At 63.2% G+C, this 46,500-nt stretch carries 44 protein-coding genes, 1 tRNA gene and 1 pseudogene; 26 read left to right on the top strand and 20 right to left on the bottom strand.

Translation table 11 applies throughout. The features are described from left to right. A partial coding sequence (locus tag CFP68_RS18325; RefSeq protein ID WP_206601930.1) for a hypothetical protein occupies positions 1-651 on the top strand: 651 nt, incomplete at its 5' end. Here the strand turns inward: CFP68_RS18325 and CFP68_RS16660 are convergent. The 4 genes from CFP68_RS16660 to CFP68_RS16645 all read right to left on the bottom strand — a co-directional run bounded on the left by CFP68_RS16660 (position 615) and on the right by CFP68_RS16645 (position 3,509). Further along, positions 615-1,304 carry a biosynthetic peptidoglycan transglycosylase gene (locus CFP68_RS16660; protein WP_158234196.1) on the bottom strand — a complete coding sequence of 230 codons (690 nt, stop codon included), beginning with the start codon at positions 1,302-1,304 and terminating at the stop codon, positions 615-617. The two genes, CFP68_RS18325 and CFP68_RS16660, sit on opposite strands and share 37 nt — an antisense overlap. 545 nt (positions 1,305-1,849) lie before the next feature. Further along, a complete protein-coding gene (locus tag CFP68_RS18535) occupies positions 1,850-2,248 on the bottom strand; it encodes a polyamine aminopropyltransferase (RefSeq protein ID WP_241524138.1) in 399 nt (132 codons plus the stop codon). A gap of 341 nt (positions 2,249-2,589) precedes the next feature. Then, positions 2,590-2,664 (bottom strand) — tRNA-Phe (locus tag CFP68_RS16650). A 104-nt stretch (positions 2,665-2,768) separates the two neighbouring features. Beyond that, positions 2,769-3,509: an SDR family NAD(P)-dependent oxidoreductase gene (locus tag CFP68_RS16645; RefSeq protein ID WP_241524137.1), complete on the bottom strand. Its 741-nt coding sequence runs from the start codon at positions 3,507-3,509 to the stop codon at positions 2,769-2,771. Positions 3,510-3,583: 74 nt separating this feature from the next. Here CFP68_RS16645 and argB point away from each other — a divergent pair, with 74 nt between their 5' ends. From argB to CFP68_RS16620, 5 genes are all read left to right on the top strand, one after another. Beyond that, positions 3,584-4,462 carry an acetylglutamate kinase gene (gene argB / locus CFP68_RS16640; protein ID WP_193825238.1) on the top strand — a complete coding sequence of 293 codons (879 nt, stop codon included), beginning with the start codon at positions 3,584-3,586 and terminating at the stop codon, positions 4,460-4,462. Then, entirely contained in the window at positions 4,459-5,109 is a 651-nt protein-coding gene (locus CFP68_RS16635) for a ferredoxin (RefSeq protein ID WP_241524136.1), read from the top strand. The genes argB and CFP68_RS16635 overlap by 4 nt, the downstream gene beginning before the upstream one ends. Continuing rightward, positions 5,106-5,609, top strand: coding sequence for a SixA phosphatase family protein (locus CFP68_RS16630; protein ID WP_099828082.1), 504 nt, complete (start codon positions 5,106-5,108; stop codon positions 5,607-5,609). The genes CFP68_RS16635 and CFP68_RS16630 overlap by 4 nt, the downstream gene beginning before the upstream one ends. A 111-nt stretch (positions 5,610-5,720) precedes the next feature. Then, complete coding sequence (locus CFP68_RS16625) at positions 5,721-6,617, top strand: homocysteine S-methyltransferase family protein (protein WP_099828081.1); 897 nt, start codon at positions 5,721-5,723, stop codon at positions 6,615-6,617. Positions 6,618-6,736: 119 nt separating this feature from the next. Further along, positions 6,737-7,381, top strand: coding sequence for a pseudouridine synthase (locus tag CFP68_RS16620; protein ID WP_099828088.1), 645 nt, complete (start codon positions 6,737-6,739; stop codon positions 7,379-7,381). 27 nt (positions 7,382-7,408) lie between these two features. Here CFP68_RS16620 and coaBC read toward each other — a convergent pair whose 3' ends face one another. From coaBC to CFP68_RS16605, 3 genes are all read right to left on the bottom strand, one after another. Further along, positions 7,409-8,602: a bifunctional phosphopantothenoylcysteine decarboxylase/phosphopantothenate--cysteine ligase CoaBC gene (gene coaBC, locus CFP68_RS16615; protein ID WP_099828080.1), complete on the bottom strand. Its 1,194-nt coding sequence runs from the start codon at positions 8,600-8,602 to the stop codon at positions 7,409-7,411. Positions 8,603-8,681: 79 nt separating this feature from the next. Further along, positions 8,682-9,485, bottom strand: a complete 804-nt coding sequence (locus CFP68_RS16610; RefSeq protein ID WP_099828079.1) for a ChaN family lipoprotein — start codon at positions 9,483-9,485, stop codon at positions 8,682-8,684. Beyond that, entirely contained in the window at positions 9,482-10,360 is an 879-nt protein-coding gene (locus CFP68_RS16605; RefSeq protein WP_099828078.1) for an RNA polymerase factor sigma-32, read from the bottom strand. The genes CFP68_RS16610 and CFP68_RS16605 overlap by 4 nt, the downstream gene beginning before the upstream one ends. A gap of 103 nt (positions 10,361-10,463) precedes the next feature. Between CFP68_RS16605 and cobU the strand changes: the two genes are divergently transcribed. The 5 genes from cobU to CFP68_RS16580 all read left to right on the top strand — a co-directional run bounded on the left by cobU (position 10,464) and on the right by CFP68_RS16580 (position 15,680). After that, complete coding sequence (gene cobU / locus CFP68_RS16600) at positions 10,464-11,000, top strand: bifunctional adenosylcobinamide kinase/adenosylcobinamide-phosphate guanylyltransferase (protein WP_099828077.1); 537 nt, start codon at positions 10,464-10,466, stop codon at positions 10,998-11,000. Beyond that, positions 10,997-11,572, top strand: a complete 576-nt coding sequence (locus tag CFP68_RS16595; protein WP_099828076.1) for a histidine phosphatase family protein — start codon at positions 10,997-10,999, stop codon at positions 11,570-11,572. The genes cobU and CFP68_RS16595 overlap by 4 nt, the downstream gene beginning before the upstream one ends. Before the next feature lie 423 nt (positions 11,573-11,995). After that, positions 11,996-12,889, top strand: a complete 894-nt coding sequence (locus CFP68_RS16590) for a glucosamine kinase nucleotide-binding domain-containing protein (RefSeq protein WP_099828087.1) — start codon at positions 11,996-11,998, stop codon at positions 12,887-12,889. A gap of 83 nt (positions 12,890-12,972) precedes the next feature. Then, on the top strand, positions 12,973-14,106 hold the full coding sequence (nagA, locus tag CFP68_RS16585) for an N-acetylglucosamine-6-phosphate deacetylase (RefSeq protein WP_099828075.1): 1,134 nt from the start codon (positions 12,973-12,975) through the stop codon (positions 14,104-14,106). 62 nt (positions 14,107-14,168) lie between these two features. Beyond that, a complete protein-coding gene (locus CFP68_RS16580) occupies positions 14,169-15,680 on the top strand; it encodes a YifB family Mg chelatase-like AAA ATPase (RefSeq protein ID WP_099828074.1) in 1,512 nt (503 codons plus the stop codon). Between the two features lie 6 nt (positions 15,681-15,686). Here CFP68_RS16580 and gshB read toward each other — a convergent pair whose 3' ends face one another. From gshB to rsmI, 3 genes are all read right to left on the bottom strand, one after another. Further along, entirely contained in the window at positions 15,687-16,634 is a 948-nt protein-coding gene (gene gshB / locus CFP68_RS16575) for a glutathione synthase (RefSeq protein ID WP_099828073.1), read from the bottom strand. A gap of 73 nt (positions 16,635-16,707) precedes the next feature. After that, positions 16,708-17,058: a YraN family protein gene (locus CFP68_RS16570; RefSeq protein WP_099828072.1), complete on the bottom strand. Its 351-nt coding sequence runs from the start codon at positions 17,056-17,058 to the stop codon at positions 16,708-16,710. Further along, on the bottom strand, positions 17,055-17,924 hold the full coding sequence (rsmI, locus tag CFP68_RS16565; RefSeq protein WP_099828086.1) for a 16S rRNA (cytidine(1402)-2'-O)-methyltransferase: 870 nt from the start codon (positions 17,922-17,924) through the stop codon (positions 17,055-17,057). The genes CFP68_RS16570 and rsmI overlap by 4 nt, the downstream gene beginning before the upstream one ends. Before the next feature lie 90 nt (positions 17,925-18,014). Between rsmI and CFP68_RS16560 the strand changes: the two genes are divergently transcribed. From CFP68_RS16560 to murJ, 3 genes are read left to right on the top strand one after another with little or no spacing between them, the layout of a single operon-like run. Continuing rightward, positions 18,015-19,187: a penicillin-binding protein activator gene (locus CFP68_RS16560; protein ID WP_099828071.1), complete on the top strand. Its 1,173-nt coding sequence runs from the start codon at positions 18,015-18,017 to the stop codon at positions 19,185-19,187. Beyond that, entirely contained in the window at positions 19,147-21,951 is a 2,805-nt protein-coding gene (locus CFP68_RS16555) for a [protein-PII] uridylyltransferase (protein WP_099828070.1), read from the top strand. Before CFP68_RS16560 ends, CFP68_RS16555 begins: the two co-directional genes overlap by 41 nt. Next, positions 21,951-23,522, top strand: coding sequence for a murein biosynthesis integral membrane protein MurJ (gene murJ, locus CFP68_RS16550; RefSeq protein WP_099828069.1), 1,572 nt, complete (start codon positions 21,951-21,953; stop codon positions 23,520-23,522). Before CFP68_RS16555 ends, murJ begins: the two co-directional genes overlap by 1 nt. 241 nt (positions 23,523-23,763) lie before the next feature. Here the strand turns inward: murJ and CFP68_RS16545 are convergent, their stop codons facing one another. Both CFP68_RS16545 and CFP68_RS18530 read right to left on the bottom strand, forming a co-directional pair. Beyond that, complete coding sequence (locus CFP68_RS16545; RefSeq protein ID WP_241524135.1) at positions 23,764-25,224, bottom strand: phospholipase D-like domain-containing protein; 1,461 nt, start codon at positions 25,222-25,224, stop codon at positions 23,764-23,766. 409 nt (positions 25,225-25,633) lie between these two features. Further along, positions 25,634-26,568 (bottom strand): annotated as a pseudogene (locus tag CFP68_RS18530) (DDE-type integrase/transposase/recombinase); the annotation flags it as partial. Between the two features lie 177 nt (positions 26,569-26,745). On the opposite strand from CFP68_RS18530, the gene CFP68_RS18665 reads away from it, so the two are divergent. Further along, positions 26,746-27,156 (top strand): integrase core domain-containing protein, encoded by a 411-nt coding sequence (locus CFP68_RS18665; RefSeq protein ID WP_145953476.1) that lies wholly within the window; start codon positions 26,746-26,748, stop codon positions 27,154-27,156. Between the two features lie 6 nt (positions 27,157-27,162). Here CFP68_RS18665 and CFP68_RS16530 read toward each other — a convergent pair whose 3' ends face one another. The 6 genes from CFP68_RS16530 to CFP68_RS16505 form a co-directional block, all read right to left on the bottom strand. Next, positions 27,163-27,969: a DUF1217 domain-containing protein gene (locus CFP68_RS16530; protein WP_099828065.1), complete on the bottom strand. Its 807-nt coding sequence runs from the start codon at positions 27,967-27,969 to the stop codon at positions 27,163-27,165. Further along, positions 27,966-28,370 (bottom strand): flagellar biosynthesis repressor FlbT, encoded by a 405-nt coding sequence (flbT, locus tag CFP68_RS16525; RefSeq protein WP_099828064.1) that lies wholly within the window; start codon positions 28,368-28,370, stop codon positions 27,966-27,968. The genes CFP68_RS16530 and flbT overlap by 4 nt, the downstream gene beginning before the upstream one ends. Continuing rightward, the gene (gene flaF / locus CFP68_RS16520) at positions 28,367-28,729 is read right to left on the bottom strand and encodes a flagellar biosynthesis regulator FlaF (RefSeq protein WP_099828063.1); all 363 of its coding nucleotides are present in this window, start codon (positions 28,727-28,729) and stop codon (positions 28,367-28,369) included. The genes flbT and flaF overlap by 4 nt, the downstream gene beginning before the upstream one ends. 83 nt (positions 28,730-28,812) lie before the next feature. Then, positions 28,813-30,075, bottom strand: a complete 1,263-nt coding sequence (locus CFP68_RS16515) for a flagellin (RefSeq protein ID WP_099828062.1) — start codon at positions 30,073-30,075, stop codon at positions 28,813-28,815. A 207-nt stretch (positions 30,076-30,282) separates the two neighbouring features. After that, complete coding sequence (locus CFP68_RS16510) at positions 30,283-30,624, bottom strand: hypothetical protein (RefSeq protein ID WP_099828061.1); 342 nt, start codon at positions 30,622-30,624, stop codon at positions 30,283-30,285. Then, positions 30,614-31,036: a hypothetical protein gene (locus CFP68_RS16505; RefSeq protein WP_338152822.1), complete on the bottom strand. Its 423-nt coding sequence runs from the start codon at positions 31,034-31,036 to the stop codon at positions 30,614-30,616. The genes CFP68_RS16510 and CFP68_RS16505 overlap by 11 nt, the downstream gene beginning before the upstream one ends. On the opposite strand from CFP68_RS16505, the gene CFP68_RS16500 reads away from it, so the two are divergent. The 3 genes from CFP68_RS16500 (at position 31,000) to CFP68_RS16490 (ending at position 34,363) form a co-directional block, all read left to right on the top strand. Next, on the top strand, positions 31,000-32,697 hold the full coding sequence (locus CFP68_RS16500) for a flagellar hook-length control protein FliK (RefSeq protein ID WP_099828059.1): 1,698 nt from the start codon (positions 31,000-31,002) through the stop codon (positions 32,695-32,697). The genes CFP68_RS16505 and CFP68_RS16500 overlap by 37 nt on opposite strands. Before the next feature lie 10 nt (positions 32,698-32,707). Then, entirely contained in the window at positions 32,708-33,388 is a 681-nt protein-coding gene (locus tag CFP68_RS16495; protein ID WP_158234194.1) for a flagellar hook capping FlgD N-terminal domain-containing protein, read from the top strand. A gap of 105 nt (positions 33,389-33,493) precedes the next feature. Next, complete coding sequence (locus CFP68_RS16490; protein WP_145953475.1) at positions 33,494-34,363, top strand: phosphotransferase; 870 nt, start codon at positions 33,494-33,496, stop codon at positions 34,361-34,363. Here CFP68_RS16490 and ubiB read toward each other — a convergent pair. Together ubiB and ubiE are read right to left on the bottom strand one after the other, a co-directional pair. After that, a complete protein-coding gene (gene ubiB / locus CFP68_RS16485) occupies positions 34,331-35,869 on the bottom strand; it encodes a 2-polyprenylphenol 6-hydroxylase (protein ID WP_099828056.1) in 1,539 nt (512 codons plus the stop codon). The genes CFP68_RS16490 and ubiB overlap by 33 nt on opposite strands. Position 35,870: 1 nt before the next feature. Then, a complete protein-coding gene (ubiE, locus tag CFP68_RS16480; protein ID WP_099828055.1) occupies positions 35,871-36,629 on the bottom strand; it encodes a bifunctional demethylmenaquinone methyltransferase/2-methoxy-6-polyprenyl-1,4-benzoquinol methylase UbiE in 759 nt (252 codons plus the stop codon). A 76-nt stretch (positions 36,630-36,705) separates the two neighbouring features. Between ubiE and mutM the strand changes: the two genes are divergently transcribed. From mutM to gyrB, 8 genes are all read left to right on the top strand, one after another. After that, entirely contained in the window at positions 36,706-37,557 is an 852-nt protein-coding gene (gene mutM, locus CFP68_RS16475; protein WP_099828054.1) for a bifunctional DNA-formamidopyrimidine glycosylase/DNA-(apurinic or apyrimidinic site) lyase, read from the top strand. A 65-nt stretch (positions 37,558-37,622) separates the two neighbouring features. Beyond that, complete coding sequence (locus CFP68_RS16470; RefSeq protein ID WP_099828053.1) at positions 37,623-38,399, top strand: enoyl-CoA hydratase; 777 nt, start codon at positions 37,623-37,625, stop codon at positions 38,397-38,399. Between the two features lie 155 nt (positions 38,400-38,554). Then, positions 38,555-38,818, top strand: coding sequence for a 30S ribosomal protein S20 (gene rpsT, locus CFP68_RS16465; RefSeq protein ID WP_099828052.1), 264 nt, complete (start codon positions 38,555-38,557; stop codon positions 38,816-38,818). 663 nt (positions 38,819-39,481) lie between these two features. Next, on the top strand, positions 39,482-40,843 hold the full coding sequence (dnaA, locus tag CFP68_RS16455) for a chromosomal replication initiator protein DnaA (RefSeq protein ID WP_241524134.1): 1,362 nt from the start codon (positions 39,482-39,484) through the stop codon (positions 40,841-40,843). A gap of 137 nt (positions 40,844-40,980) precedes the next feature. Then, complete coding sequence (dnaN, locus tag CFP68_RS16450; RefSeq protein WP_099828049.1) at positions 40,981-42,099, top strand: DNA polymerase III subunit beta; 1,119 nt, start codon at positions 40,981-40,983, stop codon at positions 42,097-42,099. A 58-nt stretch (positions 42,100-42,157) separates the two neighbouring features. Continuing rightward, positions 42,158-43,264, top strand: coding sequence for a DNA replication/repair protein RecF (gene recF / locus CFP68_RS16445; protein WP_099828048.1), 1,107 nt, complete (start codon positions 42,158-42,160; stop codon positions 43,262-43,264). After that, a complete protein-coding gene (locus CFP68_RS16440; RefSeq protein ID WP_099828047.1) occupies positions 43,261-43,881 on the top strand; it encodes a LysE family translocator in 621 nt (206 codons plus the stop codon). Before recF ends, CFP68_RS16440 begins: the two co-directional genes overlap by 4 nt. A gap of 127 nt (positions 43,882-44,008) precedes the next feature. Next, a complete protein-coding gene (gene gyrB / locus CFP68_RS16435) occupies positions 44,009-46,426 on the top strand; it encodes a DNA topoisomerase (ATP-hydrolyzing) subunit B (RefSeq protein WP_099828046.1) in 2,418 nt (805 codons plus the stop codon). The last annotated feature ends 74 nt before the right edge of the window (positions 46,427-46,500 follow it).

Genomic DNA, 46,500 nt, shown 5'->3' with positions numbered 1-46,500 from the left:
TCGTCACACCCCAGGTCAAAAAATGCCCTCTGCTTCATACCGCAGCGGCCCGCTCAGGGCAATTTTTCGAGGTGCCCATTAGTTGGCTATATCCTCCAGCAGAGATCTTGGAGGCACAATAAGCGCGAAGAGGTTCGTCAAAGAGAGTTCGAGGCGTGCACTAAGATTATTGAAGATTTAGCACGTGCCTTTGACAAAAGGATTCTAGCAACTTCAGAATTCGTCTCGCACGTGAATAGAGGCGATGTTACCGAAGATGAGCTTCAGCACTACAGGAGTAGCGTCCGAGATTGGATGCACGAATTTTCTAACTTTAAATCAAGGATCTTTCATTTCTTCGGAAAAGAGAAAATGCTAAGCTTTGAAAACTCCGTTCACGCTAAAATAAGAGAGGTGAGTGACATCGCCTTGAGGACCAATCGGCTTGGTAAAGAAAACCTAAGCCCTACGCATCGAAAAGAGCAAGTAGAGGCGCAAAGGAGGTTGGATGCAGCGCGCTATGTCGCCTATCGATTCCTAGCCGAGCTTAACGAAATGACCGCAAATGAGGAAACAGCCAGAATATCTATATACGATAATATTAGCGTGGGTCGCCTCGACATGATTTCCAGAACTTATCTAATCCAAAGACTTCTAAACTTAAAACCGTAAGCTTGCTTCGCAATTTGAAGTCGATACTTCATCCTTCCCGACCAGAGGGGTGCAATATTTTCCGCAAACGCAATCAAATCATGTGGATCGGCTAGAGGGAAGAGGCCTGAATTAATATACTTTAGATAAACGGCTTTCGGGAACGGGAGCGGAAAAAGGCTGGCAATGAATGAAGCTTGATTTTCATCCAATTCGCACGCTCGCAAGCCAAATATTTTTCTAGAGGCGACCTCGCAACCCTGCATTCTGTAACCGAGATACGCGTTGTGAACATAGTAGTCAAATAGAGATCTCTTGGAAAGGTGCAAGTTCAGTATGCAGGCCAATATGATCTCGCGCGCCTTGCGTGCGAATGATCTTTCAAAGCGCCCCGTGGCAATTCTAACAATTTGCTGATCTATCGTGCTAATGCCGTTTATCTTTCCTTGCCTTACTAGACGGTTCAAGGCACGTAGGATTGAGCGCACCTCAAATCCTTTGTGGTGATAAAATCTGCGATCTTCTAAATAGAGAATTGCAATCTCTAGGTTCGATACGGCCTCTGACTTGAGCTGCAAAGAGTGATTGAAATAAAATCCGTAATCCCGATTGAAGTCGACCGCATCTTTAATTGTGTCCAGATCTCGATTCAGTGTGAGAAGAAACTTCTTCAATCCCAGATGGATACTTGGTTCGTGTATTTTTGAAGGAGGAATTCGCAATTTGTTCAACCTCAACCTTAACCAACATCCACAAGTTAGATACCATCAAGCGTGCTGCGGGCCAACTACCAAGCCTTTGAAGCTGGTCATAATCTTAATGAAAATGCATAGGTAGCGTAAGGATGTTTTTCATTGGTATCAATGGTCGGGCAGATTGCTGAAGTTATATCAAATCATCCGGGACGAACCGTGTTGCGGACATCGATGCAACGCGCAGCAAACTTCCGCTTCCCGCCCATCTCCCGATGTTCTTCGCGTTAGCCGCGCAAATCCAGCACCCGCCGCGAACGGCAGGAAGGTCCGCATAGCTGACCCTCGGAGCGTCGTAAAAACAACTGGGACGCACCATAGACTGACTGGGCATCTTATGTCAGGTGCAGAACACTATGGTCGCGGCAATCGGGTGACGATCAGCCAAGATCACCTCGCGTGTTCGGTCGAACCGGCGATGGGGTTCGTTGTCTGATTGCGGAACCGAGCATTGCGGCGAGAGGCTTTCAAGTGCCGGTTCTGATCGCGATCCAGATCGTGTGGCGGGCGCCGCGCCCGTTATGCCCGGCGCGGAGGGTTTGGGTGGTCGCCCGAAAGCCACATTCCGTCGGCCGCTTGGAAAAGTCCGTGTCCGGCGCAGCGGACCACACAGCCAAAACACCGCCAGCAGTAAGCGCGGCATGGGCACATCGCAGACCTCTGTCGTCATAGAGGGAATCATTCCCCGGACGGGTCAGGCCGTCCGGACCATTATCGACATCAAGGAGGATGGCGTCGAACGTCTTGTGCCCTGCTCTGATCTCGGCCCTGACATCGCCTGTTTTGATGTCGACCCTCGGGTCGGACAGGCAGTCCTTGAAAACCGGCTTCATCTCGTCGGAGGCCCAGTCGATTAATTCCGGCACGATCTCGGATACAGTCAGGCGCGTGTCGGGGGGGCGCGACAGCCTGCGCTGCGCGCAGGGTGAACCCCATCCCCAGTCCTCCGATCAGCACCCGCGCCGCCGATCGATCAGTCAAATGCGAGAAGGCAAGAGTAGCAAGCGCCTCTTCCGACGCTCCGAGGCGGCTGTTCATCAGTTCGTTGCCGTCCGCAAGACGGATCGAGAATTCTTCGCCCCGACGCATCAGCCTGAGCGTGTCCCCGCCCGGGGCGGTCGCCGTCGCCAACTGTGTCCAAGGCAGCATCCAGGTCACTCCGTGTTAAAAGTAGCCCGACCGCGCATCAGAAAATGAAGAGATTAAGTGGTGCCCGGGGGCGGAATCGAACCACCGACACGAGGATTTTCAATCCACTGCTCTACCCCTGAGCTACCCGGGCACGGGATGGCGGGTCGTTGCGCGAAGCGCTTTGCCGCCGGGGTTGTTGCCTTCTAGACGCGCGGCGATGGGGTTGTCCATAGGGCCGTGCGCAAAAATCTTATCTCAGACGTGTTGGCCGGCGTTCACCTCGATTTCGGTGCCCGTGACATAGCTCGATTGGTTGGAGCACAGGAAATACACGACGTCGGCGACTTCGCCCGGTTGGCCGAGGCGGCGCAGTGGCAGGGTCTGTACGATCTTGTCGGTTCCGGGCGACAGGATCGAGGTTTCGACCTCGCCCGGGGCGATGGCGTTGACCCGCACGCCGAGGGGCCCGAAGTCATGGGCCATTTCGCGGGTCAGCGCCGCCAACGCCGCCTTGGATGTGGAATAGGCCGCACCGGCGAAGGGATGCACCCGGGATCCGGCGATCGAGGTGACGTTGACGATGGCACCCGACGCCGCGGCCAGTTCGTCGCGCAGTCCCCGCGCCAAAACGACGGGTGCGAAGAAGTTGACGTGGAACACATGCCCCCAGGTCCGCAGGTCGGTCGTGATGGTGTTCAGGCGCGCGCCGTCCTCGCCCTTGGGCGAGATGCCGGCGTTGTTGACCAGCGCATCCAGCCGGCCATCCAGCTTGGCGCGGATCTCGTCGATGGCGCGGATCGTGTCGTTGGGGTCGGCCAGATCGACGACGATGTGATTGTCGGCGCCACCCGGCCAGGGACAACGCGGATCGAACGGCTGGCGCGAACAGGTCAGAACCCGCCAGCCTTCGGCGGAAAACCGTTTCACCGTGGCATGGCCGATGCCGCGGCTGGCGCCGGTCAGAACCAGGGTGCGTTGTCTTTCATGCTCGCTCACGGTGGATCCCATTGTGCACGGCCCTTGAGTGGACCTTCGTGACAGACTAACAGATGGCGAACCGAGGGACAGAGATGAAAAAGCGTGACCCAATGAAAAGCGACTGGATCGCCACCGCGCAGACGCTGAATGCCGCGCTGCCATATCTGCAACGTTATGACGGTGCCACCGTCGTCATCAAGCTGGGCGGTCACGCCATGGGCAGCGACGAGGGAATGGCCAGTTTTGCGCGTGATGTCGTGTTCATGCAGCAGACCGGCGTGAACCCGGTGATCGTCCACGGCGGCGGTCCGATGATCAACGAGATGCTGAAGCGGCTCGAGATCGTCTCGGAGTTTCGGGGCGGCAAGCGGGTGACGGACACCGCGACCATGGACGTGGTCGAGATGGTGTTGTCGGGCCTTGTCAACAAGCGGATCGTGCAGGCGGTCAATCGGGCGGGCGGCGGGGTGGTGCGCGCCGTGGGACTGTCGGGCAAGGACGCCGACCTGATGGTGTGCGAACAGACGGATCCCGACCTGGGCTTTGTCGGCACGCCGGTCGCGTTCAATCCCGAATTCCTGCGCTCGCTGCACCGGGCCGAGATCATTCCCGTGATCGCGCCCATCGGCGCCGGCACCAACGGCGAGACGTTCAACGTCAACGGCGACACGGCGGCGGGGGCCATCGCGGCATCGTTGAAAGCCGACCGGTTGCTGCTGCTGACCGATGTCGCCGGCGTCAAGGATGCATCGGGCGATATCGTTACCGAGATGACGCCGGCGCACATTCGCCAGATGATGGACGACGGCACGATCTCGGGGGGCATGATCCCCAAGGTGCAGACCGCGCTGGATGCCATCGCCGCCGGCGTGCGGGCGGCGGTGATCCTGGACGGACGGGCGGCGAATGCCTGCCTGCTCGAGCTTTACACCGACCATGGTGCGGGCAGCATCATTCGCACGCCACGATGACATTGGGCGAGGTGGAGCGGGCCCTGGCGCCGCACCGCCTGGCGGTGATGGGTGCGGCAACGGCTGACCATGCCGGCGATCTGCCCGATGGTGTCGCCACGTTGGTGATGATCGGACCGGCAGCCGCGGATTTCTGGGCCCACGTCACGGCCCAGCCCGAGTTTCACGATACCCGACCCGACCCGCTGGACCGTTGGTCGACACGGGTTCTGAACGGCGTCGCGGCTGACATGGGCGCCGCGGCGCTGTTTCCGTTCGGCGGACCGCCGTGGCATCCGTTTATCGGCTGGGCGCTGGCGACCGGCCGTGCGTGGGTTTCGCCGGTCGGCCTTCTGGTGCATGACACCGCGGGGCTGTTCGTGTCGTATCGCGGCGCGCTTGGCTTTGCGCGGCGGTTCGATCTGCCCGCGACGGGCGAAAGCCCATGTGCCACCTGCGCGACGCAGCCCTGCCGCAACGCCTGTCCCGTCTATGCCCTGACGCCCGACGGCTATGACGTGCCCGTCTGTCGGGCCTACCTGAACCGCCCCCAAGGCCGCGATTGCATGGATAATGGATGCGCGGTGCGCCGCGCCTGCCCCGTCAGCGCGACCGCCCGCCGCACCGCCACCCAATCCGCTTTCCACATGCAGGCCTTTTCCCGATGACATTGACCCTGATCCTGACACGCCACGCGAAATCCGAATGGGACGATCCCCGCCTGGACGACCATGACCGGACGTTGAATGCGCGCGGCCGTGACAGCGCACCGGCCATCGGGGCGTGGCTGAAGGATCGGCGACATCTGCCGCAACAGGCGTTGGTGTCGACCGCGACCCGCGCGGTCGAGACGTGGGAGGGGATGGCGCCCCATCTTGGATCCTGCGAGGTGTCGTTCCATCCGCGCCTGTATCATCCGGCACCCGACACGATGCTGACACACCTGGCGCGCGCCCGCGCACAGACCGTCCTGATGCTGACGCACAATCCCGGAATCGGCGCGCTGGCGGCATCGCTGGTGCGCGATGCCCCCGATCACCCGCGGTTTGCGGATTATCCCACGGCGGCCACCCTGGTGGTCCGCTTCGACGCACCGGCCTGGGCCGACATCACGTGTGGCACGGGCGAGGTTCTGGACTTCGTCGTCCCGCGGGATCTGATCGGCTGACAGACCGGACCGGGTTGCGCCACCCGACGCCGCACTTGCAAAATCGCGGCGAACACAGGACACCGACTGTTGCCAGGGCGCCGTGACGACCCGCAACCCAAGGAGATCGACATGACCGAAATCACCCTTCTTGATGGTGGCCTGGGGCAGGAGTTGATCGCGCGCTCGCACAAGGCGCCGACGCCCCTGTGGAGCACGCAGGCGATGCTGGACAATCCCGGCCTGGCCCAGGCGATACATGCCGATTTCTTCGCGGCCGGCGCCACCGTTGCAACGGCGAACACCTATGCCATGCACCGTGACCGGCTTGTCGATACGGAACACGCCGACCGCTTCGCCGAACTCCATGCCATGGCCCTGGGCGAGGCGCGGGCAGCGCGCGACGCCCATGGCAGCGGACGGGTGGCCGGCGCGATCGGGCCGCTGGTCGCCTCGTACCAGTTCGACCGGCATCCGGATCACGACACCGCCGTGCCGCTGTATTCCGAAGTCGCGCGGATTATGACGCCGCACGTCGATTTCCTGATCTGCGAAACGGTCGCCTCGGTGGATCATCTGGTGTCGGTGCTGGAGGGCGCGATGACAGTCGGCGTTCCGGTCTGGATCGCGCTGACCGTCGACGACCGCGACGGCACGTTGTTGCGGTCGGGCGAACCGGTTGCGGCGGCCGCCGCCGAAGCCGCGGCCGGCGGCGCCGAGGCAATCCTTGCCAATTGTTCGGCGCCCGAAGCGATGGCCGCGGCACTTTACGCCATCGCCCCCGCCGCACGGCCGTTCGGCGCCTATGCCAATGCCTTCACACAGATCACCGCCGATTTCCTGACCGAGCGTCCGACCGTCGACGCCCTGTCGCCCCGCCCCGAAATGACACCCGAACTCTATGCCGACATCGCCATGGGATGGGTCGCGCAGGGCGCCACCATCGTCGGCGGCTGTTGCGAAGTCGGACCGGCCCATATCGCCGAACTGGCCCGCCGTCTGCGCGCGGCGGGGCACGATATCGTCTGAAGCACCGAGACCCGGCAACGCCGCGCATGTCGAAGCGGCGCGACGCCTTCGGCGAGAGTATTTTCAGCAAGAAAAAGCAAGGGGGTCCAAGTGAACATCCGGACCGCCCGGAGGCATCGATGAGCGATTATTCACCACCTGATACGCCCCTTGAGGTCGTGCACCGGGATCACGAGCTCCTGCTGCTGGCGAAACCGGCGGGATTGCTTTCGGTTCCGGGCAAGGGGCCAGGTTTGGCAGATTGCCTGCTGACGCGGGCGCAGGCGGTCTTTCCCGAAACGCGTTTGGTGCATCGTCTGGACCGTGACACCTCGGGGATCATGGTGTTCGCATTGACCCCTCATGCCCAGCGCCACCTCGGGCTGCAATTCGAAAAGCGATACATGAAAAAATCCTATGTCGCGCGGGTGGCCGGCGCGCTGGAACCGGCGACCGGCACCGTCGATCTGCCGCTGATCGTCGATTGGGAAAACCGGCCCCGTCAGATGGTCGACCATGAGAACGGACGCGCGGCGCAGACCGATTGGCGGGTGATGCGGCGTGGCGATGGCGAAACCCGCGTGCGACTGTTTCCCAAGACCGGCCGGTCGCACCAGTTGCGCGTTCACATGCTGGCGCTGGGCCATCCGATCCTTGGCGACCCGTTCTATGCCACGGGTGCGGCGAGGGATCATGACCGCCTGATGTTGCACGCCGAAAGCCTGCGCCTGCGTCACCCAGATGGCGGCGTCGGAATGACGTTTCGCGTCAAGTGCCCGTTCTGATAGCAATCGGAACGGCGCTTCGGCCCTTCAGCCCAGCGCGCCCGCGATTTTCGCCGCAAGGTCACGGGCCACCGCCTGTTTCGGGGCGCGCGGCCATTCCTCGGTGCCGTCGTCGGTGATGATCGTCACGGCATTTTCCGCACCGCCCATGATGCCGGTCGCCGGTGAAACATCATTGGCGACGATCCAGTCGCATCCCTTGCGCTGCCGTTTGGCCGTGGCATGGGCGATCACGTCTTGGGTCTCGGCCGCGAAACCCACGACCAGCGCCGGACGCCCCGTCGTCATCCGTGACACGGTGGCAAGGATGTCGGGGTTTTCCGCAAAGGTCAGCGTGGGCATTCCATCGCCGGTCTTCTTGATCTTCTGATCCGAGGCACCGGTCACATGCCAATCGGCCACGGCCGCCGCAAAAACGGCGGCATCGGCGGGCAAGGCGCCCTGCACCGCCGACAGCATCTCGCGCGCGGTCTGGACGCGGATCACGTCGGCGCCCTGCGGTGGCGGCACCGCAGCCGGGCCGGTGACGAAGGTGACGCGCGCGCCGAGATCCAGAAGCGCGCGCGCCAGCGCCGTGCCCTGGGCCCCGGACGAGCGATTGGCGATATAACGCACCGGATCGATCGGTTCATGAGTCGGGCCCGACGTGACCAGAACATGCCGGCCCGCCAGCGGGCCATGGCCGAAGGCGGCGGCGATGGCGGCGATGATGTCGGGCACCTCGGACATTCGGCCGGGGCCGAATTCACCGCAGGCCATCGTGCCGTCGTCGGGACCGACCGACAGGATGCCGTCGCCATGCAGCACCGCCAGATTACGCACGGTGGCGGGGTGTTGCCACATCCGCACGTTCATCGCGGGCGCGATCAGCACCCGCTTGTCCGTCGCCATCAGCAGGGTCGAGGCAAGATCGTCGGCCTGGCCCGTCGCCATCTTCGCCATCAGATCGGCGGTGGCCGGTGCCACCACCACCAGATCGGCGGCTCGGGACAGTTCGATATGACCCATCTCGGCCTCGGCCGTCAAATCGAACAGATCGCTGAAGACCGCCCGCCCCGCCAGAGCGGAGACCGACAGCGGGGTGACGAATTCATGGGCCGCCCGGGTCATCACCGGCGTGACCTTGACGCCGCGCTCGCGCAGCCGGCGGATCAGATCCAGCGCCTTGAAGGCCGCGATGCCACCCGCGATGATCAGCAGAACATGTTTGCCGTGTAGCATGATGACCCCGCTATGCCGTGCGATGCAAACCTAGAAGCGGGCCGCGTCATGCACAAGCGCCGTGCAACACGCGCCAGCGTCAGCGAAAGACGGCGCACGGATCGTCGCGCACGGCGGCCGATGTGGCGATCGGGACGTCGAAGGAGGTGTCGGTGCCCGGTGGTCCATCCTCGATCTGGCCGATGGACAGGACGCGCAGTTCGGGGCGAGCGGTTTTCAAAAGTGCGGGCACGCCCCAATCGGTACGGGCATGACCGTTGCCGGTGATCACCGCAACCGGCCCCCCGACTGTGTCCAGCGCCTGGATTACCGCCCGCGCCAGCATCCCGTCGCGCAGGCGCTGCGCCTCGATCATGGTCGGGAGCATGGCCGCAGGCAGCGCGCCACAATGCGCGTCGGCCTGCAACTTTTCGCGCCGCGCCTGTTCATCCACGTCCAGCGGGGCCGTCAGGCCGAAGGCGGCCGCATCGTCGCCCAGTACGCTGGCGGCACCGTCGGCCATTGCCGCCCGCAGATCGCCACGGGCCACATCGGCGCCGAAAATGGACGCCGCGCCGAGCGCCCGGAACACCGGCGCATAGAGCGTGAAATCGGGCCAACCACTTTCGGCCCAACCGGTCGCGCGGGCAATCGCGGCGGGGCCATCCGCCTGCACGTCTTGCGCGATCCCGGCCTGTGTCGGCGTCAGCATTTCAAAGACAACGGCAACGGGCGACATTTGCGTCAACCAAGCGGCCTGATTGACGTGGTGTTCGGGATTGTCGTGGATTTCACCCATGATGACCACGTCGAACCCGCCCAGTTCGACGGCATCCGCGGCCACACCCGCGCACCAGGCCGGCGCCGCAAGGCAGATCGCCGCGCCGGCCAACAAGAACCTCACGCGAGGAAGTTCGACACTTCGCGCGATTGCGTCTCAAGCGTCTTCTTCATCTTGCCGAAGGCCGCCGCCTCCAGCTGTCGCACGCGCTCCTTGCTGAGGCCCAGTTCGTCGCCGAGGCTTTCCAAGGTCCGCGTTTCCTCGCGCAGTTTGCGCTCGCGCACAATGAACCTTTCGCGATCGTTCAGAACCGCCATCGCCGACAACAACCATTCGCGCAAGGTGTCCAGATCCTTGCGCCGCTCCACGGCCTCGGCCGCCTGTTCACCGTCATCTTCCAACGCGTCGATCCAGGCGCGGCCCTCGTCTTCCGACGACTGGGTGGCGTTCAGCGAATAATCCGAGCCGGACAGCCGCCCCTCCATCATTTCGACATCGTGCAGCGGCACGCCGACCTCGGTCGAGATCATCTGGCGCATCTGATGCTTGTCCAGAACCTCGCCCCGGGCAGCCGATTCACGCTCCAGACGGGCCTGAACCCGGCGCATGTTGAAAAACAGGGATTTCTGCGATGACGTGGATCCCGTCCGCACCATCGACCAGTTGCGCATGACGTAATCCTGGATGCTGGCCTTGATCCACCACACCGCATAGGTGGAAAAACGGACGCCGCGATCGGGGTCGAACTTGTCGGCCGCCTTCATCAGCCCAAGGCTGGCCTCCTGGATCAGGTCGTTCATCGGCGCACCATAGCGGCGGAATTTCGATGCCATGGATATGGCCAACCTCATGTACGCCGTGATCAACCGGTGCAACGCCTGTTCGTCGCGCTGGTCGCGCCAGGCATACGCCAGTTGCAATTCGGTCTCGGCATCCAAAAGCTCGGCCTTCATGGCCCGGCGTGGCAATGTCTGATCGTTGAAACCCTCGGCAGCCATGGTTTTGATCCCTTGATTTGGCCCGGAATTAAGAGCCTTGCGTTGTATATTTCGTTAAAACTACGTTGCTGGAACGCCCGTGGATCAAAGAAAGTTGCCTGTGATGTTGCCAAACCTGTCCTTTGTCCTAGGCGGCGCCGCTTCGGGCAAGTCGGATTTCGCCGAGACCTTGCTGAACGATCAGGGGCCGGGGCGCAGGATCTATGCTGCCACGGCGCAGGCGTTCGACGATGAAATGCGCGTTAAGATCGCGGCCCATCGTGCGGCGCGGGGGGACGGCTGGCTGACAATCGAAACACCGCTTGACCTGTCGCCCGCTTTCGATGCCGCCGGACCCGGCGATGCGATCCTGCTGGATTGCGCCACGCTCTGGCTCAGCAACCATATGCTGAACGACGCCGATCTCGAGGGCAAAACAGACGGTCTTGCGGCGCTGCTGGCCGGCGCACCGTGTCCGGTGGTGGTGGTCAGCAACGAGGTTGGGCAGGGCATCGTCCCCGACAACGCGCTGGCGCGGCGGTTTCGCAACGCACAAGGCAGATTGAACCGCCGGTTGGCCAGCGCTGCCGATCTGGTGGTCCTGATCACCGCTGGGCTGCCCAGGGTGCTGAAAGGCCGCATGCCCACGGGCGCGGCATGAGCGCGATCTGGTGGTGGGTGCGTCACGGCCCGACTCACGACCGGGCCATGTGCGGCTGGCGCGATGTGCCCGCCGACCTTTCGGATCACGCGGCCCTCAATCGGCTGGCGCGGTTCCTGCCAGGGGACGGCCTTGTGGTCTCTTCCGACCTGATCCGCGCCCGCGCGACCGCCGACGCCATCGCCGGCGCACGCCTGCGGCTGCCCCCGACATCCGCGTTGCGGGAATTCGATTTCGGAGCCTGGGATGGCATGGCTTTCGACGATATCGCCGCGCGCGACCCGGACTTGTCGCGCGCCTATTGGGAAACACCCGGCGACATCGCGGCCCCCGGCGGCGAAAGCTGGAACGCGGCCGCCGAACGCATCGCGCCGTTTGTCGATGATATCAACCAACGCCACCCCGACCGCCATGTAATCGCGGTGGCGCATTTCGGCGTCATCCTGTCACAGCTTGCCCGCGCGACGGGGCGCAGCCCCTACGATGTGCTGGCACAGAAGATCGACAACCTTTCGGTGACCCGACTGGACTATGCCGCCGGCGCGGCAGAGCTGATCAACCATCGCCCCTGACATTGGCGATGGATGACCTGACCCAGCGTTTCCATCGCCCCGCACTCCGCGCGACGAACCGTTTCCCGTTAAACTCACCGCCACCCGCATGAAAGCCGCACGCATCAAGCCGTCTGAAAAATCGTTGTCGGCGCGTCCGCTGAAACGACGGGAGCCTCCGGCGGGAGTGTATCGGGCAAGAAAAAGCACTGTCGCCCGGCTTTTTCTTGCTACAACTACTCCCGCCGGAGGCTCCCGAACTCTCATCCCGCTCTCCGGATCGTGGTGACGGAACGCGGAAAATTGGTGCGCGCCGCTCCATGAAACATACCTTAGGATGGATTGAACGATTGAACCGCCCAGGAATGCGCACTAACGCCTGAAAGTGCGTCGATGTCGCGGCTTGACCGTCCGCCATATCAAGAAATGCGGCAGGGGTATCACATGTGCCAACAGCAGGCCCATCACCTGGTCGGGGTTGACGGCGGCGGAACCGGCTGTCGTGCCGTCGTGTGCAGCCTTGACGGTCGGCCGCTCGGCCATGGGCACGGCGGCCCTGCCAATGCGACGACGGACATTGCGCAGGCCATCCACAGCGTCAGAACGGCTGTCAATGCCGCCCTGGTTTCCGCCGGGCTGACCCCGGAAACGGCCGCGCCATCGGTCTTTGCCCATATCGGGCTTGCCGGTGTTCTGGGGACGGCGCAGTCGGAACCGGTGGCGCGCGCGTTCGGGTTTGCGCGGGTGCGGGTGACCGGTGACCTTCCAACGTCGCTGGCCGGAGCGCTGGGCGAGCAGAGCGGTGCCCTGCTTGCGATCGGGACCGGCAGCCTGATTGCCGCGCAACACGGCGGTGCACAACGCAGCGTCGGCGGTTGGGGTCTTCAGGTGTCGGACCAGGCCTCGGGGGCCTGGCTGGGTCGTGCGCTTCTGGAACAGGTGATCCTGTGCTGTGATGCAATGGCGGACCACACGCCGTTGACCCGCGAAACCCTGGCCCGATACCCGTCCGGCCCCGCCGACATCGTTGCCTTCGCCGCCACCGCACGGCCGGCGGACTATGCCACCCTGGCCCCCGCCATCGTCGCGGCAGCGCAGGCCGGAGATGTCACGGGGCGCGATCTGATGCAGCGCGGCGCAGATTACCTGGGCCGCGCGATCGGGGTTCTGGACCTTGCCGGCGATGATGTGTTGTGTTTGTCGGGCGGGGTCGGTCCGCATTACGCGGATTTCCTGTCTTCCAACCACCGCGCGCGGCTGCGCCCGGCACGGGGCAATGCGCTGGACGGTGCGGCGCTTCTGGCGCGCTGTGCATTTGCAACCGAAATGCGGAGCTGAAACGGGCGGGGTCTGTCGGGCGTCGGCGGCGGCCGGAGCGCGGCCCGCATGGCACAGATCGAACGGAGTGGTACGGACACGGCATGACACATTTCGCATTGATGGGCGCGGATATCTTTGACGGCCACCGGTTGCATTCAGGGGCGGCCCTGCTGCTGAAGGACGGCGCCTTTGCCGGACTCGCGTCGGCGCCCGACGTGCCCCAAGGGTTCGCCGTGCGACAGCTTGACGGTGGAACATTGTGTCCTGGTTTCGTCGACCTTCAGGTGAATGGCGGCGGGGGCGTGATGTTCAACGACATCACCACGGCCGACGGGCTCGCGGCGATCGCGGCTGCCCATGCCACCACCGGCACGCGGTGGCTGTTGCCGACATTGATCACCGACACGCCGGAAAAGACCCGCGCGGCGATCGATGCCGTGGAATTGGCGCTGGCGCGGGGCGTGCCGGGACTCGCCGGGCTTCATCTCGAGGGGCCGCATCTGGCGCGCGCGCGCAAGGGCGCCCACGATCCCGCGCTGATCCGGCCGATGGAGGATGCGGACGAGGCCCTGCTGATCGACGCTGCCGCACGGTTGCCCAATCTGATGGTCACTCTCGCGCCCGAAACCGTCCCGATCGCGCGGATCGCGCGACTGGCACAGGCCGGAATAATCGTGTCGCTGGGCCACAGCGATTGCAGCTTCGAGGCGGCCAGTGCGGCAATCGCCGCCGGGGCGCGCTGTATCACCCACCTGTTCAACGCGATGAGCCAGATGACCAGCCGCGCGCCGGGACTGGTCGGCGCGGCCCTGCATCACGGCGCGGTGTCGGCTGGCCTGATCGCCGACATCATCCACGTTCACGCCGCCACGATGCGCATTGCACTGGCGGCCAAGACCGGGCCGGGGCGCGTGTTTCTGGTCAGCGACGCCATGTCGACCGTCGGTGCTGACATCACGTCGTTCACCCTCAACGGGCGCAAGGTTCTGCGCCGCGAGGGCCGTCTGACGCTGGAAGACGGCACGCTGGCCGGCGCCGATCTGGACTTTCCGACGGCCATCGGCGTGCTGCGCGACCACGTCGGCGTGTCGCTGGCCGACGCGCTGGCCATGGTAACGACAGGTCCGGCATCCCTGCTGCGGCAGGAGAACGGTGCCGGCAGCTTTCAAATCGGCCGACCCTGGGAAGGTGTGTATCTGGATCGCGCCGGAAAGATCGCGCCGCTACCCGTCTGAGCGTTAACCATTCCTAAACGTCCCCGATCTAGCCGTTAACCGTCGAGCAAGAGGAACGGAACGTGGTCGTCCGGACATTCACCGTGGCCTTCGAAGGCATCGAGGCGCGCCCGGTCGAGGTGCAATGTGCCGTTGCTCCCGGCCTGCCGGCGTTTTCGGTCGTCGGTCTGCCCGACAAGGCGGTGTCCGAGGCCCGCGAACGGGTTCGTGCCGCGCTGGCGTCGATGTCCATCGCGCTGCCGTCAAAGCGGATCACCATCAACCTGTCGCCCGCCGACCTGCCCAAGGAGGGGTCGCATTTCGACCTGCCCATCGCGTTGGCCTTGCTGGCGGCGCTCGACATCCTGCCAAAGGACAAGGTCGAAAACACCCTTTCGCTGGGCGAGTTGTCGCTGGATGGCACGTTGGTCCAGGTTGCCGGAAGCCTGCCCGCTGCGCTGACCGCCGCCGAGGAAGACCGGGTTCTGCTGTGTCCGCGCGGTTGTGGCGCCGAAGCCGCGTGGGTCGGGGCGGCGACCGTCATTGCGCCCGCCACCCTGGCCCAGGCCATCGCCCATTTCACGGGCCGCGCGCCGATTGCCCCGGCCGAGGCGGGTCAGGTGCCGATGGCGGGACAAGTCCGCGACCTGTCCGAGGTCAAGGGGCAGGAGCGCGCCAAACGCGCGCTGGAGATTGCCGCAGCGGGGCGGCATCACCTGTTGCTGGTGGGACCACCCGGATCGGGAAAGTCGATGCTGGTGAAACGGCTGGCCGGGATTCTGCCGCCGCTGTCACCGACAGAGGCGCTTGAAACCTCGATGATCCATTCGCTGGCCGGTCTGCTGACCGAGGGCGGCATCTCGCGCGAACGCCCGTTCATGGAGCCGCACCACACCGCGTCCATGGCGGCCATCGTCGGGGGCGGCAAAGGCGCGAAACCGGGGCAGATCTCGCTGGCGCACAACGGGGTTCTGTTCATGGACGAATTTCCCGAATACAGCCGCGCCGTGCTGGAAACGCTGCGCCAACCGATCGAAACGGGCGACGTCGTCGTCGCGCGCGCCAACGCCCATGTCCGCTATCCCTGTCGCTTCATGCTGGTTGCGGCGGCGAACCCCTGCAAATGCGGGCACATGACCGATCCGTCGCGGGCCTGTGCCCGGGTTCCGCTGTGTGGCGAGGATTACATGGGCAAGATTTCGGGCCCGTTGATGGACCGGTTCGACCTGCGGGTGGATGTGCCCCCGGTGTCGTTCCAGGATCTCGACCTGCCGGCGTCAGGCGAAAGCTCGGCCGTGGTGGCGGCCCGGGTCGCCGATGCACGCGACCGTCAGACGGCGCGCTTTGACACCGACATGGGCGTGACCGTGAACGCCGATGCCGAAGGCGCCCTGCTTGAAAGGATCGCGGCGCCCGATACGGCCGGGCGCGCGCTTCTGTTGCGGGCGGCTGACCGGTTCGGGCTGTCGGCGCGTGGTTATCACCGGGTCTTGCGGGTGGCACGCACCATTGCCGATCTCGACCAGAGCGATGAGGTGGCCGAGCCCCACATCGCCGAGGCGCTGAGTTTCCGCCTGCCCGCGGCCGGATCGTGACGCGGATCAGACAGCGGTATGGCGCGCCTCGATCGCCTCCCAGATCTTGGCCGTGACGTTCACCCCGTCAAACCGCTCCAACTCCATGAGGCCGGTGGGCGAGGTGACGTTGATTTCGGTCAGATAGTCGCCGATCACGTCGATACCGACAAAGATCTGGCCCTTCTCCGTCAACAACGGGCCGATCGCATCGCAGATTTCGCGATCCCGGTCGCTCAGCGCGATCTTTTCCGGCCGGCCGCCGACGTGCATGTTGGATCGGGTTTCCCCCGCTGCCGGAACGCGGTTGATCGCGCCCACGGCCTTGCCATCGACAAGGATCACCCGCTTGTCGCCCTTGGCGACGTCGGGCAGGAATTTCTGGGCGATCAGGGGTTCGCGGTTGATGCCGGAAAACAGCTCATGCAAGCTCGACAAATTGCGGTCGTCGGGGCCGAGACGGAACACTCCGGCACCGCCGTTGCCATACAGCGGTTTCAGGATGATATCGCCATGGTCGGCCTTGAACGCGCGCAGCGTTTCCAGGTCACGGGCGACGACCGTCGGCGGGATCAGGTCGGGAAACCGCAGGCACAACAGCTTTTCGGGATAGTTGCGCACCCAGAACGAATTGTTGACCACCTGCGTCGTGGACGGCAGGAAGTCCAGGATGTGGGTTGTCGTGATGTATCCCATGTCGAATGGCGGATCCTGGCGCAGCAAGACCACATCGAAGTCGGCCAGATCGACCTCGGCCTCCTGTCCGAGCGTGAAGTGATTGCCGACCTCGCGGCGCACCGTCAGCGGCCAGCCCCGTGCCGTCACGCGCCCTTGCTGCCACGCCAGCTTGTCGGGCGTGTAATAGAACAGCCGATGGCCGCGCGCCTGCGCTTCCTCGGCAATCCGGAACGAACTGTCCCCGGCGATATTCACCGTTTCGATCGGATCCATCTGGATGGCAACGTTCAGCGACATGGACAAAACTCCGTTCAGGGGCGACGCCCCTTTCTGGCCGAGCGGGCAGACGGGAGCAATGCCATTCGCCACATCAGAGAAAGGCGTTCTGACGTATCTCGATCATCCCCGAACGATCCATCAAGGCGGCGTCGAACCGCATGTCCGTGTTCTGGCCATCCGGTTCGCCGGCAACATATTCCGCGGCGGCCGAACATATCCTTTCGATCTGTCGTGGCGTGATTCGCGCGGCCGCCTGTGAATGGCTGCGCGATTTCTTCACCTCGACAAAGACCAGCGTGGCGCCTTCGCGAACGATCACGTCAATCTCGCCGCCGGTCCCGCGCCAGCGGCGTTCGACAATTTCGTATCCGCGTTGCATATATTCCGCTGCAACCCGGTCCTCGGCACAAAACCCCGCATGGTATGAAACTGCGCCTGTCATCTCTCCTCCTGATCGGCGGCCCCGATCGTCAGGCCCGCCTGATAGACGTCGCGCCGCGCAAGGCCCAGGTCACTGGCAACGCTGCGCGCCGCGTCCTTCAGCGTCATCGTTTCCAGCGCCACGCGCAACGCCGTGTCCAGATCGGCCTGTGTCGGCACTGACCGATCGCGATCGACGACCAGCACCACTTCGCCACGGGGCGGATCGGCTTCGCACCCCACCCTTACCTCTGCCACGGTGCCGCGGCGGATTTCTTCGAACTTCTTCGTCAATTCGCGACACAGCGCGATCTGCCGGTCTTCGCCCAACTCTGTGCCAAAATCCCTAAGGGAAGGTAAAAGTCGCTTGGCCGATTCGAAAAACACCAGCGTTGCCGGACAACCATTGAGTTCGCGCAATACCTTGCGGCGGGCACCGCTGGCGGGCGGCAGAAACCCCGCGAACAGGAACCGGTCCGTCGGCAGCCCGGCCAGGGTCAGCGCCGCCAGAACCGCGGACGGCCCCGGCGCGCCGGTCACGGCAAGGCCAGCGGCCACCACGTCACGGGCCAGTGCGAAACCCGGATCGGCCACCAGGGGCGTGCCGGCTTCCGACGCATAGGCCACGGATTTGCCGCTTGCGATCATCGCCAGCAGCTTCGGGCGCACCGCCGCACCGTTGTGATCGTGATAGGCCACCATCGGACGTCCGTTCACCGGGATGCCGTGAATCTCCATCAGCTTGCGGGCCGTCCGCGTGTCTTCGGCGGCGATCACATCGGCCGAGGCAAGGATGTCCAGCGCGCGCAGGGTGATGTCGCGGGCGGTTCCGATGGGCGTGGCCAGGAAATACAGGCCAGGATCGAGTGGGCGGATCTGTGCAATCATCGTCATATCCGCAACGTCTCCGATTTACACCGTCCGCATCTGCCCCTAGGGTCGGAAACGCCCCGTCCCGCCCCGCAAGAGAGTTGACCGATGTTTGCCTTTTTGACCGCCGCCCGCAAGCCGATTGCCCGGCTGGCCACCGCTGCCTTCGCCGCATTTGCCCTTGCCGCCTGTGATCCCGTCGCATTCGGCGGCGGTCCGTCCATCGATACATCCGCGCCGGTTCCGGTCGCGCTTTTGGTTCCCGCATCATCGGCGGACGGCGGCGCGATCCTTGCGCGCAGCCTGGAAAATGCCGCCCGGCTGGCCATTCAGGATCTGGACGGCGTCCAGATCGACCTGCGTGTCTATGATTCCGGCGGCCAGGCGGCGACGGCGTCGGCCGCGGCGCAGAAGGCCGTGAACGAAGGGGCGAAGGTCATTCTCGGGCCTGTCTTTGCCGATGCCGCCAACGCCGCCGGCGTGGCCGTGTCCGGCAAGGGCGTCAACGTTCTGAGCTTTTCCAACAACACCTCGATCGCCGGGGCCAACGTCTTTGTCTTGGGAAACACCTTTTCCAACACGGCAAACCGGCTGGTCAGCTATGCCGCCAGCCAGGGACGCAGCAACATCTACGTGATCCACGGCCAGAACACCGCCGAGGAACAGGGCCGCGACGCCATCGTCGGCGCCATCCAGGGCAGCGGCGCGCGTCTCGCCGGGGTGTCGTCGTTCGAGCTGTCGCAACAAGGCGTCACCCAGGCCGCGCCACGCCTGGCCGGTGAGGTCAAGGCCGCGGGTGCGGATACCGTGTTCCTGACCTCGGGCACCTCGGGCGCGCTTCCCTTCCTTGCCGATCTTCTACCGTCCAACGGCCTGTCGCCGGCTCAGACGCAATACGTCGGCCTGCAACGCCTGGACATTCCCAGCAGCGCACTGTCGCTGAAAGGTCTGCAGGGAAGCTGGTTCGCGCTGCCCGATCCCAATCTGTCGGCCCGCTTCAACAGCCGTTACCAGGCCGCATACGGCAGCAATCCCCATGCCATCGCCGGTTTGGCCTATGACGGGATCGCCGCGATCGGTGCGCTGGTGAAGACGGGCAAGCGCGACGCGCTGACGGCGCAATCCCTGACCCAGGGATCCGGGTTCATCGGCGTCAACGGCATCTTCCGCCTGCGCCCCGACGGCACGAACCAACGGGGAATGGCCGTGGCCCAGATCCGCAACAATCAGGTGGTTGTGATTGACCCTGCACCGAGAAGCTTCGGCGGCGCCGGTTTCTGATCCGGCCGTCCCCGACGACAGACACAGGGCGCGGGGCGATCTGATCCGCCCCGAGCACGAGATCTTCGACCGCGCCGCAGTGCTGGCGCGGATCGAGGCCGATATCGGCACACCGGACGACGAGGCCGGACAGCGCAAATGCGCGGTCGAGCATATCAAGCGGGCGCTCGAGTCCGGACGCACCGTGATCGCCGACGCGTTCACCGGGAACCCGATCAAGTCGCGCCCGACCGTGCGCGCCTACAGCTATCTGACCGATTGCGTCGTCACCCTGGTGCTGGAGGTCGCGACCCGCCACCTGCATCCGGGCGACGAACCCTTGGCCGTGCTGGCCGTGGGCGGTTACGGGCGGGCCGAAATGTGCCCGTTTTCCGACGTCGACCTGCTGTTCGTGACGCCGTCACAGATCACGCCCTGGGCCGAAACCGTCATCGAATCGATGCTCTACATGTTCTGGGATCTGCACCTGAAGGTCGGCCACGCAAGCCGCAGCATCGACGAATGCCTGCAGATCGCGCGTGACGATTACACCGTCCGCACCGCCCTGTTGGAACGCCGCCTGCTGGCCGGTGATCCGCACCTTGAGGAGCAGTTGGGCGAACGCCTGTGGTCCGATCTGTTCACCAAGACCGGCACGGAATACATCGCTGCCAAACTTGACGAACGCAGTCAGCGCCACACCAAGCAGGGCGTGCAGCGGTATGTCCTGGAGCCCAACGTGAAAGAGGGCAAGGGGGGCTTGCGCGATCTGCAAACGCTGTTCTGGATCGCGAAATACGTCAACCGGGTCGAAGACGTGTCCGACCTGGTGGCGGCCGGCACCTTCACCCAGGGCGAATTCGATCAGTTCCTGCGCGCCGAAAGCTTCCTTCTGGCGGTGCGCTGCCATCTGCATCTGGCCGCCGGACGGGCGATGGACCAGTTGACCTTCGACATGCAGGTCGCGGTGGCCGAACGCATGGGATACGAGGACAAGGGCGGTCGGCGCGGGGTCGAGCATTTCATGCAGACCTATTTCCGCCATGCCAACCGTGTCGGCGAACTGACCCGCATCCTGTTGACCGCGCTCGAGGCCGGGCAGAAGAAGGACGCGCCGCGCATGGTCGGCCTGTTCCGCCGCCGCAAGAAGACGCGCCCCGGATTCGCGATCGACCAGAATCGCCTGACCTATGAGGATCGCGCCGGATTTCTTGCCGATCCTCTCAACTTCCTGCGGATCTTCGAAGAGGCGTTGCGCACCGGATACCTGTTGCACCCCAATGCCATGCGCGCCATCGCGGCAAACCTGAACCTGATCGACAACACCATGCGCAAATCGCCCGAGGCGGTTCGCATCTTCATGGATCTTCTTCTTAAATATCCGATGCCCGACCGGGCGCTGCGGCGGATGAACGAACTGGGGGTGCTGGCCGCCTTCATCCCCGACTTCGAACCCATCGTCGCGATGATGCAGTTCAACATGTATCACCGCTATACGGTGGACGAACACACGATCCAGTGCATCAGCGCCCTGTCCCAGATCGAGCGTGGCGAACTGGTCGAGGAATTGCCGATCGTCAGCCGGATCCTGAAAGAGAAGTCGGTCAACCGCAAGGTCATGTATCTGTCGGTTCTGCTGCATGACATCGGCAAGGGCCGGACCGAAGACCACTCGGCCCTGGGCGCCAAGATCGCGCGCCGCATCTGTCCGGCCCTCGGGTTGAAACAGCGCGAAACCGATACGGTGGAATGGCTGGTGCGCTATCACCTGCTGATGTCGGACATCGCGCAGAAGCGCGACCTGTCCGACCCCCGCACGATCCGCGATTTCGCCAAGGCGGTGCGCAATCGCAAGCGCCTGGACCTGCTGACGGTGCTGACCGTCTGCGACATTCGCGGCGTCGGCCCCGGCACCTGGAACAACTGGAAGGCGCAACTGCTGCGCCAGCTCTATCGCGAAACTGCCGACGCGCTGGACAACGGGCTTGAGGCGCTGAACCGCGAAACCCGGGGCACCGAAGCCCGCCGCCTGCTACGCGAGGCGCTGTCGGGGTGGGACAAGGCGGCGGTGCGTCGTGAAACCCAACGCCATTACCCCCCTTATTGGCAGGGGCTGGACACCGACACCCACACCGTCTTTGCCCGCCTGCTGCGCGATATTCAGGACGGTGACATCAAGATCGACCTGAAGCCCGACGAAGACCGCGACGCCACCCGCGCCTGTTTCGCCATGGTCGACCATCCCGGTATCTTTTCACGCCTCGCCGGCGCCCTGGCCCTGGTGGGCGCCAACGTGGTCGACGCGCGCACCTATACGTCGAACGACGGCTATGCGACGGCGGTATTCTGGGTTCAGGACGCCGAAGGCCACCCCTATGCCCGCGAAAAGCTGGATCGCCTGCGCAAGATGATCGGCCGCACTCTCAAAGGCGAAGTGGTGACAAGCGACGCGCTGGAGCCGCGCGACAAGATGAAGAAGCGCGAAAAGGGCTTCCGCGTGCCGACGTCGATCACCTTCGACAACGACGGATCGGAAATCTACACCATCATCGAGGTCGACACCCGCGACCGCCCCGGCCTGCTGTATGACCTGACGCGCACGCTGGCCGCATCGAACATCTCGATCGCCTCGGCCGTCATCGCCACCTACGGCGAACAGGTGGTCGATACCTTCTATGTCAAGGACATGTTCGGCTTGAAATTCTATACCGAAAGCAAGCAGCGCACGATCGAGAAGCGCCTGCGCGAAGCCATCGAACAAGGCAGCAAGCGGGCCCGCGCCTGATGCTCAAGGGGTTTGTGACGGTCGGCGCCTGGACCCTCGTGTCGCGCGTGCTGGGCTTTGTGCGCGATATCATGATCGCCGCCTACCTTGGTGCCGGCCCGGTGGCCGAGGCGTTCCTGGTGGCCTTTTCCCTGCCCAACATGTTCCGCCGCTTCTTTGCCGAAGGCGCGTTCAACATGGCGTTCATCCCGCTGTTTTCGAAGAAACTGGAGGCGGGCGACGACGCGAAGGGTTTTGCGCAGGACGCTTTCGCCGGGATGATCGTGATCCTGTCCGTGTTCACCGCGATCGGAATCGTCGCGATGCCGTGGCTGGTGACGGCCATGGCAGGCGGATTCCGCGGCGATGAACGCTTCGATCTGGCGGTGGGATACGGGCGCATCGCGTTTCCCTACATCCTGTTCATCTCGCTGGCCGCATTGGTGTCGGGGGTTCTGAACGCCAACAAGCGGTTCCTTGCCGCCGCCGCCGCGCCGGTGCTGCTGAACGTCGTCTTCATCGCGGGCGTGCTGATCGGTGCCGCATTGGGCCGCCCACCGTCCGACATGCTGGGCATGGGGTTCGACGACATGCTGGGGCTCAGGGTGGGCGATACGCTGGCGCTTTCGGTCCCCATCGGCGGCGTCGCGCAACTGGCGCTGGTGTGGTGGGCGGCGTCGCGGGCCGGGTTCCGGCTGACCATCCGCCGCCCGCGCCTGACCCCCGAGTTGAAGAAACTGGCCGTGATCGCCGCCCCCGCCGCGCTGGCGGGTGGGGTCGTGCAAATCAATCTGCTGGTGGGCCGCCAGGTCGCCAGCTTCTTCGACGGTGCCATCGCCTGGCTGAACTATGCCGACCGGTTGTATCAACTGCCGCTGGGGGTCGTCGGCATCGCCATCGGCGTGGTCCTGCTGCCCGAACTGTCGCGCCGCCTTCAGGCCGAAGACACCGGCGGTGGCCGCCATGCCCTGTCGCGCGCTGCCGAAATGGCGCTGACCCTGACGGTGCCCTGCGCCGTGGCCTTCGTGGTGATCCCCCTGCCTGTCACCGCCACCCTGTTCCAGCGTGGCGCCTTCGGCCCCGAAGACACCCAGGCCACCGCCTGGGCGCTGGCGATTTACGGTCTCGGCCTGCCGGCCTTCGTCATGCAGAAGGTGCTGCAACCGCTGTTCTTCGCTCGTGAGGATACGAAGTCGCCGTTCCGCTATGCACTGGTCGCACTGGTCGTGAACGCGGCGCTGGCCATCGGGCTGATCCCGATTGCGGGATACCTTGCCGCCGCCTTGGGCACCACCCTGGCCGGCTGGGCGATGGTGCTGCTTCTGCTGCGGGGCAGCCGGGCAATGGGCGCGGCGGCCACCTTCGACGACCGGTTCCATCGCCGCGTCTGGCGCATCCTTGCGGCATCGCTGGGAATGGGGGCGTGTCTCTGGCTGGCGATGCTCGGGCTTGACCCTCTGTTCGCCATGGCCGCGTTCAAGGTGCCCGCGCTCGTCGGTCTGGTCCTCACCGGCATGGTCAGCTATTACGCCATCGGCACGGCGATCGGCGCCTTTGCCCTGTCGGATATCCGGGGTGCCGTGCGCCGCTGATCGGGTTTTTTTTCCGAATGTTTCTGCTGTACGAACTCGGTGAGGGATTCATATCGTGAATCCAGTGCCCTAGCTGGACGGCATGAGCAGACCCACACCCCCGGACCAAAAGATCAGGAACTGGCCGGTTCATAACGAAGCGCTCGATCGGCCGAGCTTTGTGATGATCCGGTTCGGCCCAGACGACCGGCGTTGTCGAAAGCATGTTGCGGCTTGTCGATCTCGCCCACTCAGGCGGGCTTCAGCTCCGTGGGCCGCTGCGTCGCCGTTTTTGCCATACCATAAAGGCCAGGCCGCCGACCAATGCGGCCCCAGCGATCAAGGCCAAGTGTCGCGGCCGCAGCCCCTCTCCGGCAGAGGTGTCTTCGCCCGGGCGATACCGCGGATCAAGCAGCCGAGTGTTCGCCAGAAACCCGCCAATAATGCCATCGGGCCGTGGATCAATCCGGCGCAGCCCGCGTCCTGTGGGCGCGTTCAGGCTCTCGATGGCTGCGATCAACGAATTTTCTTTTTGCAGGACCTCCTCGAAAACCTCTGGCGCGACCCCGAGATGCTCTGAGAGAAGACGGGCGCGAAAACCGGTGATCAGCGCCTCCGGCCCCTCGACCGCTAGGTCGCATTCGGTGTCAAACCCCATGGAGCGGTCGTTGAGATTGCTGGACCCAAGACGCAGAATTCTGGCGTCGGTGATCATGATCTTCGCATGCACGTAGATCGGTTCGCCCTTGGCGGTGACCGGATGAAAAATCCGAAAGCGATCCTGATGATCAGCGGCCCGTAAAGTGTCGATCATCCGTCCGCGCAGCACATGCATCGCGTCGTCCTCGAGCTGCGACAGGGCAGCCTCGGGATTGATCACGACGATTTCGGGGCCGCCGTGCTGTTTCAGGCGGTTCTCCAGCGCTGCGCAGACCGTTTCCGACGCGAAATACTGAGATTCGATATAGATTGCGTCCGTCGCTGCCTCGATGCTGTCGAGATAGAGCCGCTCGATCTCGTTTGTCAGCGGCGCGCCGTCATAGGGCGGCTCTGTTCGCGCGATGGCGACATCGACATCCGTGGCATCAACGTCCAGATCATCGGGCCATATATCTGTGGCCGTGCTGGAAGGACGCTCCAGCGTATCGCCTGTGGCGCGGTGCCAGCGCCTGCGAGACAGTTCTCCCAGCGCGGTCGCCACCGGGCCGGTCAGTGCCGAGGTGGCATCGTGCCATGGATCGGACGCGGAGCCATCCTTGCGCACGCGGCGTGGATCGTCCGGCAGGTGTTCGGACGTGTCCCAGCGGTCTTCGGTCGCGTCGATCCCTCCGCAAAAGACCAGTTTATCATCGGCTACGACAATTTTCTGATGGTGGCAGGCCCCGAAAGGGTGATGCCCGTCGAGAGCAAAGTGGATGCGGTCGCTTCCAAACATGCTCAGTGCGACTGTCGGTGCCCACCGGCCGGGCGCCGCAACGACCGCGCCATTCCATTTGAGCAGATAGATATTCAGCTTCGGCGCCCGCTTCACAGCGGCCTCGAGGAACGCGCCAAGCTGATTGGGAAACCCGTCAGGGGCGACCCCGTCACTGTCACTTTCTCCGGGTAGCATTTCGATCTCGAAGTCGAAGTCCCAACCGATGAACAGTAATTCCCGCTCCACACGGAGGATGATCTTGCGCAGGGCGCGGAAGTAATCCGCCGCATCAACGATCAAAGCCATTCTTTCTGCGCGCGCCACCCGCCAGCAGTTTTCATTGACCCGAAAGATTGACGTCCGTGTGTTTGAGCTTTGCATGACTGTACGTACCTAGGCTACTCCGCGTTTGTTTGACGGGATCTGGGGCAATTTGAACTACGCTTCGCACCTGCTGATCGAGCTGCGTTGCTTCGCTGCAGTAGATCACAGCGGGTGGTTTGCCGCCAAGGGCGGAATACGGGCGCTCATGATTTAGAAGTCGATCCATTTCTTGACGCCTGCTTTTGTCCCAGATCCAGCTGCGCACGCATGCAGGTGGACAAAGGTGGTTCGGTTGATTTGAACAGGTTCCGGGTGTTTTCCAAATGGTGTTCCGCTTCGGTTACGCCGCTACTGGGTCGGCATTGGCTGGTTGAAGCGGGCCTGATCAGGAGAGGCGCTGGACGAAGATGCTGTTGCGCCACGCGCCATTGCCATCCATGCCGATCTCGATCTCTCGGCCTTGCCGGAACCGTGATGAAGTTGTCCGGTGTGATCTGACTTCCCTGATTGGTGTTTAAGATCTCGGGCGCACCGTGACGCGCCAACACCTCCTTTTCTGCTTAATGCAAAAACCGCGTCCAGCGTGATCGACACGCGCCATACCATAACGCGGTGAGTGAACCAGTTCAGCACAGCGGCGAGGTAGATGAACCCGCGGGCCATCGGAATGTAGGTGATGTCCATCGCGCAGACCCCGTTGAGCCGGATAATGAGCAGCTTCCGTAGCAGATAGGGGTCGATTTCGTGCCGCGGCACCCCTTACGAGGTGTTGTCGTTGCGATAAAGCGCCTCAATGCCCATCCGTTTGATCAGCGTGGCAACGTGCAGCCACCCGACCTTGAACCCTGCCCGGCCCAGCAGCCCCTGCAGCGTGCGGCTGCCCGTGAAGCGGAGCTCCATGTGCAGTTTGTCGATCTGATGCATCGGCTTCAGATCCGCATCCGGCACCGGTCGCGGCTTCTAAGAGACGCTGCCCCGATTGATCCCCGGCACGATCGCCTGGCGGTAGGATCGATCATTTCATTGCGCTCGGCAACAGACCCGCCTTGCCGAGCGCGCCCGACAGAAAATCGTTCTCCAGCGTCAGATCGCCGATCTTCGCAGCAGGGCCTTCACGTCGATCACCGGTTCCGGCGTGGCCTTAGCAGCTTCGCCGAACGCCCCCATCGCGCCCTCAAGTAGCTGATCGCGCCACTGCTTGATCTGATGCGGATGAACGTCGAAGTGCTGCGCCGGCTCAATCAGCGTCGTCTTGCCATTGATCGCTGCTAAAGCCACTTTCGCCTTGAATGCCGGGCTGTGGTTCCGGCGCGATCGGTTTGCCATGGTCTTCTCTGCGCTCGCAGCATCATGCAGCCATCGCGCAGAAAATCCATTTGTCCCGGCTGTTCAGATTTTTAGAACCTCCTCCCTTGAAGATGCGCGAGATCGTGGCTCATAATCTGACGAACGAGCAAGGGGAAGAGCCTGAACAACCTTGCGATCGCGCAAGTATGTCTTTGTATGTCGGGCGATACAGATCTGAATTGCTTCGGTGATCCCGACTGCGGTAACTACGGGGTCAAGCCAGCGCCGACGAAGCACGCCTCCGCGGGGCGCGTCGCGGTCGAGATGCATGATGAGTACTCGAACGAGACCATTTTTCGGAACATTGTCCACGCTCGTGCCGTGATCCTGAATTGGGCCACCGATCTCAACGGAACACGCCCGCGTTCGGCGCTTGGCTGCCAGATCCCAAAGGAAATCACCCAGCATCTCACCACCACAACCGACACCCGCGCTGCGCCGTCCGCGCGGATGTCGGTTGGTCCACCTCTGACAATCGGCGTATCAAGCCAAAGGACTCCGGTTGCAGCCGTTTCAAATTCAGCGGCAGGTCAGCCGCGTCCGTCGATACGACGGGCGCGACCCTAGAAAACATCAACCGAACAACGGCCTTGCCTGAAGAATTGCCAAGGCTGCGCTGCGCGGCGTGCCGTCGAACGTGCTGGTGTTCAACTGTTCCTGATTTAGAAAACGTTGCATCAGACGGTCTTGGAATTCAGGTGCTGCGAAATCTGAAACCTCGCTTACCCCGAACAAATTCTGGGCGCGCGTGCGGAATTCGACCAGTTGACGATCAAGGTCCAGCGCGCCGACACTTTGGGGGATAGACAGTGCGGTTTCGAAGACCGCCCGCACCGGACCCGTCGCCATGACCGTGAACCACTTGGCATCGTCCGACAGCGTTCGTCCGGTGATATTGCCGAGGTCACGCTCGAACCCGAGGGCCAGTCGCATTGTTGGGTTCACATCACCGACGGCCAGTTCGAATTGCCGGTCTTCGTAGGAAGCGATGATCCTTTCCGCAAAATCGGGAAATCCTGTCCGTGGACCGATTGCGTCGCCAAAGCCAAAAGCCTTGTTCAGGGCGAGGTAACGTTTGTCGGACATCCGATTGGGAAGCGAGCGGGGGTCAGCAGGATTGTCGCTGAGCATTTTTTCGATGAAGAAACGATTGTTTATGTCTTCATCCAGCCCGAAGGCGCCAAGCGCGACTTCCAGAAGTTGGCGGTCGTTCACCAGTTGTTCCGCCGTCGTGATCCCCGTGATTTTTTCACGGAAAGCCTCGGCATTGCGGCTCAATCGCGGTGAAGCGACGAAGGTCTCCTGCTGTGTCGCGCGGGTTCGTTGCAGAAACTGCCAGCCGGCGCTGCCGGAAAGCGGGGCGACCGGCGTGTACGTCATGACCCCGACATCGCGAAAAGCCGCGCCTCACGAGGGAGCACCGCCCGAAGGTATTTAAGAACGTAATAGGTCTGTCCGTTCTCCACTGCCCTCTGTGCGTTCGCAAGGGTGTCTGCGCTGTCGGGATCGACAAGAACCTGACGCAGCTGTTCGATACCGCCCAGCAGTTGGGGACGTGCCGCATCGGCGTCGACTTCGCCGGACAACACAAGCTGTGCGATGTAACACACGCGGCGCACGGGCGTATTCACATCGTCCGGGTGCAACGCATCGCGTAGCCGAAGAATGTTCGCACCGGGTGTGACGATGTTCAGCCGGCCGCGGCGGGCCCCGTTTTCAACGACGGCACCGTTGATGAGCACACGTTCGCTCGGTGCGAGCTTCAGAACCAGGCCGCTCATGCCGCAGACCGCTGTTCGCGCAAACCGGCCATGATGGCGGTGTTGATGTCAACAAGAGCATCCGAGGTCGCTTCGCCGGCCAGAACCTTTCGGCTGTGAGCATTCGTGAATTCGGAGAGATAGAAAATCCGGGCGCGCAGCGTTGGGGGCAGTTGGTTGCCATCTCCGGCGACATCCGCCGCCAGCAATCCCCAAAGGGTCCGGTTGTCATAAACGGCGCGCGCCGTCTGCGCGGGAGTCTCGGCCGTTTTCAGCGCGGTGGTGACTTTTACAAATGCGTCATATTCGTTGGATTGAGCCGAGCGCATGGGCGCCGTGACTGGTGAGTAGGCCGTTTTGGCGAGTTGAAAAGCGTTCACGTCTGTTCCTTTATGGAAGGCGCTTGGTCATGTTGGATCCAGAAGGTCGGACCGGGGGCATTCGTGCCCCCGGTCGCCACGTCTTATCGGAACAGCGACAGGATCGACTGTGGTGCCTGGTTGGCGATCGACAGCGACTGGATACCCAACTGCTGTTGGGTCTGAAGCGCCTGCAACCTGGCCGATGCCTCTTCCATGTCTGCATCGACCAGTGAACCGATGCCGGCCTTCAGCGAATCGGTCAGGTTCGAGACGAAGCTCGCCTGGGTTTCGATGCGTCCCTGCACGGAACCGAAGGATGCGGCTGCCGAGGTTGCCGCCTGGATCATGCCCTCGATATTGGCCAGGGCCGAGGTTGCGCCGGCTTCGGTCGAAACGTCCAGCGTACCAAGTTGTGCCAATGCACCGGTGCCGCGGGTGGCTTCGAATTCGATGCCGATGCCGGCTTCGTTCGTTTCGTTGGTGACCGTCAGTTCGCCCGCAGTGCTGATGTCCAGCGTGAAGGCGTTTTCATCGATACCGGCAGCTTGCAGCGCGTTTTTCAGCCCGCCGGTGACGGACTCTGCCGTATCGCCGGTCTTGACGGTGTAAAGCGCCTCGGTGTCGCCGATCTTCAGGCGCATCGTATCGCCTTCGATCAGGCCGGTAGCCGTGGCGAGAACGACCGCCGGATCGTTCTTGGCGAGCGCCGCGCCGCCGCCCTGGAACGCGAACGTATCGATGGTGAACGAATCCGTGGCACCGCCATTTTCGGTCAGTGCGGTGACCGGCGTGCCCATTGACGCCGCGGCGGCAGTAAGGGTGGTGCCGGCCGTCTGCGACAGGTTCTGCGCATCGACGCCGATGTTCGATACCGTGACGTTGCCTCCGCTGTCGCGGTCCAGCGACGAGAGGATGTCGACACCGGCAACACTGTTGGAATTGTTGGCGGTCTGCGACCCGTTGACCAGGTTCAGGCCGTTGAACTGGGCGGCACCGACGACCGAGGCGATCTGATCGGTGAACGCTTGGACGTCAGCCTGCAGCTTGTCGCGGGGAAGGTTGTCGGACTGCGCCGCAACAATCTTGTCCTTCATCTGTGTCAGAAGGTCGGTCACGGTTTCGGAGGCCTGGCGTGCGACGGCCACGGTGGATTCGCCGAGGGCCAGAGAGCTGGAGATGGCCTTGAAGCCCTGAACGTCGGATTCCATCACCTTGGAAATCGCCCAGATGGCGGAATTGTCTTTCGCGTTGGCAACCGATTTGCCGGTCGAGATCTCGCTTTGGGTCTTTTGCAGGCCGGAATTGATTGACTTGAGGCTTTGCAGCGCGACCATTGCGCCGGTGTTCGTCAGAATGCTGGACATGTATCTTCCTTTGGAAAACGACCGTTTTACAGCCGTGGGTTTCGTCGTGCGGATGCACGACATGGTGTGTCATTCTGACGTAATATCCGCGTCGACCTGGTTGTTCGGCGCGCATGTCACCGTGCTGGTGATCAATGACAATCTGGCCCGAATCTCTGAACAAGAAGATAACTTCGGATTTCGAAGTATATTGTTTTTGAATGAAATTCAGGCGCGTTTGGCGAGCGTGTGGCGGGGTGTGATGATCTGCGTACGCCGCCCGTCGGCGCCATAGGTTTCTGCGGGGGTGTTGCGCCCGACTTCGTCAAGGCGCATCCGCACGGTGTTGATGCCATCCCGGGCCGCCCGTGCCAGCGCCTGATTTTGATCGGCCGCCCTGCGCAGCACGTCGAGACGGGCACTGGCGGGCGGATCCTTTTCAAGCCGCGCCAACAGTGTTTCCTTGCGCCTGAGGATTGAGGCCAGACTTGTCAGGTCGCCGGACAGCAGGGCGCGGCGTTCCTCATCCAGCACCTGCTCCAGCCGGTTGGCGTTTCGCTCAGAGGGCATTGTCGCGCGCCTTCAATGCCTCGAACAGATGCTCGCTCAAACCTATTCCGCCAGCCATGACCATGTGTTCCGCCTGGGCATGGCGCAGGAACGACCCGAACTGTTCCTCGCCGGCGCCGCCGCCGAGAACCTGGCGTGATTCGCCGAGCCCCGCGGCTTTCAGCATTTCGGACAGAAACGCCGTTTCCATTTGCTGGGCGGCTTTGTGCAGCGCTCCGTCGTGGTCGGAAGGGCGGATGTGCGCGGATTGGGTGATCGGTGGCGATAACATGGCGACTCCTGTGGGTTCGCCGCCAGAAAACCTGATTGCGGTAAAGAATGGGTAACCAAAGTAGGTCATGACGTGAGGAAAGGCTGATGCTTGAGGGATAAACCATGCAACTTCCGTTATCGGCGAAAGGGTTTGCGCCATCGCAACCGATCTCCGGGCCTGGCGTTTCGCGCGACCAGGGTCGCGATGGCGAAGCCGCCTTCCGCGCTGCCATCGCATATGGTCCGCCTGATCGTGGCAAGCCCGACGGAAACGCCGCATCCGCTTTGCCAGGCACAGCTGCCGACGATTGGACGGAGCCCGCTGTTTCGGCAGATGATACGGCAGGGGTAACGGACAGCACGGATCAGGCGCCTCTCCGGCCCGATGCGGCGCTGATCGGCAAGATTGCTCCGGCCGATCCGGATAACCGCGAAACCATCGACGAGCCTTCGATGGAGGGCGATGGCAACCTTGAAGTTGCGAATCGGGTGTCGACCTGGCCGGGGGCTGACGCCGAACATCCGGTCACACCCGCAGCCGAAATGCTGACGAGCGGGCGGAAGCCTGCGGATTTGCCTTGGCACGTGACGGAGGTCGGGCGTGCGCCGGTCGGGACGGCGCCGCATGGTGCGATGCAACCCCACACCGATGAACGGTCGGCATCGATACCGTTGACCGGTCAGGAAGCCGGGCCCGAGAAGATGAAACCATTGACGCACAACGAGATGGTTCGCCACGGTTCTCGTGCCGAAGGCGGGTTGTCGAGCGAAACGGCGACAGCGTCCCGGCCCACGATTTCGATGACGGAGGCGCAGGTGCAACGGTCGGGCGATGGTCTTGCGTCAGCAGCGAATACCGTCATGGAGAATATGAGCGATGCGCCAAAAAACAGTTTGCCAGATCCGGCGTTGAACAGCGCCCAAGCGCGGAGGGTCGCCGGCAGCGTGACCAGCAACGGTCAGGTTCCGAATCGGCCAGAGACGAGCGGTGCGACTGATCAACCTCGGATCGGCGATGCCACCACGTCGCAGGGTCAGGCGTCGGGTTCGGCCGGGCGCGATGCGGTGAGAACGGTGGATTCCCATGCGCTTGCGGGCGCAATTGCGCAACGCTCGTCCAGATTATCTCTCTCAGGCTCGGCTGATGTCGTAGATGCACGACCCCAAGCGATAATCCCGGGTCACGGCGGCTGGATGCCGGACGTGAAAGCCGGGGCGGGCATCCCTCCGCCACAACCGGCAATCCTGACGGGTTCCGTTGCGAAAAACACCGCGTTCCCGAATGCGGCTTCATTGGCTTTCACGGCACTGCCTGCCGAAGATGCGCACACGTCGGAGGCAACCGATATCACGGCGCACCAGATTTCGCAGGTCGCGCCGCGCAGCCTTTCATCTGCGCCCCTTCCGGTCTCGGCATCGCAGGCAACAGTCGCGCCTCCCCCCGCACTGGAGCAGGTCGTGCGCGGCTTGGGCGGATTGGGTACAGGCCCGGTAGAAATCGCTCTTTCGCCCGAGGAATTGGGGCGTGTTCGCATGACGCTCTCGCACGGCGACGGGGCGGTCAATGTCACGGTCATGGCCGAACGGGATGAGACGCTGACGTTGCTGCGGCGCAATATCGATATGCTGGCGACCGAACTGCGCGATCTGGGTTTTCTGAACCTGTCGTTCCAGTTTTCCAGGAATGACAACAAGGACGGCCGTCAACACAAGGTGGCTTCGACCGCCGAAACCACCACCGCCCCGCCGCCGAACGATGCGCCTCCGGCGGCCGCCGGCACGACGGACGCCGTGTCAGCGCGTCTTGATATCAGGCTGTAAGGAACCTTTCATGGAAATTTCTGCTTCCTCCACCCAATCCGGCTTCGGCGCATCCACGTCCCGACCGGAAGATGCGGCTTCGGCGTCGATCAGCTCCGACTTCGACACATTTTTGCGGATGCTGACCACCCAGATCACGAATCAGGATCCGCTGAACCCGATGAATGCCGAAGAATTCGCGGTTCAACTCGCGACGTTCTCGGGAGTCGAACAACAGGTCCGGACCAACGATCTGCTTCAGGGGCTGGGGCAGCGGATGGGTCAGACCGGTTTGGGCGACATGGCCGGCTGGATCGGCCTAGACGTGCGCGCGGCGATGCCGGTCGAGGTCGATGGCGCGCCGGTCGAGGTAACGTTGCCGACGCCACTCGCCGGCTCCACCCATGAACTGATCGCGGTGGACAGGTATGGATCCGAGGTCGGGCGTTTCTCGGTATCCCCGGCGAATGGAACATTCACCTGGGACGGGCAAGATCCGAATGGCGTGCCGGTTCCGCCCGGGCTCTACAGCTTTACCCTCGAGAGTTTCGAGGGCGATTCGTTCGTTGCAAGCGCACCGGCCGAGATCTATGCCCCGGTGCGGGAGATCCGTTCGGATGCACAGGGTATCGTTCTGGTGTTCGACGGGGGTGTCGAACGTCTCAGCACCGATATCGGGGCGTTGCGACAGCACGGTTTCGATGCGGCATAAGGTGCCGGTCACGACGAAACCGATTGCGCTGATATCGTGAACAGGCAGCAGCTTGGGGTGGGGGATGCAGATCGAAAGGAAACAGCGGACATCGAACAAAACGACATGACCGCCCGGCCGGACATTATCGAAACACTGCGACACCACCTGCAGGATCGCGGACTGTCCGGGCCCGGGACGGAATGGATACCGCTGAAAGACGGGCGCACCAACATGGTGTGGCGTCTGAAAACGGCGGCGCAAGATCACTTGGTGTGCAAATTTTCACCGCGAGATCGCGGCACGCCCCTGTTTCCCAACCTTCCCGCGACCGAAGCCGCCCTCTTGCGGCACCTGGAGCCTACCGCCCTGGCGCCCGAACTCGTACATGCGGAGGAGATCGGCGCTGGCCATTGCCTGGTCTATCGCCATGTCGCGGGTGGTGCGGGCCTGGCGACGCCGCGCGATCTGCGCGTTGCCCTGGAACGGTTGCACCGTCACCAGATCCCCCGCGGGTTACGCCAATTGGACCTGACGGCAGACGCCCTGCTGGAAAGTGGCGATGCGATGCTCGAGCAGGTCGAACAATCCATGAAACATTCATTGCGTGCGCGGCGTCCGCGTCCCCGTGTGGTGCCGACGGGGGACGATTCGCTTCTGCACGGGGATCCCGTGCCGGGCAACGTGGTGGCGACCGCAGGTGGCGCGCGCTTCATCGACTGGCAATGCCCGGCGCGCGGCGATCCGGTCTTCGACTACGCGATCGCCCTGTCGCCAGCCATGCGCGTGCTGCACTGCGGCACCCCGTTGTCGAACGCAGAGCGCGATATCCTGTTGGCCGACCCCCGGCTGGCCGCGCGGTTCGATCTGGCCGAGCCGTTTCTGCTTTGGCGGATGGCGGTCTATTGCGCCTGGCGAATCTCGCGCGGTGTGGCCGCGTATCGTCCCGCCCTGCAGGCCGAGCTAGATCGACTGGATCAATGCTCCGAGCCATAGGCAGATCAATGACGCACCTGCGCCCACTCCGATCAACGCGGCCACTTCCCACGGGTTGCGGCCGGGTGCGGGTTTCACCGTCTCGTGGCGGTTCATCAGTGCAGCTTCCGCCAACTCGGGCAGGCGCGGCCCGAAGCGGCCCAGCACGCGCAGGGTACGGGTCATGTCCCGCAACAGCGCCTTGGGGCCGATATTGGCCTTGATGTAATCCTCGACGATCGGCTGCGCGATTTCCCAGATGTTGATTTGCGGATGCAGCGAGCGGGAGACGCCTTCGACGACGACCATGGTGCGCTGCAGCAGAATCAGTTCGGTTCGCGTCTCCATGCCGAACCGCTCGGTCACCTCGAAGAGATAGGTCAGCAGACGCGCCATCGAGATGCGGCTGGCGTCCATCCCGAAGATCGGCTCGCCCACCGCACGCAAAGCCTGGGCAAAGGCGTCGATGTCCTTGTCCGCCGGCACGTACCCGGCTTCGAAGTGCACTTCGGCCACGCGGCGATAGTCCTTGCGGATGAACCCGAAGAGGATTTCGGCGTAAACCCGGCGCGTATATTCATCCAGCCGCCCCATGATCCCGAAATCCAGCGCGACGATATCACCGTTCGGCGTGATCTTGAGATTGCCGTGATGCATGTCGGCATGGAAGAAACCATCGCGCAGGGCGTGACTCAGGAACAGCCGCAAGACCCGTTCGCCCAGGATCTTGCGATCGTGGCCGGCGGCGTCGATGGCGGCGATGTCGCCGGCGGATACGCCATCGACCCAATCGAGTGTCATCACCCGACGCGAAGACAGGAACCATTTCACCTGCGGCACGCCGAAACCGTCGTCGTTCGCGGTATTGGCGGCGAATTCCGCCGAGGATGACGTCTCCATCCTCAGGTCAAGCTCGCCCAGCACCACGCCTTCGAAATGCGTGATCACGTCCATCGGTTTCAGCCGTCGCGTCGAGGGGGCGAGGATCTCGATCATGCGGGCCGCCAGGTAAAAGGCATCCACGTCTTTCTGGAACGCCCGCTCGATTCCCGGCCGCAAGACCTTGACCGCAACATCTTCGCCGGTTTCACGCAGGGTCGCGCGGTGGACCTGCGCGATGGATGCGGCGGCGACGGGCTCGGAAAACGACGAAAACAGCGTATCGACATCGATCTCGAGTTCCTGCTCCACCATGGCGCGCGCTTCGGCCAGCGGAAAGGGCGGCAGCTTGTCCTGCAAGACGCGCATCTGCGCGGCCAGTTCTTCACCGACCACATCGGGACGGGTCGAAAGCACCTGGCCAAACTTGATATAGGCGGGGCCCAGGGCCGTCAGCGCGCGGGGCGCGGGGGGCTGCGACGGATCGCCCTTGTACCCGAGCCAGCGAAACGGCACGGCCAGAATCTTGGCCGCAAGGCGCAGGGACGGCGGTGCGTCGAACGCCTCCAGCACGACATTCATCGCACCGGTCCGCTCGAACGTGGCGCCGGTGCGGATCAGACGCAAGATATTGTGTGGTCCTCGCACGTTACAGCTTCCATCCGGAATGGAGCGCGGCAACACCCATCGTCAGGTTGCGGTACTTAACCTGTTCGAAACCTGCGTCGCGGATCATGGTGGCGAAGGTTTCCTGGTCGGGAAACTTGCGGATCGATTCGACCAGATACTGGTAACTGTCACGGTCACCCGCGATCGCCTGGCCCATGGCGGGGATCACATTGAAGGAGTAGCGGTCATAAGCCCATTGCATCGCCGGATTCGGCAATTGCGAAAATTCCAACACCATGAGACGGCCGCCGGTTTTCAGCACGCGAAACGCTTCGGACAGCGCTTCGTCAATCCGGGTGACGTTCCGGATGCCGAAGGAAATTGTATAGACATCGAAGGTGGCGTCGTCGAAGGGCAGGGCCATGGCGTCGCCGACGATCCAGTCAAGATGGCTGGCCATCTGTTCGGCTTCGGCCCGTTTGCGCCCTTCGATCAGCATCGATTCAGTCAGGTCGCAGACCGTGGCGTGGGCGGTCGGCGCGCGTTTCAGGAAGCGGAACGAAACGTCTCCCGTGCCGCCCGCGACGTCGAGCAGGCGCTGGCCCGGGCGGGGCGCCAGCCAGTCCATCATGGCATCCTTCCACAGACGGTGAACGCCACCCGACATCACATCGTTCATGATGTCGTATTTGCTGGCCACGTTGGTGAAGATCCCGTGGACGCGTCCCGATTTTTCCGTTTCGGGAATATCCTGGAAGCCGAAATGCGTCGTGCGGGGGGATGTGTCGTCGTCACTCATGGGGGCTTGCGATCCTTTGCAACTCTCCCTTCTTATAGAGCGCTGGGAAGTGGTTACAATTGCGAGGGGTTCCGCGATGCCCGAATTGCCCGAAGTCGAGACGGTTCGCCGCGGCTTGGCCCCCGTGATGGAGGGGCAGGTGATCACCCGCGCTCGGGTGAACCGGGCCGATCTGCGCTGGCCGTTCCCGCCGAACATGGCGGATCGGCTGACCGGCAAGCGGGTGCTGCGCTTGGGGCGCCGGTCGAAATACCTGCTGGCCGATCTGGACAGCGGCGAAACCCTGATCGTGCACCTGGGCATGTCGGGCCGGATGCTGGTGTCGGGGGATCCGCTGGGGCACTTTCACCATGAACATCCGGCGCCGGAAAAACATGACCACGTGGTCTTTGAAATGGCCAACGGCGCGCGGGTGACCTTCAACGATCCGCGCCGGTTCGGGGCGATGGACCTGATCGCGACCGCCGCGGTCGAATCGCATTGGCTGATCGAACGGATCGGTCCCGAGCCGTTTGGCAACGTCTTCAACGAAGATTACCTGGTCGCCGCGCTGAAGACCCGGCGAACCCCGCTGAAGACGGCCTTGCTGGACCAGCGGGTCGTTGCCGGTCTTGGCAACATCTACGTGTGCGAAACCCTGCACCGTGCGCGCATTTCGCCACGGCGCAAGGCCGCAAACCTGTCGGCGCGCCGGGCGGCCTCACTGGTTCCGGTGATTCGCGCGGTCCTGTCCGAAGCGATCGACGCGGGCGGTTCATCCCTGCGCGATCACCGCCAAAGCAATGGAGAACTTGGATATTTTCAACACCGCTTCCGTGTTTACGACCGCGAAGACCGCCCCTGCGTGACCGAGGGATGCACCGGAACGGTGCGGCGTATCGTGCAATCGGGCCGCTCGACCTTCTTCTGTGCCGCCTGCCAAAGATAGCTTGAAACGTCGGGCAACATTGGTAAGTCTTCGGCACTGACTTCCAAAGGGAAAGCCGACAGACCATGGCCTACAAGACGATCGTCGTCGAAATCGAGGACCACATCGCCCTGATCCGGCTGAACCGTCCGGACGCGATGAACGCGCTGAACGAGACGCTGCTGACGGAACTTGCCGAGGCGGTCAGTGACGCCGACGCCAACGACAAGGTCCGTTGCCTTATCCTGACGGGATCGGAAAAGGCATTTGCCGCCGGTGCCGACATCAAGGAGATGGCCACAAAAAGCTTTACCGAGATCTATGTCGAAGAGATGTTCGCCGTGCAGGCCGCGGCGATCGAACGGTGCCGCAAGCCGATCATCGCGGCGGTCGCCGGATATGCGCTGGGCGGCGGATGCGAATTGGCGATGATGTGCGATTTCATCATCGCGGCCGACAGCGCCAAGTTCGGCCAGCCCGAGATCAACCTGGGCGTCATCGCGGGCCTGGGCGGCACCCAGCGCCTGACACGGTTCGTGGGCAAGTCGAAGGCCATGGAGATGCATCTGACCGGCCGGTTCATGGACGCCGAAGAGGCCGAGCGCTCGGGCCTGGTCAGTCGCGTCGTGCCCGCCAAGAAGCTGATGGACGAGGCGATGGCGACGGCCGTGAAGATTTCGGAAAAGTCGATGCTGGCGGTCATGGCCGCGAAGGAATCGGTGAACCGCAGCTATGAAACCACGCTGAGCGAGGGCCTGTTGCACGAACGCCGCCTGTTCCAGTCGATGTTCGCCACCGAGGACCAGGCCGAAGGCATGGCCGCCTTCCTTGAAAAGCGCGAGGCGCAGTTCCGCGACCGCTGAGCTTTTCGGGTATACAACGATCCGCGGGCGGGCTATACGCCCCGGCAGACATGCGTGTGAGGCCCGCTCGGCCGGATTCGCCCGGTAATGAACCCGGGGTCGGGGCTTGCCGCGTCATTTGTTAATTTTGCTGTCCCGACGAAAGAGAACACACCATGGCAAATTCGCCCCAGTCCAAGAAGCGCGCGCGCCAGAACGAACGCCGCTATGCTGTCAACAAGGCCCGCCGGTCGCGGATCCGCACGTATCTGCGCAAGGTCGAAGAAGCCATCGCATCCGGCGATCCCGCTGCCGCGAAGACCGCGCTGCAGTCGGCGCAGCCCGAACTGATGCGCGGCGTCAGCAAGGGCGTCATGCACAAGAACACCGTGGCGCGGAAGATGTCGCGCCTGTCCAGCCGGGTGAAGGCCCTGGGCTGAATCGTTGTCGGCTCACTGATTCCGGAGGGCACCTCGGGAAATCGGAAAAAGGAAAGCGCGCCTGTGACAGGGCGCGTTTTTTTTGCGTTTCGTGGCCGATCGGCGCCGCAAACAGGCGGCTTTTCACCCACTCCGGGATTCGTTCCGGCAATGGATGAGTCAAGGCCAGAGTTCTGTTGCGCAGGGCTGAAACCCCTTGCTACCTTGATCCTGCGATTCACGTCGCTTGGGGGGACATGACGAAAAACGGGTTGCCCGAAAGTCGAATGACCGTGACGATGTTCACGGACGCTTGATCGGCAAACCGTTCGCCAACCGTATCGCGCTTCTTGGGGAAGAAGCGGCCAAAAACGGTAAGGCCGGGGGATCCGGTCGGCTTCGGGGGATGTGCCCCGGACATGTCCATGGAAAAAGAACCGCTTCGTGCGGGGGTCAGTCAGGCAGGCACCTTGCCAGTGTCGTTCGCATGATTGAGTCATAACTGTCCGTGCACCGACATCGGCACGCTGACCATTCATCGGAATGGTGCGGTGCCGGTCGAGCGGTGTAACCATTGACGTCGATTGTCGGTTTGCGGGGTGTTCTGCCAGATCCGCGGGCCGGGCTTGGGGTTGCGATGCGCAATCCCGGACACAGGCGCTTATAGGACGGGTACAGAGAAGAATGACGAACGAATCCTGGGGGACAATCCGACAAGAGCTGCTCAAGTCGGTGGGGCAAAACAACTATGTGAACTGGATTGAACCGCTGGAGTTCGAGGGGACGCAGGACGGCGTCGCACGTTTCAACGTGCCGTCGAATTTCCTTGGTGCCTGGGTCGACCGCAACTTCGGGGACCAGATCCTGCGCTTCATGGGGCGCACGGGCGAACCGGTGCACCGTCTTGAATTCAACGTTCCGACCGGCCGGCCGGCCCGCGCCCCGGCGCGCCCGCAACCGGCGGCGACGCCCGAGCGGCCGGTCGAACGTGTCGATTCGGATCTGCCGGGCGCCAAGCTGGACACCCGGTTCACCTTCGACACGTTCGTTGTCGGCAAGCCCAACGAACTGGCCCATGCGGCATCGCGCCGTGTCGCCGAGGGTGGGCCGGTCACGTTCAACCCGCTGTTCCTGTATGGCGGCGTCGGCTTGGGCAAGACGCACCTGATGCAGGCCATCGCCTGGGAGCTTCAGGCCCGCGATCCGTCGATCCGCGTGCTGTATCTGTCGGCCGAACAGTTCATGTATCGCTTCGTTCAGGCGCTGCGCGACAAGCAGATGATGGACTTCAAGCAATTGTTCCGCTCGGTCGACGTCCTGATGGTGGACGACGTCCAGTTCATTGCCGGCAAGGACAGCACCCAGGAAGAGTTCTTTCACACGTTCAACGCCCTGGTCGATCAGCGCAAGCAGATCATCATATCCGCCGACCGTGCCCCGTCGGAAATCGAGGGGCTGGAAAGCCGTATCGTCAGCCGACTGCAATCGGGGCTGGTCGTCGATCTGCATCCGACCAGCTATGAATTGCGGCTGGGGATCCTTCAGCAGAAGGTCGAGCAGCACCATGCGCAGTTTCCGGGTGCGGTTCTGGGCGATGGCGTGCTCGAGTTCCTGGCCCACCGCATCACGTCGAACGTGCGGGTTCTGGAAGGCGCACTGATGCGGCTTTTCGCGTTCGGATCCCTTGTCGGGCGCGAGATCGACATCCCGCTGACCCAGGAATGCCTGACCGACATCCTGCGCCAGAGCGACCGAAAGACCACGGTCGAGGAAATCCAGCGCAAGGTGTCGGATCACTACAACATCCGGCTGTCGGACCTGATCGGGCCCAAGCGGGTGCGCACCTTCGCGCGGCCGCGTCAGGTGGCGATGTATCTGTGCAAGCAACTGACCCAGCGGTCCCTGCCCGAAATCGGCCGTCGGTTCGGCGGCCGCGATCACACGACGATCATGCACGGCATCAAGCGGATCGAGGCCCTGAAGGGCAGCGATCCGCAGATCGCCGAAGATGTCGAACTGCTGCGCCGCTCCCTGGACGACCAGTAGGCTTCGACGCCACAATCCCGAACCGAACGTCGCAGGCCCTTGACGGGCCTGTGAAACATACGGAATGTCCACGAAATTTCTTGCGGTCGGGCAGGAAACGGTTAGGTTTTCCACCCCGGCAACTGATGGAGTGTGACATGAAGCTCAGCATCGAACGCGGCACGCTTCTGAAGGCCGTAGCCCAGGCGCAATCGGTCGTGGAACGTCGCAACACGATCCCGATCCTTGCCAACGTCCTGATCGAGGCGGAAGGCGACACCGTCAGCTTCCGCGCCACAGACCTGGACATCGAGGTGGTCGACAAGGCCGCCGCCAAGGTCGAACGTGCCGGATCGACGACTGTCAGCGCCGTCACCCTGCACGAAATCGTGCGCAAGCTGTCGGATGGGGCGTTGGTGTCGTTGTCCGACGATGGCGCGTCCGGGCGGCTGGTGGTCGAGGCGGGGCGCTCGAACTTTGCCCTTGCGACCCTGCCGCGCGAGGATTTCCCCGTGATGGCGACGTCGGAGTATTCGTCGAACTTCACCTGCCCCGCCAAGGTGCTGCGCCGCCTGTTCGACAAGTCGAAATTCGCCATCTCCACCGAGGAAACGCGCTATTACCTGAACGGTGTCTACATGCATGTCGCCGACGAGGGTGGCAACCTGACCCTGCGTTGCGTGGCGACCGACGGTCACCGCCTGGCCCGGATCGACGCCGACCTGCCGGTGAATGCCGAAGGGATGCCGGGCGTGATCGTGCCCCGCAAGACCGTGGGCGAGATGCGCAAGCTGCTTGAGGATGACGACGCCGAGATCGCCGTTTCGGTGTCGGAGACCAAGGTGCGCTTTGCCACGCCGACGATCACGCTGACCTCGAAGGTCATCGACGGCACCTTCCCGGATTACTCGCGCGTCATCCCCAAGGGGAACACCCGCCGCATGGAAGTGGACGCGGGCGATTTCGCCAAGGCGGTGGACCGGGTTGCCACGGTCAGCTCGGAACGCTCGCGCGCCGTGAAGATGCAGATGGACGAGGACCGCCTGATCCTGTCGGTGAACGCCCCCGACAGCGGCAACGCCGAGGAAGAACTGGTCGTCGCCTATTCCGATGAGAAGCTGGAAATCGGGTTCAACGCCAAATACCTGTTGGAGATCGCCAGCCAGGTGGACCGGGAAAACGCGGTGTTCCTGTTCAATTCGTCCGGCGATCCGACGTTGATGCAGGAAGGCAATGACCCGACGGCGGTTTATGTCGTCATGCCGATGCGCGTGTGACATCGGACGGAGCCTCCGGCGGGAGTATTTCGGTCAGTAAGAAATCCGGAGGTCCGGGTTGAGCGGCCTTGTCGTCGCATCGTTGCGCCTGTCCCATTTTCGATCGCATCGGCGGTTGTCGCTTCAGCTGTCGGGTGCGCCGGTGGCGTTGTTCGGGCCGAATGGCGCCGGCAAGACCAATCTGATCGAGGCGGTATCGCTGTTGTCGCCGGGGCGCGGTCTGCGCCGCGCCGCAATGGACGATCTGTTGCGCCGTCCCGAAGAATTGGGCTGGCGCATCGCCGCGGAGGTGCGCGGCGCGGATGGCCCCCACGAGATCGAGACCGGTGCCGAAGTGGGGCGGGCGCGTGAAACCCGGATCGACGGCAAGAGCGCGCCGCAGATCGCGCTGGGTCGAATCCTGAGGATGCTGTGGCTGGTGCCGTCCATGGACCGCCTGTGGATCGAGGGGGCCGAGGGCCGGCGGCGGTTCTGGGATCGCATGACGATGAGTTTCGAGCCGGCCCATGGCGACGCGGTTCTGGCGTATGAAAAGGCGATGCGCGAGCGGAACCGTCTGCTGAAGGATCAGGTGCGCGATCCGGCATGGTATGGGGCACTGGAGGCGCAGATGGCCGAAAGCGGGGCGCGGATCATCGCGAACCGGCACGAGGCCCTGGGCAAGGTGATGGCGGCGCAGCGACAGTCGCCCACGGATTTTCCGATCTCGGACCTGTTCGCCGTCACGGCGGCCGATGAGGATCCGGGTGATGCCATCGGATTGGTTGCGGCGCTGGCGGATGGGCGGCGCCGTGACCTTGCGGCGGGGCGGACGTTGGTGGGGCCGCACCGTGCGGATCTGGGCGCGGTGTTCGTGGCCAAGGGCGTGCCGGCCGCGCAATGTTCGACCGGCGAGCAGAAGGCCCTGCTCATATCCCTGATCCTGGCCAATGCCCGCGCATTGGCCGATGAAACCGGCGCCGCCCCCATCCTGTTGCTGGACGAGGTCGCGGCGCATCTGGACGACGGACGGCGCGCGGCCTTGTTCGACGAGATCTGCGCGCTGGAGTGTCAGGCCTGGATGACCGGCACCGGAGCCGAGTTGTTTTCGGACCTGGGCGATCGTGCCGAGCGGTTTCGCGTGGACGAGGTTGACGGTGTGTCGGCGGTGGTGCGGGTCACATGACCATCGGTCTGGCCGATATCGCGCTTTATACCGGTGCGCTGATGATCCTGTTCCTGACGCCCGGTCCGGTCTGGGTGGCGCTGAGCGCGCGGGCCCTGTCGGGGGGATTTTCCGCTGCGTGGCCACTGGCCCTGGGCGTTGTCGCGGGGGATCTGCTCTGGCCGCTTCTGGCGATCATGGGGGTGACATGGATCGTCAACGTTTTTGCCGGCTTCATGACAGTCCTGCGCTGGGTGGCCTGTGGCACGTTCCTGATCATGGGGATCCTGATCCTGCGAAACGCCGGCAGTGCCATTGCGCGCGACAGCCGCCTGACCCGTCCCGGGCGTTGGGCCGGGTTCGGTGCGGGGCTGGCCGTGATCCTGGGCAATCCCAAGGCGATCCTGTTCTACATGGGCGCCTTGCCCGGCTTTTTCGACCTGACGACGCTGCGCTGGCCCGACATGATGGTGATCGTTGCCATTTCGGCGCTGGTACCGCTGGTCTGCAACCTTGCCCTGGCATTTGGGATCGATCGCGCCAAGCGCAGCCTAACATCGCCCCGCGTGCTGAAACGTATCAACATCGCGGCGGGTCTGATGCTGATCGCGGTTGGCCTGGTCATCCCGCTGATCTGAACCGGTATCGCCAGACGTGCCGGGTATCGTCGGGTGAGGCCGGGGTCGCCCCTAAATCTTGTGGCGATCGCGTGACAACCCCCGCCGAAACCCCTATAAATTGCTGGCAACAACAAAGCAGGCTGGCATGTCCGACACATTGATCCCGCGCGAAGAATATGGCGCCGATTCCATCAAGGTTCTCAAGGGCCTGGATGCCGTGCGCAAACGGCCGGGCATGTATATCGGCGACACCGACGACGGCTCGGGCCTGCATCACATGGTGTACGAGGTCGTGGACAACGGCATCGACGAGGCGCTGGGCGGTTTCGCCGACGCGGTCAACGTCAAGATTCACGCCGACGGGTCGGTGTCGATCCGTGACAACGGGCGCGGAATCCCCGTCGGCATCCACGAGGAAGAGGGCGTTTCCGCCGCCGAGGTCATCATGACCCAGCTGCACGCCGGCGGCAAGTTCGACCAGAACAGCTATAAGGTGTCGGGGGGCCTGCATGGTGTCGGCGTTTCCGTGGTCAATGCGCTGTCCGACTGGCTCGAGCTGCGGATCTGGCGCGATGGCAAGGAACACCACGCGCGGTTCGAGCGCGGCGATACGGTCAAGCATCTCGAAGTGGTGGGCGATGCGAATGGTCGCAAGGGCACCGAGGTGCGGTTCCTGGCATCGACCACCACCTTTTCGAACCTGGATTACAGTTTCAAGACGCTGGAAAACCGCCTGCGCGAGTTGGCGTTCCTGAACTCGGGCGTGCGGATCATCCTCGAGGATGAACGCCCGGCCGAGCCGCTGAAGACCGAATTGTTCTATGAGGGCGGCGTCCGGGAATTCGTCAAGTATCTCGACCGCTCGAAGACGCCGGTGATCGACGATCCGATCTATGTCATCGGCGAAAAGGACGGAATCACCGTCGAAGTCGCGATGTGGTGGAACGAAAGCTATAACGAGATGGTGCTGCCGTTCACCAACAACATTCCCCAGCGCGACGGCGGCACCCATCTGTCGGGCTTTCGTGGCGCGCTGACGCGCACCCTGAACCTCTATGCCGGGGCCAGCGGTATCGCGAAGAAGGAAAAGATTAACTTTACCGGTGACGACGCGCGCGAGGGGTTGACCTGCGTGCTGTCGGTCAAGGTGCCCGATCCGAAATTCTCCAGCCAGACCAAGGACAAGCTGGTCAGCTCCGAAGTGCGCGGCGTGGTCGAGAACCTGGTGAACGAGAAACTGTCCGAGTGGTTCGAGGAAAATCCACAGCCCGCCCGCGCCATCGTCACCAAGATCGTGCAGGCCGCACTGGCCCGCGAAGCGGCCCGCAAGGCGCGCGAAAAGACCCGCGCCGATTCCACCAATGCCGTTGCCTCGCTGCCCGGCAAGCTGGCCGATTGTCAGGTCAAGGATCCGGCACAGCGCGAATTGTTCGTGGTCGAGGGCGACAGCGCCGGCGGCTCGGCCAAGCAGGGTCGCGCACGGTTCAACCAGGCCGTGCTGCCCCTGCGCGGCAAGATTCTGAACGTCGAGCGGGCGCGCTTTGACCGGATGCTGGCGTCCGACACTGTCGGCACGCTGATCACCGCGCTGGGCGCCGGGATCGGCCGTGACGAGTTCGATATCGAAAAGCTGCGGTATCACAAGATCATCATCATGACCGACGCCGACGTCGACGGCGCGCATATCCGCACGCTTCTGCTGACGTTCTTTTTCCGGCAGATGCCGCAGATCATCGAACACGGCTATCTCTATATCGCGCAGCCGCCGCTGTATAAGGTCTCGCGCGGCAAATCCGAGGTGTATCTGAAGGACCAGATGGCGCTTGAGGATTACCTGATCCAGATGGGCGTCGATGGCGCCGTGTTGCGGCTGGGCAATGGCGAGGAAATCGTCGCCCAGGACTTGGCCCGGGTCGTCGATGAAGGGCGCACCGTGCGCCGCATCCTGGATGCCTTCCCGACCCATTATCCGCAGCGGATCGTGGAACAGGCAGCGATTGCCGGTGCCTTCGTGGCGGGTGAAATCGATTCCGATCTGCAGGGTGTCGCCGACCGGGTCGCCGAGCGGCTGGACCTGATCGCGGTCGAATACGAAAAAGGCTGGCAGGGCCGGGTGACCCAGGATCACGGCATCCGCCTGGCGCGCGTGCTGCGCGGCGTCGAGGAGGTGCGGACGCTCGACGGTCCCGTCCTGCGCTCGGGCGAGGCCCGCCGCCTGGGCAGCCACACCGACGCCCTGCGCGAAATCTACAGAACGCCGGCCAAGCTGGTCCGAAAAGACCGCGAACAGCTGATCCATGGTCCGCTGGAATTGCTCGATGCGATCCTGAAGGAAGGCGAAAAGGGGCTGTCGCTGCAACGCTACAAGGGCCTGGGCGAAATGAACCCGGCACAATTGTGGGAAACCACGCTCGACCCCGAAGCGCGGACCCTGTTGCAGGTGCGCATCGATGACGTTGCCGAAGCCGACGACATCTTCACCAAGCTGATGGGCGACGTGGTGGAACCACGCCGCGACTTCATCCGCACCAACGCGCTGAACGTCGAAAACCTCGATTTCTAGGGTCAGGACCCATTGATTTTCGACTGGTTGCATGATTCACGGGTCGAAAATCGAGCGGTGAACATGTCTGATCT

Origin of the sequence: Oceaniglobus indicus (assembly GCF_002751875.1) — a bacterium.
GTDB classification, from domain to species: Bacteria; Pseudomonadota; Alphaproteobacteria; order Rhodobacterales; family Rhodobacteraceae; genus Oceaniglobus; species Oceaniglobus indicus.
Note: the sequence above shows the minus strand (reverse complement) of the source record. Positions and strands in the feature narration are given on the sequence as shown.

Excerpts from the sequence above, each read along its gene's own strand:
- argB (WP_193825238.1), top strand. The coding sequence starts at position 3,584 with ATGAAAAAGCGTGACCCAATGAAAAGCGACTGGATCGCCACCGCGCAG.
- CFP68_RS16635 (WP_241524136.1), top strand. The coding sequence starts at position 4,459 with ATGACATTGGGCGAGGTGGAGCGGGCCCTGGCGCCGCACCGCCTGGCG.
- CFP68_RS16630 (WP_099828082.1), top strand. The coding sequence starts at position 5,106 with ATGACATTGACCCTGATCCTGACACGCCACGCGAAATCCGAATGGGAC.
- CFP68_RS16625 (WP_099828081.1), top strand. The coding sequence starts at position 5,721 with ATGACCGAAATCACCCTTCTTGATGGTGGCCTGGGGCAGGAGTTGATC.
- CFP68_RS16620 (WP_099828088.1), top strand. The coding sequence starts at position 6,737 with ATGAGCGATTATTCACCACCTGATACGCCCCTTGAGGTCGTGCACCGG.
- coaBC (WP_099828080.1), bottom strand. The coding sequence starts at position 8,602 with ATGCTACACGGCAAACATGTTCTGCTGATCATCGCGGGTGGCATCGCG.
- CFP68_RS16605 (WP_099828078.1), bottom strand. The coding sequence starts at position 10,360 with ATGGCTGCCGAGGGTTTCAACGATCAGACATTGCCACGCCGGGCCATG.
- cobU (WP_099828077.1), top strand. The coding sequence starts at position 10,464 with ATGTTGCCAAACCTGTCCTTTGTCCTAGGCGGCGCCGCTTCGGGCAAG.
- CFP68_RS16595 (WP_099828076.1), top strand. The coding sequence starts at position 10,997 with ATGAGCGCGATCTGGTGGTGGGTGCGTCACGGCCCGACTCACGACCGG.
- CFP68_RS16590 (WP_099828087.1), top strand. The coding sequence starts at position 11,996 with ATGTGCCAACAGCAGGCCCATCACCTGGTCGGGGTTGACGGCGGCGGA.
- nagA (WP_099828075.1), top strand. The coding sequence starts at position 12,973 with ATGACACATTTCGCATTGATGGGCGCGGATATCTTTGACGGCCACCGG.
- gshB (WP_099828073.1), bottom strand. The coding sequence starts at position 16,634 with ATGTCGCTGAACGTTGCCATCCAGATGGATCCGATCGAAACGGTGAAT.
- CFP68_RS16570 (WP_099828072.1), bottom strand. The coding sequence starts at position 17,058 with ATGACAGGCGCAGTTTCATACCATGCGGGGTTTTGTGCCGAGGACCGG.
- rsmI (WP_099828086.1), bottom strand. The coding sequence starts at position 17,924 with ATGATTGCACAGATCCGCCCACTCGATCCTGGCCTGTATTTCCTGGCC.
- CFP68_RS16560 (WP_099828071.1), top strand. The coding sequence starts at position 18,015 with ATGTTTGCCTTTTTGACCGCCGCCCGCAAGCCGATTGCCCGGCTGGCC.
- murJ (WP_099828069.1), top strand. The coding sequence starts at position 21,951 with ATGCTCAAGGGGTTTGTGACGGTCGGCGCCTGGACCCTCGTGTCGCGC.
- CFP68_RS16545 (WP_241524135.1), bottom strand. The coding sequence starts at position 25,224 with ATGGCTTTGATCGTTGATGCGGCGGATTACTTCCGCGCCCTGCGCAAG.
- CFP68_RS18665 (WP_145953476.1), top strand. The coding sequence starts at position 26,746 with ATGTCGGGCGATACAGATCTGAATTGCTTCGGTGATCCCGACTGCGGT.
- CFP68_RS16530 (WP_099828065.1), bottom strand. The coding sequence starts at position 27,969 with ATGACGTACACGCCGGTCGCCCCGCTTTCCGGCAGCGCCGGCTGGCAG.
- flbT (WP_099828064.1), bottom strand. The coding sequence starts at position 28,370 with ATGAGCGGCCTGGTTCTGAAGCTCGCACCGAGCGAACGTGTGCTCATC.
- CFP68_RS16515 (WP_099828062.1), bottom strand. The coding sequence starts at position 30,075 with ATGTCCAGCATTCTGACGAACACCGGCGCAATGGTCGCGCTGCAAAGC.
- CFP68_RS16510 (WP_099828061.1), bottom strand. The coding sequence starts at position 30,624 with ATGCCCTCTGAGCGAAACGCCAACCGGCTGGAGCAGGTGCTGGATGAG.
- CFP68_RS16500 (WP_099828059.1), top strand. The coding sequence starts at position 31,000 with ATGCAACTTCCGTTATCGGCGAAAGGGTTTGCGCCATCGCAACCGATC.
- CFP68_RS16505 (WP_338152822.1), bottom strand. The coding sequence starts at position 31,036 with ATGGCGCAAACCCTTTCGCCGATAACGGAAGTTGCATGGTTTATCCCT.
- CFP68_RS16495 (WP_158234194.1), top strand. The coding sequence starts at position 32,708 with ATGGAAATTTCTGCTTCCTCCACCCAATCCGGCTTCGGCGCATCCACG.
- CFP68_RS16490 (WP_145953475.1), top strand. The coding sequence starts at position 33,494 with ATGACCGCCCGGCCGGACATTATCGAAACACTGCGACACCACCTGCAG.
- ubiE (WP_099828055.1), bottom strand. The coding sequence starts at position 36,629 with ATGAGTGACGACGACACATCCCCCCGCACGACGCATTTCGGCTTCCAG.
- mutM (WP_099828054.1), top strand. The coding sequence starts at position 36,706 with ATGCCCGAATTGCCCGAAGTCGAGACGGTTCGCCGCGGCTTGGCCCCC.
- CFP68_RS16470 (WP_099828053.1), top strand. The coding sequence starts at position 37,623 with ATGGCCTACAAGACGATCGTCGTCGAAATCGAGGACCACATCGCCCTG.
- rpsT (WP_099828052.1), top strand. The coding sequence starts at position 38,555 with ATGGCAAATTCGCCCCAGTCCAAGAAGCGCGCGCGCCAGAACGAACGC.
- dnaA (WP_241524134.1), top strand. The coding sequence starts at position 39,482 with ATGACGAACGAATCCTGGGGGACAATCCGACAAGAGCTGCTCAAGTCG.
- dnaN (WP_099828049.1), top strand. The coding sequence starts at position 40,981 with ATGAAGCTCAGCATCGAACGCGGCACGCTTCTGAAGGCCGTAGCCCAG.
- CFP68_RS16440 (WP_099828047.1), top strand. The coding sequence starts at position 43,261 with ATGACCATCGGTCTGGCCGATATCGCGCTTTATACCGGTGCGCTGATG.
- gyrB (WP_099828046.1), top strand. The coding sequence starts at position 44,009 with ATGTCCGACACATTGATCCCGCGCGAAGAATATGGCGCCGATTCCATC.